This window comes from Candidatus Methylomicrobium oryzae (genome assembly GCF_016745425.1).
GTDB lineage: Bacteria > Pseudomonadota > Gammaproteobacteria > Methylococcales > Methylomonadaceae > Methylomicrobium > Methylomicrobium oryzae.
Window position 1 is genome coordinate 115,344 of sequence record NZ_JAERVK010000002.1, and the last position, 57,671, is coordinate 173,014.

General features: G+C 54.3%; 54 protein-coding genes and 1 pseudogene (1 of these 55 only partly in view). 30 read left to right on the top strand and 25 right to left on the bottom strand.

What is annotated here, in order from left to right; genetic code table 11:
- The first annotated feature begins 40 nt into the window (after window positions 1-40).
- The 3 genes from JJL52_RS02600 (at window position 41) to JJL52_RS02610 (ending at window position 2,447) form a co-directional block, all read left to right on the top strand.
- On the top strand, window positions 41-724 hold the full coding sequence (locus JJL52_RS02600) for an SDR family oxidoreductase (RefSeq protein WP_202050836.1): 684 nt from the start codon (window positions 41-43) through the stop codon (window positions 722-724).
- Window positions 725-867: 143 nt separating this feature from the next.
- Window positions 868-1,071 carry a hypothetical protein gene (locus JJL52_RS02605; protein ID WP_202050837.1) on the top strand — a complete coding sequence of 68 codons (204 nt, stop codon included), beginning with the start codon at window positions 868-870 and terminating at the stop codon, window positions 1,069-1,071.
- A 203-nt stretch (window positions 1,072-1,274) separates the two neighbouring features.
- Entirely contained in the window at window positions 1,275-2,447 is a 1,173-nt protein-coding gene (locus JJL52_RS02610; RefSeq protein ID WP_202050838.1) for a coiled-coil domain-containing protein, read from the top strand.
- Between the two features lie 132 nt (window positions 2,448-2,579).
- On the opposite strand, the gene JJL52_RS02615 is transcribed toward JJL52_RS02610, so the two are convergent.
- Genes JJL52_RS02615 through JJL52_RS02630 form a run of 4 tightly spaced genes read right to left on the bottom strand, consistent with a single transcriptional unit; the run spans window position 2,580 to window position 5,585 of the window.
- Window positions 2,580-2,771, bottom strand: coding sequence for a CPXCG motif-containing cysteine-rich protein (locus JJL52_RS02615; protein ID WP_202050839.1), 192 nt, complete (start codon window positions 2,769-2,771; stop codon window positions 2,580-2,582).
- A 2-nt stretch (window positions 2,772-2,773) separates the two neighbouring features.
- Window positions 2,774-3,604, bottom strand: a complete 831-nt coding sequence (locus JJL52_RS02620) for an SDR family oxidoreductase (protein WP_202050840.1) — start codon at window positions 3,602-3,604, stop codon at window positions 2,774-2,776.
- Between the two features lie 4 nt (window positions 3,605-3,608).
- Window positions 3,609-4,199 carry a DUF4124 domain-containing protein gene (locus JJL52_RS02625; RefSeq protein WP_202050841.1) on the bottom strand — a complete coding sequence of 197 codons (591 nt, stop codon included), beginning with the start codon at window positions 4,197-4,199 and terminating at the stop codon, window positions 3,609-3,611.
- A gap of 54 nt (window positions 4,200-4,253) precedes the next feature.
- On the bottom strand, window positions 4,254-5,585 hold the full coding sequence (locus JJL52_RS02630) for a POT family MFS transporter (protein WP_202050842.1): 1,332 nt from the start codon (window positions 5,583-5,585) through the stop codon (window positions 4,254-4,256).
- 374 nt (window positions 5,586-5,959) lie between these two features.
- Here JJL52_RS02630 and JJL52_RS02635 point away from each other — a divergent pair, with 374 nt between their 5' ends.
- From JJL52_RS02635 to JJL52_RS02660, 6 genes are read left to right on the top strand one after another with little or no spacing between them, the layout of a single operon-like run.
- Window positions 5,960-6,952, top strand: a complete 993-nt coding sequence (locus JJL52_RS02635) for an AAA family ATPase (RefSeq protein WP_202050843.1) — start codon at window positions 5,960-5,962, stop codon at window positions 6,950-6,952.
- Window positions 6,953-7,891 (top strand): DUF58 domain-containing protein, encoded by a 939-nt coding sequence (locus tag JJL52_RS02640; protein WP_202050844.1) that lies wholly within the window; start codon window positions 6,953-6,955, stop codon window positions 7,889-7,891.
- A complete protein-coding gene (locus JJL52_RS02645) occupies window positions 7,892-8,368 on the top strand; it encodes a DUF4381 domain-containing protein (RefSeq protein WP_202050845.1) in 477 nt (158 codons plus the stop codon).
- On the top strand, window positions 8,365-9,345 hold the full coding sequence (locus JJL52_RS02650) for a vWA domain-containing protein (protein WP_202050846.1): 981 nt from the start codon (window positions 8,365-8,367) through the stop codon (window positions 9,343-9,345). The genes JJL52_RS02645 and JJL52_RS02650 overlap by 4 nt, the downstream gene beginning before the upstream one ends.
- Window positions 9,342-11,162, top strand: coding sequence for a VWA domain-containing protein (locus JJL52_RS02655; protein ID WP_202050847.1), 1,821 nt, complete (start codon window positions 9,342-9,344; stop codon window positions 11,160-11,162). The genes JJL52_RS02650 and JJL52_RS02655 overlap by 4 nt, the downstream gene beginning before the upstream one ends.
- Before the next feature lie 51 nt (window positions 11,163-11,213).
- Window positions 11,214-12,905: a BatD family protein gene (locus tag JJL52_RS02660; RefSeq protein WP_202050848.1), complete on the top strand. Its 1,692-nt coding sequence runs from the start codon at window positions 11,214-11,216 to the stop codon at window positions 12,903-12,905.
- Here the strand turns inward: JJL52_RS02660 and nudE are convergent.
- A complete protein-coding gene (gene nudE / locus JJL52_RS02665; RefSeq protein ID WP_202050849.1) occupies window positions 12,900-13,454 on the bottom strand; it encodes an ADP compounds hydrolase NudE in 555 nt (184 codons plus the stop codon). The genes JJL52_RS02660 and nudE overlap by 6 nt on opposite strands.
- 46 nt (window positions 13,455-13,500) lie before the next feature.
- Here nudE and yrfG point away from each other — a divergent pair, with 46 nt between their 5' ends.
- The gene (yrfG, locus tag JJL52_RS02670; RefSeq protein WP_202051040.1) at window positions 13,501-14,157 is read left to right on the top strand and encodes a GMP/IMP nucleotidase; all 657 of its coding nucleotides are present in this window, start codon (window positions 13,501-13,503) and stop codon (window positions 14,155-14,157) included.
- On the opposite strand, the gene JJL52_RS02675 is transcribed toward yrfG, so the two are convergent.
- Window positions 14,120-15,424: a DEAD/DEAH box helicase gene (locus JJL52_RS02675; protein ID WP_202050850.1), complete on the bottom strand. Its 1,305-nt coding sequence runs from the start codon at window positions 15,422-15,424 to the stop codon at window positions 14,120-14,122. The two genes, yrfG and JJL52_RS02675, sit on opposite strands and share 38 nt — an antisense overlap.
- A gap of 114 nt (window positions 15,425-15,538) precedes the next feature.
- Here JJL52_RS02675 and trxA point away from each other — a divergent pair, with 114 nt between their 5' ends.
- The 4 genes from trxA (at window position 15,539) to JJL52_RS02695 (ending at window position 18,948) form a co-directional block, all read left to right on the top strand.
- Entirely contained in the window at window positions 15,539-15,865 is a 327-nt protein-coding gene (gene trxA, locus JJL52_RS02680) for a thioredoxin TrxA (RefSeq protein ID WP_202050851.1), read from the top strand.
- Window positions 15,866-16,048: 183 nt separating this feature from the next.
- Entirely contained in the window at window positions 16,049-17,305 is a 1,257-nt protein-coding gene (gene rho / locus JJL52_RS02685) for a transcription termination factor Rho (protein WP_005368596.1), read from the top strand.
- A 34-nt stretch (window positions 17,306-17,339) separates the two neighbouring features.
- A complete protein-coding gene (locus JJL52_RS02690; RefSeq protein ID WP_202050852.1) occupies window positions 17,340-18,167 on the top strand; it encodes an undecaprenyl-diphosphate phosphatase in 828 nt (275 codons plus the stop codon).
- 274 nt (window positions 18,168-18,441) lie between these two features.
- On the top strand, window positions 18,442-18,948 hold the full coding sequence (locus JJL52_RS02695; protein ID WP_202050853.1) for a DUF1993 domain-containing protein: 507 nt from the start codon (window positions 18,442-18,444) through the stop codon (window positions 18,946-18,948).
- Window positions 18,949-18,967: 19 nt separating this feature from the next.
- Here the strand turns inward: JJL52_RS02695 and JJL52_RS02700 are convergent, their stop codons facing one another.
- The gene (locus JJL52_RS02700) at window positions 18,968-19,174 is read right to left on the bottom strand and encodes a DUF7230 family protein (protein ID WP_202050854.1); all 207 of its coding nucleotides are present in this window, start codon (window positions 19,172-19,174) and stop codon (window positions 18,968-18,970) included.
- A gap of 83 nt (window positions 19,175-19,257) precedes the next feature.
- On the opposite strand from JJL52_RS02700, the gene mnmG reads away from it, so the two are divergent.
- The 9 genes and pseudogenes from mnmG (at window position 19,258) to JJL52_RS02740 (ending at window position 29,391) form a co-directional block, all read left to right on the top strand.
- Window positions 19,258-21,129 (top strand): tRNA uridine-5-carboxymethylaminomethyl(34) synthesis enzyme MnmG, encoded by a 1,872-nt coding sequence (gene mnmG, locus JJL52_RS02705; protein ID WP_202050855.1) that lies wholly within the window; start codon window positions 19,258-19,260, stop codon window positions 21,127-21,129.
- Complete coding sequence (gene rsmG, locus JJL52_RS02710) at window positions 21,129-21,761, top strand: 16S rRNA (guanine(527)-N(7))-methyltransferase RsmG (RefSeq protein WP_202050856.1); 633 nt, start codon at window positions 21,129-21,131, stop codon at window positions 21,759-21,761. Before mnmG ends, rsmG begins: the two co-directional genes overlap by 1 nt.
- A 3-nt stretch (window positions 21,762-21,764) precedes the next feature.
- Window positions 21,765-22,532: an AAA family ATPase gene (locus tag JJL52_RS02715; protein ID WP_202050857.1), complete on the top strand. Its 768-nt coding sequence runs from the start codon at window positions 21,765-21,767 to the stop codon at window positions 22,530-22,532.
- 3 nt (window positions 22,533-22,535) lie between these two features.
- Window positions 22,536-23,210: pseudogene (locus JJL52_RS02720) on the top strand (ParB/RepB/Spo0J family partition protein); the annotation flags it as partial.
- A 60-nt stretch (window positions 23,211-23,270) separates the two neighbouring features.
- Entirely contained in the window at window positions 23,271-23,408 is a 138-nt protein-coding gene (locus tag JJL52_RS21705) for a hypothetical protein (RefSeq protein ID WP_436231505.1), read from the top strand.
- Between the two features lie 537 nt (window positions 23,409-23,945).
- Window positions 23,946-24,440: a type 2 periplasmic-binding domain-containing protein gene (locus JJL52_RS02725; protein WP_202050859.1), complete on the top strand. Its 495-nt coding sequence runs from the start codon at window positions 23,946-23,948 to the stop codon at window positions 24,438-24,440.
- Window positions 24,440-25,702, top strand: a complete 1,263-nt coding sequence (locus tag JJL52_RS02730) for a hypothetical protein (RefSeq protein WP_202050860.1) — start codon at window positions 24,440-24,442, stop codon at window positions 25,700-25,702. Before JJL52_RS02725 ends, JJL52_RS02730 begins: the two co-directional genes overlap by 1 nt.
- A gap of 86 nt (window positions 25,703-25,788) precedes the next feature.
- Window positions 25,789-27,804 (top strand): cache domain-containing protein, encoded by a 2,016-nt coding sequence (locus JJL52_RS02735; protein ID WP_236994007.1) that lies wholly within the window; start codon window positions 25,789-25,791, stop codon window positions 27,802-27,804.
- 66 nt (window positions 27,805-27,870) lie between these two features.
- The gene (locus tag JJL52_RS02740; RefSeq protein ID WP_202050862.1) at window positions 27,871-29,391 is read left to right on the top strand and encodes a terpene synthase family protein; all 1,521 of its coding nucleotides are present in this window, start codon (window positions 27,871-27,873) and stop codon (window positions 29,389-29,391) included.
- A 560-nt stretch (window positions 29,392-29,951) separates the two neighbouring features.
- On the opposite strand, the gene rnhB is transcribed toward JJL52_RS02740, so the two are convergent.
- The 7 genes from rnhB to efp form a co-directional block, all read right to left on the bottom strand.
- Window positions 29,952-30,545 (bottom strand): ribonuclease HII, encoded by a 594-nt coding sequence (rnhB, locus tag JJL52_RS02745; protein WP_202050863.1) that lies wholly within the window; start codon window positions 30,543-30,545, stop codon window positions 29,952-29,954.
- A gap of 24 nt (window positions 30,546-30,569) precedes the next feature.
- Window positions 30,570-31,340, bottom strand: a complete 771-nt coding sequence (gene lpxA, locus JJL52_RS02750) for an acyl-ACP--UDP-N-acetylglucosamine O-acyltransferase (RefSeq protein WP_202050864.1) — start codon at window positions 31,338-31,340, stop codon at window positions 30,570-30,572.
- A gap of 2 nt (window positions 31,341-31,342) precedes the next feature.
- Window positions 31,343-31,786 carry a 3-hydroxyacyl-ACP dehydratase FabZ gene (gene fabZ / locus JJL52_RS02755; RefSeq protein ID WP_202050865.1) on the bottom strand — a complete coding sequence of 148 codons (444 nt, stop codon included), beginning with the start codon at window positions 31,784-31,786 and terminating at the stop codon, window positions 31,343-31,345.
- Between the two features lie 141 nt (window positions 31,787-31,927).
- On the bottom strand, window positions 31,928-32,413 hold the full coding sequence (locus JJL52_RS02760; protein WP_202050866.1) for an OmpH/Skp family outer membrane protein: 486 nt from the start codon (window positions 32,411-32,413) through the stop codon (window positions 31,928-31,930).
- A gap of 97 nt (window positions 32,414-32,510) precedes the next feature.
- The gene (gene bamA, locus JJL52_RS02765; protein ID WP_202050867.1) at window positions 32,511-34,847 is read right to left on the bottom strand and encodes an outer membrane protein assembly factor BamA; all 2,337 of its coding nucleotides are present in this window, start codon (window positions 34,845-34,847) and stop codon (window positions 32,511-32,513) included.
- A gap of 83 nt (window positions 34,848-34,930) precedes the next feature.
- The gene (epmA, locus tag JJL52_RS02770) at window positions 34,931-35,929 is read right to left on the bottom strand and encodes an EF-P lysine aminoacylase EpmA (RefSeq protein ID WP_202050868.1); all 999 of its coding nucleotides are present in this window, start codon (window positions 35,927-35,929) and stop codon (window positions 34,931-34,933) included.
- Between the two features lie 159 nt (window positions 35,930-36,088).
- A complete protein-coding gene (gene efp, locus JJL52_RS02775) occupies window positions 36,089-36,658 on the bottom strand; it encodes an elongation factor P (protein WP_202050869.1) in 570 nt (189 codons plus the stop codon).
- 82 nt (window positions 36,659-36,740) lie between these two features.
- Between efp and epmB the strand changes: the two genes are divergently transcribed.
- The gene (epmB, locus tag JJL52_RS02780) at window positions 36,741-37,751 is read left to right on the top strand and encodes an EF-P beta-lysylation protein EpmB (RefSeq protein ID WP_202050870.1); all 1,011 of its coding nucleotides are present in this window, start codon (window positions 36,741-36,743) and stop codon (window positions 37,749-37,751) included.
- 146 nt (window positions 37,752-37,897) lie between these two features.
- On the top strand, window positions 37,898-41,011 hold the full coding sequence (locus JJL52_RS02785; RefSeq protein ID WP_202050871.1) for a calcium-binding protein: 3,114 nt from the start codon (window positions 37,898-37,900) through the stop codon (window positions 41,009-41,011).
- Window positions 41,012-41,304: 293 nt separating this feature from the next.
- On the opposite strand, the gene JJL52_RS02790 is transcribed toward JJL52_RS02785, so the two are convergent.
- The 4 genes from JJL52_RS02790 to JJL52_RS02805 form a co-directional block, all read right to left on the bottom strand.
- Window positions 41,305-42,390: a HupE/UreJ family protein gene (locus tag JJL52_RS02790; protein WP_202050872.1), complete on the bottom strand. Its 1,086-nt coding sequence runs from the start codon at window positions 42,388-42,390 to the stop codon at window positions 41,305-41,307.
- A complete protein-coding gene (locus JJL52_RS02795; protein ID WP_202050873.1) occupies window positions 42,387-43,193 on the bottom strand; it encodes a DUF4198 domain-containing protein in 807 nt (268 codons plus the stop codon). The genes JJL52_RS02790 and JJL52_RS02795 overlap by 4 nt, the downstream gene beginning before the upstream one ends.
- Before the next feature lie 171 nt (window positions 43,194-43,364).
- Window positions 43,365-44,423, bottom strand: coding sequence for a hypothetical protein (locus JJL52_RS02800; RefSeq protein WP_202050874.1), 1,059 nt, complete (start codon window positions 44,421-44,423; stop codon window positions 43,365-43,367).
- A gap of 341 nt (window positions 44,424-44,764) precedes the next feature.
- Window positions 44,765-44,947 carry a hypothetical protein gene (locus tag JJL52_RS02805; RefSeq protein ID WP_202050875.1) on the bottom strand — a complete coding sequence of 61 codons (183 nt, stop codon included), beginning with the start codon at window positions 44,945-44,947 and terminating at the stop codon, window positions 44,765-44,767.
- Between the two features lie 419 nt (window positions 44,948-45,366).
- Between JJL52_RS02805 and JJL52_RS02810 the strand changes: the two genes are divergently transcribed.
- Window positions 45,367-46,617, top strand: a complete 1,251-nt coding sequence (locus JJL52_RS02810) for a cysteine desulfurase-like protein (protein WP_202050876.1) — start codon at window positions 45,367-45,369, stop codon at window positions 46,615-46,617.
- 169 nt (window positions 46,618-46,786) lie between these two features.
- Here the strand turns inward: JJL52_RS02810 and JJL52_RS02815 are convergent, their stop codons facing one another.
- The 6 genes from JJL52_RS02815 to JJL52_RS02840 form a co-directional block, all read right to left on the bottom strand.
- Window positions 46,787-47,458, bottom strand: coding sequence for a 2OG-Fe dioxygenase family protein (locus JJL52_RS02815; RefSeq protein WP_202050877.1), 672 nt, complete (start codon window positions 47,456-47,458; stop codon window positions 46,787-46,789).
- A 234-nt stretch (window positions 47,459-47,692) separates the two neighbouring features.
- Entirely contained in the window at window positions 47,693-47,953 is a 261-nt protein-coding gene (locus tag JJL52_RS02820; protein WP_202050878.1) for a hypothetical protein, read from the bottom strand.
- 54 nt (window positions 47,954-48,007) lie between these two features.
- Complete coding sequence (locus JJL52_RS02825; RefSeq protein ID WP_202050879.1) at window positions 48,008-48,166, bottom strand: hypothetical protein; 159 nt, start codon at window positions 48,164-48,166, stop codon at window positions 48,008-48,010.
- A 343-nt stretch (window positions 48,167-48,509) separates the two neighbouring features.
- Window positions 48,510-49,220, bottom strand: coding sequence for a hypothetical protein (locus JJL52_RS02830; protein ID WP_202050880.1), 711 nt, complete (start codon window positions 49,218-49,220; stop codon window positions 48,510-48,512).
- A gap of 342 nt (window positions 49,221-49,562) precedes the next feature.
- The gene (locus JJL52_RS02835) at window positions 49,563-49,721 is read right to left on the bottom strand and encodes a hypothetical protein (RefSeq protein ID WP_202050881.1); all 159 of its coding nucleotides are present in this window, start codon (window positions 49,719-49,721) and stop codon (window positions 49,563-49,565) included.
- Window positions 49,722-49,996: 275 nt separating this feature from the next.
- Window positions 49,997-50,287, bottom strand: coding sequence for a hypothetical protein (locus JJL52_RS02840; RefSeq protein ID WP_202050882.1), 291 nt, complete (start codon window positions 50,285-50,287; stop codon window positions 49,997-49,999).
- 352 nt (window positions 50,288-50,639) lie between these two features.
- Between JJL52_RS02840 and JJL52_RS02845 the strand changes: the two genes are divergently transcribed.
- The 4 genes from JJL52_RS02845 (at window position 50,640) to JJL52_RS02860 (ending at window position 54,908) form a co-directional block, all read left to right on the top strand.
- Window positions 50,640-51,755, top strand: a complete 1,116-nt coding sequence (locus JJL52_RS02845; RefSeq protein WP_202050883.1) for an inorganic phosphate transporter — start codon at window positions 50,640-50,642, stop codon at window positions 51,753-51,755.
- A gap of 25 nt (window positions 51,756-51,780) precedes the next feature.
- Window positions 51,781-52,827: a methyltransferase domain-containing protein gene (locus JJL52_RS02850; RefSeq protein ID WP_202050884.1), complete on the top strand. Its 1,047-nt coding sequence runs from the start codon at window positions 51,781-51,783 to the stop codon at window positions 52,825-52,827.
- A gap of 333 nt (window positions 52,828-53,160) precedes the next feature.
- Window positions 53,161-54,135: an arsenosugar biosynthesis radical SAM (seleno)protein ArsS gene (gene arsS / locus JJL52_RS02855; protein WP_202050885.1), complete on the top strand. Its 975-nt coding sequence runs from the start codon at window positions 53,161-53,163 to the stop codon at window positions 54,133-54,135.
- 131 nt (window positions 54,136-54,266) lie between these two features.
- Complete coding sequence (locus JJL52_RS02860) at window positions 54,267-54,908, top strand: TIGR04282 family arsenosugar biosynthesis glycosyltransferase (protein ID WP_202050886.1); 642 nt, start codon at window positions 54,267-54,269, stop codon at window positions 54,906-54,908.
- Window positions 54,909-55,047: 139 nt separating this feature from the next.
- Here the strand turns inward: JJL52_RS02860 and JJL52_RS02865 are convergent, their stop codons facing one another.
- A protein-coding gene (locus JJL52_RS02865; RefSeq protein ID WP_236994009.1) for a histidine kinase dimerization/phosphoacceptor domain -containing protein crosses the window boundary here: on the bottom strand, window positions 55,048-57,671 show its 3' portion. 235 nt of this gene lie beyond the right edge of the window; the window shows 2,624 of its 2,859 coding nt (coding positions 236-2,859); the start codon falls outside the window, past its right edge; its stop codon occupies window positions 55,048-55,050.

Consider the following 57,671-nt stretch of genomic DNA (forward strand, 5'->3'; position numbering starts at 1 on the left):
GGTATTCGGTTAATCACAACTACGCAGAAGGCAAACCATAATGACTACAGTATTGGTAACGGGCGCAAGCCGCGGTCTGGGATTGGAATTTTGTAAACAATACGCGGCGGAAGGCTGGGAGGTACTGGCGTGTTGCCGGCAACCGGAAAAGGCGGATAAACTGGCCGGCATCGCGAATGTGCGGCTTTTGCCGCTGGATGTAGCCGATTTTGCACAGATAGACCGGTTAGCGAAAGAAATCAAGGACACGCCGGTCGATGTGCTGATCAATAACGCAGGCATCTACGGCGACAGTTCCGGCCACGGCTTCGGGCAACTGGACTATGCGGCCTGGACAAGAACCTTGCTGGTCAATACGCAGGCGCCGGTCAAAATGGCCGAAGCCTTCCTGCCGCATCTGCAGCGCGGCAAGCTGAAAAGGCTCGTTGCGATCAGTAGCCAGATGGGCAGCATCGACGACAACGGCAGCGGCGGCAGCATTCTGTACCGGACCAGCAAGGCCGCTCTGAATGCCGGGATGAAGAGTCTTTCGATCGATTTGAAAGGTCTCGGGATCGGGGTATTCATCCTGCATCCGGGCTGGGTCAAGACCGACATGGGCGGGCCCAACGCGCTGATCGATGCGGAACTGAGCGTAAGCGGAATGCGCCGGGTCATTGCGGACTCGACGCTTAGGCATAGCGGCTGTTTTTTGAAATACGACGGCTCGATTCTGCCTTGGTAACGCCGGGAGTGATAATACGGCTTATTCCGGCATTCGGCAGAAATATAAGTCTCATTTGAAGCCAGGAACATTCGCGGTCATGATCGTGTCATAAAGCTAAACTATACTTGACTTGTATTATTATCAATCGATAAGGTCGCGTCATGATACGAAAATTAACCCCATCCAAGAGCAAAGCGTCTTCGGCCTCCGTATGGCGGGATTTCGATGAAATCAGCGAAAGCTTCGACCTGGCCTTGAGCCCGGAAGTGATCGGCTGGTTTCGCGAGCAAAACAGCAATGTTCAGGCCCGTAAGAGAGCGGTGAACCGTTGCGAACTGGACGAATATGAATTGTCATTGAGGTAGCCTGTAGTCTGCTTCTCTTTTGGCGTGCTGCCAATTGCCGCAGCCCGGTTGCAGTTTCCTCCTAGCTGATCGGTTCCGGGCTGCGGTTTCTTCAAACCGAACACCTGCTGCCTAATGGCAAATGTCCAAGTCCAGTGCGCGGTTTTGCACCTCTCGAGATTTGATACAATCGGCGATTATCTTTTCTCCTTCTTTCCCTCGCCATGCCTCACCGCAATCATCAAGTTATCCGGATTACTCAAACTTCTGCCGTTAAGGAACTGTCCAGGACCCAAAAGCAGTTCAATAACCTGCTCAAGAAAATCGAGGCGCAGAAACAGGCGCTGCTCGAATGGCAGGAAACCCTGCCGCTGTACAATCAAAAAATAGCGAGCGAATACAAGGCACTCTGCGACAGTTTCAATCAGCACCGCGTCGATATGGTCTATCTGCTGGATCGCGCCTACGGCGAAAAACTTTTCACTAAAAGCGATAAAGCCAAAATCAGGCATATCCTGACCGAATTGGCCGAGCAGCTGATTCTCGAACACGGCAAAGACGAATTGAAGGAACTGTACAACAAACACATAGGCGACGATATCGATGCGGCGCAGGAAGAAGCCGATGCGATGGCGGCGGAATTGATGAAATCGATGATGGGCGGCATGTTCGGGATCGAGATCGGGGACGAGGTCGACGTCAGTTCTCTGGAAAAAATGCAGGCCTTCCTGCATGAGAAAATGCGGGAAGCCGAGGCCGAACAGGCCGAAAAGCAGCGGCAGGCCGAGGAAAAACGGGCCAAGCGCAAAAAGACGCAAAAACAGCTCGACAAAGAAGCCCGGAAACGGCAGGAAGAGCAAAACATCAGCCAGTCGATCCGCGAAGTGTACCGCAAGCTGGCCGCCGCTTTGCACCCCGACCGCGAGCCGGACGCAGAGGAACGCGAGCGCAAGACCAAGCTGATGCAGCGCGTCAATGCCGCCTACGAAAAAAAGAATTTATTGCAGCTCTTGGAGCTTCAGCTCGAAGCCGAGCAGATCGACCAGGAACACCTGAACAATATCGCCGAAGACCGGCTGAAATATTTCATCAAGGTTTTGAAAGAACAGCTATTCGAACTGGAACAGGAAGTCTTGGGCTACGAGCAGGAATTCAACGGGCGAATGGGGCGGCCGTTTTATGCCCGGCTCAGCCCAAAGACGATGATGATGGCATTGGAGCAGGATATCGGCTCACTCCGCCGCGACATTGGCAAACTGAAAGAGGAAATCGGAATTTTTCGGAACCCTTCCGCGCTGAAGGCCTTTTTAAAATCCTACAAAATTCCGAAAAAACGGCCGACGGATGACTTTGACGATTTTCTCGGCGGTTTCCTGCATCCGGATAGTTTCCGCTAAAAACGCCGGGTCATTCATCGTCCCGCTTGATGTCCGGTTGTAGGGTACGCTGTGCGTACCTTTTCACCACCTCAATGTGGTACGCACAGCGTACCCTACAGCGGTTTGTGCCCCAAGCTGGCAAAAAGGGGATCATTCATCGTCCCGCTTGATGTCCAGGACCAGCTCGCCAGCTGCATCCTCGGAAAGGATGAACAGGATCGGCCGGCAGCAGACCGAACAGTCTTCATAATAACGCTGGGGACCGGACGAAGTATCGACCAGCACGTCGAGCGGTTCGCCGCAATAGGGACAATCGATCACGATTTCGTCGGGTTCCTGCATCGTCACACCTTAATCAAGAGATGGTCGAGCCAGGCGGCAGGCAAAAGCCGCTTCAGCGTTCCGAACAGATAGGTCGGAAAAGTCACATAATAGCGGATTTTTGGCCGTTTCGCTTCGAGCGCATGCACGACTTTCTCGGCGACCGCCTCGGCCGGCAGCGTGAAAGGCACCGCCGCGCCTTCTTTCTGCAGGCGCGCTTCCATCGCCCGGTATTTATCGCGATGAGCGCTGCGTTCGGCATCGATATTTCGTTTATACAGCGCGAACGAATTTTCCCGAAAACGGCTCAGGATCGGGCCCGGTTCGATCAGCGAAATCGCTATGCCGGTGCCGCGAAGCTCCAGGCGCAAGGTATCGGCCAGCCCTTCGAGCGCAAACTTGCTCGCATTATAAGCGCCGCGGTAGGTCAGCGCGACCAGTCCCAAAACCGAGCTGTTGTAGATGATCCGGCCATAGCCCTGGCGGCGCATCACCGGGATGATTAAATTGGTCAGTTCGTGCGTCCCGAACAGGTTGGTTTCGAACTGAAAACGCAGCACTTCCCGGCTCAAGTCCTCTACCGCGCCGGGCTGGCCGAAAGCACCGTTATTGAACAGCGCATCCAGTCTGCCGCCGGTCAATTCGAGCGTTTGCTCGACCGCCAGCTTGATGCTGCTGCTGTCGGCCAGATCGAGCCGCAGCGCGGTAAAGCCCTCGGCCTGCAGGCGGGCAACATCGTCGGCCTTGCGCGCGGCCGCAATGACCGTATGGCCGCGCGCTTTCAGAACTTGCGCGGTCGTATAGCCGATACCGGTCGAACAGCCGGTAATAAGGATCGTTTTCGCTGGCTTCATCGGGTTAAAGAGACTTGATTTCCTGCTCGGTTAAATAAAATTTTTTGCCGGTGCTGCAATCGACCAGAAACACCAGCGCATCTTGCGTACTTTTGCCGTTCAATTCGACCGACTCGACCCGGCCGCATTGACCGGACGCGAGGGCTTTTTCGGCCGCAGCACGCCGTAAACGCTCGATCTCGGGCAGGCGCGCGGCAAAATTTTTGACCAGGGACGGCAATTGTTCCGGATCGTAGGGCGGAATTGCAAAGGCCGAGTATTTTAACGGGTTATTTTTGATCAGGAACTGATTTTTTGCGCTTTCGTCCTTCGCTTCCTGTTTCAGCTTGGCCTGCTTCTCGGCCTGTTTTTTTTCTTCCTCCTCCTGTGCGTTCAGTTTCGCCTGTTCCTGTTCGTCTTTCATTTGCTGCTCCTTTTTTTCCCGATCCAGATCCCTCTTTATACCGGTTTTGAGGTCGATCTCTACATTGCTCTGTCCCATAGCGCAGGGATTGGCTTTGTAAACGATTTTACCGGTCTCGTCGGTGCATTTGTAAACGCCCGCGCTGGCCGCGAGCGAAAACAGGGCACCGAATAAAATAACGATGAGTTTCATGGTGTTTCGCCTGTCCGACAATAAAATAGACATTGAGTATAGGCCAAATCGGCATCAAGCCCTATGCGCAGAATCTTTCTTTTCGGCCGCTCGCGACAGCGGGACGAATAGCAGCGCGGTTGCCAGCATCAGCCCGGTAAAGAACCAGAAATAGCCGGCTCCCGACAATTTCATCCCGCCATCTGCATGCTCGATCAGAAAATTGATCGCGCTGGTGAATAAATTGCCTAGCGACACCGATAAAAAATAGGCCGCCATCACGACCGATTTGGCCGATTTCGGCGCTTCGGTATAGGAATATTCGAGGCAGGTGATCGACACCATCACTTCGGCGGCGGTCATCAGCAAGTAGGCCGGCAATTGCCACAGGATATGCACCTGGATGCCGTGATCCAGCCGCATCTGGATCACGGCAGGAATCGCGAACGCGAATACGGTCAGAAATAAACCGAACAAAATCTTTTTTAAAGCCGTCAACCTGATCCGCCGGCTCAGAAAGGGGTAAACACCGTACGAGAAACACGGGGTCAGCAGCATGATAAACAACGGATTCAGCGCCTGGATTTGGGAAGACAAAAGTTCGACATTGCCGACTAACCGGTCCATTTTTTCGGCCTGGAGTACCCATGACGAGCCGATCTGCTCGAACAGCGCCCAGAATACCGCTACCAGCGCATAGATTGCGGCCAATCGGCCAAGCGCCCGCCAGACCGCCGGATCTTTCAAATCGTTGATCAGTTGCGGGCCCGCTGCGGGAATTTTTACGAAACGGCGCCTTTCCAACCAGAAAATCCAAGTCGCCAATCCCATCAGCACGCCCGGCGCGGCAAACGCGGTCGAGGCGCCGGCATGGGCAAGCAGCCAGGGTATGATCAGCATCGCCAAAAAGGCGCCCAAATTAATCGCAAAATAAAACCAGCCGAAAACCTTGCCGAGCAAATGAAGATTGCCGGGGCCGAACTGGTCGCCGACATGCGCGGACACGCAGGGCTTAATCCCGCCCGCGCCGACCGCGATCAGCCCTAGGCCGAGCGTCAGGCCCAGGCGGGTATCGTCGACCGCCAGACTCAAGTGGCCAAGACAGTACACCAGCGACAAACCAATGATCGTCCGGTATTTACCCCAGAAATAATCGGCCAGCAGGGCGCCGAACGCCGGCATCAAATACACCGCCGCGACGAACAGATGGAAATAACCCTGCGCTTCCCGTTCCGTCATCGGGTCGGGCTGGCCCGAAGCGCTCATCAAATAGCGGGTCATGAAGATCACCAAAATCGCGCGCATGCCGTAATAGCTAAAGCGCTCGGCCGCTTCGTTTCCGATGATGTAGGGAATACCTGACGGTATTTCGGTAGTTATATCTTGCCGATTTTTATCAAAGGGCATCGTGTGGAAAAAATTTGCCTGTGTCTTAATCATAACAGGATGAAAAAATTTAAATCTATTTATTGTTATTACTCCGGAAAACACTGTGATTAAGAGTAAATAAATTTTTCTTATCAATAATTTATTTAATCGCACAAGCTGTCTTTAAATCGGCTCCCAATCTGTTGACGGCTTGTGGATAAGTTTAGGCGCACAGTTTTGCACAATTTTATCCACAGTAAATGCAGACTTTCCGCACAGAGTTACTCTCTAGGATTGGCGGCCCGAAAGCGGATAAAATATTGAACCATTGCCGAAAAGCGTGTTCTTACGGCAGAATTTTGCTCAACGTTGTTGTCATCCAGGATTAACAGGCTGTTAAACGAGACGGAAACATGGCGGAAACCCTCACTAATCAGAACATCACGCAACAGGCGTTGATTAAACTCAAAAACATCATCAACCGGGAAATCATCGGCCAGGAAGTGCTGGTTGAGCGAATGCTGATCGGTTTGCTGGCCGACGGCCATATTCTGGTCGAAGGCGCGCCGGGCCTTGCCAAGACGCGCGCGATCAACGTGCTGAGCAAGGGTATTCAAGGCGATTTTCACCGAGTGCAATTCACGCCGGATTTACTACCGGCCGATCTGACCGGAACCGAGATTTATCGTCCCCAGCAAGGCACGTTTGAATTTCAAAAAGGGCCGCTGTTTCATAATCTGATTCTGGCCGACGAGATCAACCGTTCGCCGGCCAAAGTGCAGGCAGCCTTGCTCGAGGCGATGGCCGAGCGGCAGATCACGGTCGGTCAAGCCACTTATCCATTGCCGGATTTGTTCATGGTGATGGCGACGCAGAATCCGATCGAACAGGAGGGTACCTATCCGCTCCCCGAAGCGCAGCTTGACCGGTTTCTGCTGCATGTAAAGGTCGGTTATCCGAATCCGAAGCATGAAAAAGACATTCTGCATCTGGCCAGAAAGGAAGCGCGTTCCGAATTTACCGCCAAGGCCGAGCGCTTCGAGGCCGTTTCGCAACAAACCTTGTTCGCCGCGCGCAACGAGGTGCTCGATGTGTACATGGCGGAAGCGCTTGAAGACTATCTGCTGCAGATCATCCTGGCGACCCGGAATCCCGAAGCGTACGGCCGCGATCTGGCCGGCTGGCTGCAATATGGCGCGAGCCCGAGAGCCAGCATCGCCCTCGACCGCTGCGCCCGCGCCAAAGCCTGGCTACAGGAGCGCGATTTCGTCGGTCCCGAAGACATTCAGGACATCGCGTTCGACGTGTTGCGCCATCGGCTGATCCTGTCTTACGAAGCCGAGGCGGAAGGCATCACCGCCGATCATGTGATCCGGGAATTGATTGCCCGGATTGCCGTACCGTAAATGCTGTCCGTCAAGCGAAAGTCCGCGCAGCGTTCCGAAGTTGCGCCCGATGAACGGGTTAAGGTCAGCCTGAAGACGCTGGTCGATTTGGCCCGTTTCGCGGCGGGCTTTCCCCCTTCCGGAAGCCGAATCCGCGCGTTTCAAGGCGGCAGCTATATCTCCCGCTTCAAAGGTCGCGGAATGGAATTCGACGAAACGCGGCTGTATCAGCCCGGCGACGACCTGCGCACGATCGACTGGAAAGTCACCGCGCGTACCGGCAAGCCCCATACGAAGATATTCCGCGAAGAACGGGAGCGGCCGGTGTTCGTTTCGGTCGATAACCGCTCTGCAATGCATTTCGCGACCCGTAGCGTGTTCAAATCGGTGCAGGCCGCGAAACTCGCCGCGCTGCTGGCGTGGACCGCCGAATACCATGGCGATCGGATCGGCGGCCAGATCTTTTCGGACCGCGATTGCCGGGAGCTGAAGCCGCAGAACGGCAAGCGGGCGGTGCTGCATTTTTTGCATGCGTTGACGGATCGTTCCGTTCAGGGGCCACCGGGCGAATACCCTTTCGAGCAGGTGCTGGCCCGATTGGTCAAGCATGCCCGTCCCGGCAGCCGGGTGTATCTGATCAGCGATTTTCGCGGGCTCAGCGAGGCGGCGGAGACGCATCTGTCGCGGATCGCCGAACATTGCGATGTGGTCCTGTTCTTTGTGTTCGATGCGCTCGAACAAAGTCTTCCCGCCACAGGCCGTTACCGTTTCACCGACGGGGAGCGCGATGTGGTGATGGACAGCGCGGATGCACAGCGTTTGGCCGAGTACCGGCGACGTTTTGCGGAGCGCCTGCAGCGTTTGCAGATGCTTGCCCGCCGGGAAAAGTTCCAGTTGGTCCTGTGCGGCACCGCAGACGACCCGGTGCAGCTTCTGAAACATCTGATGCGGGGCCAATAAATGCCGGTTGCCGATCTGCCGCTGCGCGACATTCATATTCCGGAAGCGATCGGCTGGTGGCCGCCGGCGATCGGCTGGTGGCTGGTTCTGGTCATGACGCCGCTGCTGCTGGGCATGTTGTATTGGCTGTACAGGCGGCTGACCCGAAAAACGGCGGTCAAAACCGCCCGCCAACTGCTCAAGGCGCTGCAAAACGATCCGTCGCTCGACGACCGGGCAAAAATTGCACAGTTGTCCGCCCTGCTGCGCCGGGTTGCGGTCAGCATCGATGCGCGCCGCGAAGTCGCCGGTCTGGCCGGGCAGGACTGGCTGCGCTATTTGGACCGTTCGCTCAAGGGCGCGCCGTTCAGCGAAGGTCCCGGCCGCGTATTCCTCGATCTGCCTTATCGAAAAGCCGCGCCGTTTGAACCGGCGGTTCGGGATGTGTTCCAACTCTGTGAAGACTGGCTCAAAGCGCAACGCAAACGTAAAAAATGATTCATCTAGTCTGGCCCTGGCTTATCCTCATGCTGCCGCTGCCCTGGCTGATCCGCCGGCTATTGCCGCCGCTGCTGCCGGCCGAACAGGCGGCGATGAAAGTACCGTTTCTGGAGGATTTTGCCGACGGCGGAACGCGGGCCGTTTCGCGGCCCCGGCAATGGCCGCTGCGTTTGGCGGCTCTGGCCTGGCTGTTGCTGGTGGCCGCCGGCATGCGCCCTCAGTGGCTCGGCGACCCGATCGAACAGACGGTCAGCGGGCGCGACCTGATGCTGGCGATCGATTTGTCCGGCAGTATGGAAGAACAGGATTTCGTGATCAACAAGCAGCAGGTGGACCGGCTGACCGCGGCCAAATGGGTAGCGGGCGATTTTATCGAACGGCGGGTGGGCGACCGGATGGGCCTGATCCTGTTCGGCACGCAGGCTTACCTGCAGACGCCGCTGACCTTTGACCGCAAGACGGTCAAGACTTTGCTGCAGGAGTCTTTCATCAACATGGCGGGCGAAAATACCGCGATCGGTGATGCGATCGGCCTCGCGATCAAGCGCCTGAAAAATCAACCCGCAAACAGCCGGGTCCTGATCTTGATGACCGACGGGGCGAATACCGCGGGCGAAGTGTCGCCGTTGAAAGCGGCGGAGCTGGCGGCCGAGCATCACTTGAAAATCTATACGATCGGGATCGGCGCGGATGAAATGATCGTGCGCAGCCTGTTCGGCGCCCGCAAGGTCAACCCGTCGCGAGACCTCGACGAGAAAACCCTGCTCGACATTGCGCAGAAGACCGGCGGCCGCTATTTCAGGGCCCGCAATACCCGGGAATTGGACAATATCTACCTGTTGCTGGACAAATTGGAGCCGATCAACAAAGACAGCCAGTTTTTCCGGCCTCGTCGCGAACTGTTCTATTGGCCTTTGGGTCTCGCGCTGGTGCTGGCCGGGGCGATCGGTCTGTCGCGCTTGAGAGGATCATGAATTTGAGCGAATTTCATTTTATCCGGCCTTACTGGCTATTAGCATTGGTTCCGGCGGCGTTGATTGTGTTCTTGCTGCTGCGGAACAAGCTCAGCCGGAGCAACTGGGAGGCGGTCTGCGATGCAGCGCTGTTGCCCTATCTTCTGCAGGAGAAAGCGGCGAATGCGAGCCGGAAGTCTCTGGCGTCGGGAGCCCTGCTGACTCTCCTGGCGATTGTCGCGCTGGCGGGACCGACGGTTCAGCGTCTGCCGTCGCCGGTGTTCAGAAACGATTCGGCTCTGGTGATCGCGCTGGATCTGTCGCGTTCGATGGATGCGGAAGACGTCAAGCCGAGCCGCCTGATCCGAGCCCGCTACAAGATCGCCGACTTGCTGCAGCGGCGCAAGGACGGCCAGACCGCGCTGCTGGTGTTCGCGGGCGATGCGTTCACGGTCACGCCGCTGACCGACGATACCGAAACGATTGCGAGTCAGCTGGAGGCCCTGACCACCGATATCATGCCGGCGCAGGGCAGTCAGGCGGAGTCAGCGCTGAATCTGGCCGTACGGCTGCTGCAGCAGGCCGGCCTGGCCAAAGGCGAGATTCTGTTGATCACCGATGGAGTCGAGCCCGATTCCGCGCTGAAGGCGGCGAAAGAACTGGGCAGTTATCGTTTATCGGTGCTCGGCGTGGGCACACCCGAAGGCGCGCCGATCGCCCTGCCGAAAGGCGGTTTTTTAAAGAACGAACAGGGCGCGATCGTGGTGCCGAAACTGCATCCGGACGCCCTTGCCGCCTTGGCCGGCGTAGGCGGCGGCGTTTACCAAACCCTGACGGCGGATGATAGCGATATCGAAAGCGTGCTGGCGAAACTCAATACGGCCGTTCCCGATGCCCAGGGACATGGCGGTAACCGGCTGCTGATTGACCTGTGGGACGATCTCGGCCCGTGGATCGTGCTCGCCCTGCTGCCGTTGGCCGCGTTTTCGTTTCGGAGAGGTTTGTTGTGTCTGACGTTCGCCATCTTGCTGCCGTTGCCGGAGAACAGTTATGCGCTGGACTGGCAGGATTTGTGGCAGACCCGGGACCAGCAGGCCGCGACAGCGTTTGCAGCGCAGCAATACGATCGCGCGGTCGAATTGTTCGAAAACCCGGACTGGAAGGCGGCCGCGCAATACCGTTCGGCCAAACCGCTGGACGGCGAGTTGCCGATGCCGAACAGCGCAACCGGTTTTTACAATCAGGGCAATGTGCTCGCGAAATCGGGACGCTTCGAGGAAGCGCTCGCCGCCTATGATAAATCGTTGGCGATCGATCCGGACAATAAAGACGCTGAATACAATAAAAAGCTGGTCAAAGAGGCGCTAAAGCAGCAGAAACAACAATCCCAACAGAATCAGCAGCAGAGCGACTCCAAGCAACAGGATTCGGAAAAAGGCCAACAGCAGGATCCGCAGGAATCGGAGCAAAGCCAATCCGATGCCGAGCAGCAGTCCGAACAAAAAGACCGGACTTCCGAGCAAAAAAACGGCGAGAGCCAACCCGGCAAATCCGAAACCGGCCGGGAAAATGATGCGGAGAAAGCCGGCGAGGAAGAAAAGCAGGCCGAAACCCAATCGTCTCAGGAAGCTTCTGCGGCGGCCAAAGACGGAGAGAAACGGGATTCACCCGGGCAGAATGAACCATCGACGCAAGCCCAAACCATGCAGCCTGTCGACGAGACGGCGCAGGCTAATCAGCAATGGCTGAACCGGATTCCCGACGATCCGGGCGGTTTACTGAAACGTAAATTCAAGTACCAGTACGGCCTGCGTCAGCAGCGCTCCGGTAGGCAGTAGCGATAAAAAATGATGCCGATCACTTTAATCAAACACAGAGGAGTTCCGTCCATGGATAAAAAAATCAAGCGGTGCTGGATAGCTCTGTGGCTGCTGTTATGCCAGGCGCTGGCCATCAATGCGGCTGTCGCGGCCAATCTCCAGGTGATCCTCGACCGCAATCCGGTCAATCTTGACGAATCGTTTCAGATCATTTTCAGCGCCGACGCCGCGCCGGACGGCGAGCCCGATTTCGGCCCGCTCGAAGAGGATTTCGAGGTGCTGTCGCAGAGCAGCAGCAACAGCGTCTCTTTGATTAACGGTAAGATGACTCGGAGCATACGCTGGACTTTGACGGTAATGGCCAAGCATCCGGGCCGTCTGGAGATACCGCCGATCAGTTTCGGCAAGGACGCAAGCGAGCCGGCTGCCCTGGTAGTAAACGAACATTCCGCGAACGGCAACTTGAGCAATGCAGAAGACATCTTCATCGAGGTCGAGGCGACGCCGGAAAATCCCTATGTGCAGGCGCAGATTCTGTACACCGTACGGATCTACACCCGGGTCGACATCGCTCGGGCGACGATCGACGAGCCGGAGCAGGCCGATGCGTTAATCGAGAAGCTGGGCGATGACAAGAATTTTCAGACCCAGGTGAAAGGCGTCGATTATATGGTCACCGAACGCCGTTATGCGATTTTTCCGCAAAAAAGCGGAATGATTACGATTCCGCCGCTCGTGCTGACTGCGGAAGTGATGACCCATGCACGATCGGCTTTCAACGGGTTTTTCGGTTCCGGCATCACTCGGACCCAGCGCGCTTCTTCGAAACCGATCAGCCTGATGGTCAAACCGGCGCCGACCTCCTTTACCGGCCCGCATTGGCTGGCCGCCGAGCAACTGGAGCTGAAAGAAGAGTGGTCCGGCGATATACAAAAGATGAAAGTCGGCGAGCCTTTGACCCGCACACTGACGCTGCGGGCAAAAGGCAGTACGGTCGGACAATTGCCGGAGCTGCACCATGCCGCTTCGGAAGAGGCGGTCAAATCCTATCCGGATCAGCCGGTGCTTGATGAGCAAAAAAATGCGGATGGCGTGGTCGCCAAACGCCAGGAAAAGATCGCCCTGATTCCGTCGAAGGCCGGATCTTTCAAGCTGCCTGCAATTGAAATCCCTTGGTTCAATACGCAAACTCAGCAAATGGAAATTGCGAAGATTCCGGAAACCATGATCGAAGTGGCCGCTGCGGCTTCCCCGCTTCCTGGAAAGGAAGCCCGGCCCTTGCCGACTGGGCCGGAAGCCGTACGGGCGCCTTTGACGATCGAAAGCCGGCCGGCCGCGCAGAACATCTGGATCTGGATTTCCGCGGGGCTGGCGGCCGGGTGGCTTGCAACGCTGGCCTTTTTTCTGGTGCGCCGTCCCCGGACCGAGGCGGATAAGGCTGACCAGCCGGTGGCCGAAGCCTTAAGCGAATACCGCAAAGACCTGAAAAAAGCCTGTGCGAATAACGATGCTTCAGCGGCCAAAAAGGCGCTGCTGGCGTGGGGGCGGCAGAAACTTGATGCGAACAGTTTGGGTGAAATCGCCGCTTTTTGCGATGCGCGGCTCAGGGACGAAATTCTGGTGTTGAATAAAGCGCTGTACAGCCGGGAAGCGACTCCGTGGCAGGGTAAGAAACTGTATCAGGCCTTTACCGAGAACAAGGCCCGGGAACAGTGGACAAAGGCTGAGCGCGAGGCCCTGGAGCCGCTGTTCCGTCTATAAGCCGCGCGCCTTCAAATATTCGAGCGCCATGAACAGCGCCGCGATCGAACGCGCCTCGGTGCATTCGCCGGTCGCGAGCAGGGCATTGATTTCGGAGAGCTTCCAGGGTACCACTTCCAGTTCTTCGGGCTCGTCCCCCGGCAGTTTTTCTTCGTAGAGATCTTCGGCCAGGATGATTTCGGTCATGTGTTCCAGATAGGACGGGGCGAGCGAAAACGAACTCAGGTGATGCAATCTGTTCGCACCGAAACCGACTTCTTCTTTCAGTTCCCGGTTCGCGGCTTCGAGAAACGATTCGCCCGGATCGGTTTTGCCTTTCGGCAGCCCCAACTCGTAGCGGTGCACGCCGGCCGAATATTCCCGAACCAGCAGCACGGTGTCGTCATCCAGCATCGGCACGATTAGCACTGCGCCGCCCGGCCTGCCTCGCGTCAGACGCTCGAAACTGCGCTGCACGCCGTTGCTGAATTGGATCTCGATCGCTTCTATATGGAACAGACGGCTTTTGGCGACGGTGGTCTTGCTTAGGATGGTTGGTTTGTCGGCCACGGTGTTATGATCTTGAATCGGAGATTTTTATTGTATGTCCCCTATTATGATCGATTGGAACAAAATTGACACCGTTTTGCTGGACATGGACGGCACCTTGCTGGATTTGAATTTCGATAATCATTTCTGGAAGGAATTCGTGCCGCTGAACTACGCTGAAAAAAACGGTTTGACGCTCGAAGAGGCCAAGGAGCGGCTGATACCGCTGTTCAAAAGCATGGAAGGCAAACTGGAATGGTATTGCCTGGACTACTGGAGCCGGGCGCTGGAGCTGAACATCGTGGGGCTCAAAGCCGAAATCGCCGGCTTAATCAGCGTGTTGCCGCATGTGGCCGAATTTCTTGAAGCGGTCAGGCGCACGCCGCGGAAGGTGCTGATGGTGACGAATGCACATCCCGGCAGCCTCGGGCTCAAGATGGAAAAGACCTGTCTGCATGCCTTCTTTGACGAAATCGTCAGTTCACACGCCTCCGGCAGACCGAAGGAGCATCCCGCGTTCTGGGACTGGCTTTGCCTGCATCATCCTTTCGATAAACGCCGGACGCTGCTGATCGACGACAGTCAGTCCGTATTGAACTCGGCCCGGGCATTCGGGATCGAACATCTGCTTTCGGTCAGCCGGCCCGATTCCCGGCAGCCGAAAAAAGTGATTATCGATTACCGGGCTATTGAGGATTTTCGGGAGCTGATGCCGGGGCTTTAGGCGGCCGGGGCTTGCCGTTTCTCGGACGGCGGTGCGGTTTGTCGCCCTGCGGCGGACGCGGTTTCCTTTCCGGCAGGATCACGTCCTGTGCCAGGAGGTCCTGCGTGACCGCCTGCACCGGCACCTTTTCGCCGATGTACGCTTCGATATCCGGCATCGAATAGGCATATTCTTCGCAGATGAAGCTGATCGCCTCGCCCGAGGCCCCGAAACGGGCGGTGCGGCCGATTCGGTGCACATAGTCTTCGACGTCCTGCGGCAAGTCATAGTTGATCACGTGCGAGACATCCGGAATATGCAGGCCGCGCGCCGCGACGTCGGTCGCGATCAGCAGGCTGACATTGTTTTCCTGGAAATCGTTCAACAGCCGCTGGCGCTTTTCCTGCGGCACGTCCCCGCTCAAGGCCGCCGTTTTGAAGCCGTTCGCGCTCAGGGTGTCGTCCAGCAGCTCCGCGCAGCGCTTGGTGTTCACGAAGATGATGCTGCGCTGCGGCTGGTATTGTTTCAGGATGCCGATCAAAAGCGGTATTTTTTGCTCGTTCGAAGGGCAATACGCGGTCTGTTTGATCGATCGGGAGGTGACCGTCTCGGTTTCGATCTTGATTAGCACCGGATTATTCATGTGCTCATAGGCCAGTTCGGTCACCTTGTACGACAGGGTCGCCGAGAACAGCATGTTCAGGCGCTGGTCGCGCGGCGGCATGCGCCGGAGCAGGTAGCGGATGTCCTTGATGAAACCGAGATCGAACATCCGGTCCGCTTCGTCGAGTACGCTGACCTGGATGTGGTCGAGGCTGAACGCCTGCTGCTTGTAGAAATCGATGATTCGTCCCGGGGTGCCGATGATCACGTCGACGTTCGATTTGATCTTGTCGAGCTGCTTCTGGTAGTCGGTGCCGCCGTAGATCAGCGCAAACTTCAGGTGCAGATGCTTGCTTAACAGCAGCGCATCCTTGTGAATCTGGATTGCGAGCTCCCGGGTCGGCGCCAGAATCAGCGCACGAGGATTTTTAATCGGCTGATTGGCGGCTTCCTTGGCTTCCGTATCATTCAACAACCGCTGGAAAGTCGCGAGCAGGAACGTCGCGGTTTTGCCGGTTCCCGTTTGCGCCTGACCCGCAATATCGCGGTCCCTGAGAAGTAGCGGCAGCGCCCGATCCTGGATCGGGGTACAGCATTTGAAGCCGGCGCTGTTCAGGCTGTGCAGGATCGAATCGGATAATTCGAGGTTGGAAAATCGGGTTTCGGTCAAATGTGTCGTACTCATAGGAGTAATAGGATAACGTAAAAATCGGATCGGCTGAACCCGGAGCCAGAAATTGATTGACTCCTGCAGCCTTCCCTCCTATAGTTGAATTTTTTTTATTGTTGGAGAAATAGCGTGAGCGACTCAGTCCTTCATGTAAGCGATAGCGAATTTAACGAAAAGGTTATCAAAGCTAAAGGGCCTGTACTGGTGGATTACTGGGCTGAATGGTGCGGACCTTGCAAGATGATTGCCCCGGTTCTCGATGAAATCGCGACCGACTTTGCGGGTAAATTGACTGTAGTGAAAATCAATATCGACGAAAATCCGAAAACTCCTCAGCACTACGGCGTGCGCGGCATTCCCACTCTGATGCTGTTCAAGGACGGCGAAGTCGAGGCCACCAAAGTCGGCGCGCTGACCAAATCGCAGCTAACCGCTTTCCTCAACAGCAATATTTAAGCGATTCTTTCGATTCGCTACGTCCTGTCACTGGACGAGTTCCTTTTATTGCGTTATACTTACGGAGTGCGCTGATTCCAGCGCGCTTCACTCTTTCGTCCGATAATCTGCATCCCTGAATTCTAATCCTATTGTGAGCACTTGCGGCGTAGCGCCGTGGTCGCTTTGTCGAGCCATCCTTTTATGAATCTTACCGAGTTAAAACTAAAGCAAATCAGTGAAGTTATCGAAATCGCCGAATCGCTCGGCCTCGAGAATGTCGCCAGATCGCGCAAGCAGGACCTGATTTTCGCTATCCTGAAGAAGCAGGCGAAGGCCGGCGACGATATCTACGGCGACGGCGTTCTCGAAATTTTGCAGGACGGTTTTGGTTTTTTACGTACGCCCGGTTGTTCCTATCTGGCCGGCCCCGACGATATTTACGTTTCGCCGAGTCAGATCCGGCGCTTTTCGTTAAAAACCGGCGACACGATCAGCGGCAAGATCCGGCCCCCGAAAGATAATGAACGTTATTTTGCGATGCTCAAGGTTGAAGAGATCAACTTCGAGCCGCCCGAAAACACCAAAAACAAGATTCATTTCTCCAACCTGACGCCGCTGTTCGCGCATGAGCGTTTCGTACTCGAACAAGGAAACGGCGCCACCGAAGACATCACCGGCCGCATCATCGACTTGGTCGCGCCGATCGGCAAGGGCCAGCGCGGCCTGATCGTATCGCCGCCGAAAGCTGGTAAAACGATGATCCTGCAAGCCCTGGCGCAGGCGATCGCCGAAAAAAATCCAGAATGCTACCTGATCGTACTGCTGATCGACGAGCGCCCGGAGGAAGTGACCGAAATGGAACGCTGCGTGCGCGGCGAAGTGATTTCGAGCACCTTCGACGAGCCGCCGACCCGCCACGTGCAAGTTGCCGAAATGGTGATCGAAAAGGCGCGCCGTTTGGTCGAGCACAAGCACGATGTAGTTATCCTGTTAGACTCGATCACCCGTTTGGCCCGCGCCTACAACACGGTCGTGCCGTCTTCCGGCAAGATCCTGACCGGCGGCGTCGACGCGAATGCGCTCGAAAAGCCGAAACGCTTCTTCGGCGCGGCCCGTAACATTGAGGAGGGCGGCAGCCTGACCATCATTGCGACCGCGCTGATCGACACCGGCTCGCGGATGGACGAGGTGATCTACGAAGAATTCAAAGGTACCGGCAACATGGAGTTGCACCTCGACCGCAAGATCGCGGAAAAGCGGATTTACCCGGCGATCAACATTAACCGTTCCGGCACCCGCCGCGAAGAATACCTGGTCGATCCGGACACGCTGCAGAAAACCTGGATCCTGCGCAAAATCCTGCAACCGATGGATGAAACTGCAGCCTCTGAATTCCTGATCGGTAAACTGAAAGATTTCAAGACCAACGCCGAATTTTTCGAATCGATGAAGCGTTGATTCTTCATCCGTCAGGCCTTCAGGGAGCATACTTATGACCGATCTTCACGAGCTATTGAATGCTCTGATTCTGGGTATTGTTGAGGGCTTGACAGAATTTTTGCCGGTATCGTCGACCGGGCACCTGATTCTGGCTGGCCAGTTGCTGGGATTCAACGATGAAAAAGGCAAGGTTTTCGAAATCGCGATCCAGTTCGCGGCGATTCTGGCGGTGGTCTGGGAATACCGGGTGCGCCTCTGGCACACGTTGGCCAGCATCAAGTCCGAGCCGGTATCGCAGCGCCTCGCCGTCAACATGATCGTGGCATTTTTGCCGGCCGCAATCCTCGGCTTCTTGTTCCTGAAACAGATCAAGGCTTATCTCTTTAATCCGCTCGTGGTGGCTTCGGCTTTCATCATTGGCGGCTTGCTGATTCTCTGGGCGGAACGCCGCGACCACAAGATTAACGCCGAGACGATCGACGACATGACCTGGCGCGACGCATTGAAGGTCGGTTTCGCGCAGGCTGTTGCAATGATCCCCGGCACCTCCCGTTCCGGCGCCACGATCATCGGCGGTCTATTTTTCGGTCTGTCTCGCCGCGCGGCGACCGAGTTCTCGTTTTTCCTCGCCATTCCGACCATGTTCGCGGCGACTTTCTACGACGTTTACAAGCACCGCGCTCTGTTCAGCGCGAGCGATCTTGACCTGTTCGCGGTCGGCGGCGCGGTGTCGTTCATCAGCGCTTTTCTGGCAGTGCGCGGTTTGCTGCGTTTCATCAGCCGTCACGATTTTTCGGTGTTTGCCTATTACCGGATCATTTTCGGGGTGTTGGTACTGCTCTCGGCATGGATGGGCTGGGTGGATTGGAGCGGCGGATAGAGTCGACCTGAGGAAGCTTTTTCAAATAGCCGGGCCCCGGTTATTTGGATTTTTCGATAGCGTTTCAACTGTTTGCCTCATCCTGAAAATTTTAGGAATTCAGGGCACTTTTGTTCCTATTCTGTTTCTAATTTTCTAACGCCTCAGGCCTCAATGAATCAGTTTGGGCAATTGTGCGCTGTTTGCTAAGCGTAACGGTCTGATTTTTTGAGAGGCATCTTCTGGATGTTAAGAGAGGTTCGCTAGCTTTTTGTCTAATTCATCGGAGTTCATTATGTCTCTTTCGATGTACCAAGCCTCGGTTCCCGTATTTGTCCGGATGTTCGAAAATTTGTCGAAAATTCTCGAAAAAGCCGAGCAGTATGCTGAAGAGAAGAAAATCGATCCGTCCGTTCTGGTCAACGCCCGGCTTGCGCTCGACATGTATCCGCTTTCGCGGCAGGTACAAATCGCCACCGATATGGCGAAAGGCTGCGCGGCGCGTCTGGCGGGTTTAGAGGTTCCTGTGTACGAGGATGATGAAACGACTTTTCAGGAGCTGCAGGCGCGGATTGCGAAAACGCTCGCCTTTATCCGGAGCGTCGGCGCCGACCGGATCGACGGCAGCGAAGAGCGGAATATCACGCTGAAATTGCGCGGTAGGGAAGTCAGCTTTACCGGCCAGCCTTATCTGTTGCATTTCGTGCTGCCCAATTTTTATTTCCACGTCACGACAGCCTATGCAATCCTCCGGCATCACGGCTTGGCGATCGGAAAAATGGATTTTATCGGAAACTACTGAGTTTGAAGCGTAAATCGCGTTAGACTGTTTCTGCCCAACAAGAGGCTTTGCCGAAAATTCGTTCGAGAACTTTTGGGAAAGCCTCCTGCTTGGGGTGTTTGGCTTTACGGCGGTATTGGCTTTTATCCTCGAAAACCTTCGCCTTGTTAAACCGGTGCGCATGCTTCGCGACCGGATTCAATCGTTGAATATTTTCTATTTCATTCAAATTTCTACGTTTTTTCATCGTTTACCTCTTATAATAGTGCATCGTCTTCCGGATTCGGAAGACCGGTTTACTATAACAGCCCGTTTGATAAGAAAACAGTTGTGAAATTCAAAAAAGATTTTGATGTGATTGTGATCGGCGGCGGCCATGCCGGCACCGAAGCCGCTTTGGCGGCTGCCCGCTGCGGAGTGAAAACCCTGCTGTTGACGCAGAATATCGAAACGCTCGGCCAGATGAGCTGCAATCCGGCGATCGGTGGGATCGGCAAGGGGCATCTGGTCAAAGAGATCGATGCGCTCGGCGGCTGCATGGCGCGGGCAATCGATCTCGGCGGCATCCAGTTCCGGATTCTGAACGCCAGCAAAGGGCCGGCGGTCCGGGCCACGCGCGCGCAGGCCGATCGGCGGCTCTATAAGCAGGCGGTGCGCCATATGCTCGAAAACCAGCCGAATCTGGCGCTGTTCCAGCAGACGGTGGCCGATCTGATCGTAGAAGGTGACCGGGTCGTTGGGGTGAAAACCGAGATGGGTCTGAGCTTCAACGCGCGCGCGGTCGTGTTGACCGCGGGTACTTTTCTGGCCGGCAAGATTCATATCGGTCTCGAAAATTACAGCGGCGGCCGCGCCGGCGATGCGGCGTCGATCGCGTTGGCGCAGCGGCTGCGCGAATTGCCGTTTCGGGTGGACCGCCTGAAGACCGGTACCCCGCCGCGGATCGACGGCCGCACGATCGATTTTTCCAAACTTGACGTGCAGCACGGAGACGATCCGGTGCCGGTGTTTTCGTTCCTCGGCCGGCGCGAGCAGCATCCGCGGCAGATACCCTGCTATATCACGCGTACAAATGCCAGAACGCACGACATCATCCGCAACGGGCTCGACCGCTCGCCGCTCTATTCCGGCATCATCGAAGGCATCGGACCGCGTTACTGCCCATCGATCGAGGACAAGATCGTGCGTTTCGCGGACCGCGATACGCACCAGATTTTTGTCGAGCCGGAAGGCCTCGATACGCACGAGATTTATCCGAACGGGATTTCGACCAGCCTGCCGTTCGATGTGCAGTACGAGTTCGTGCGTTCGATGCACGGTTTCGAAAATGCCGAAATTGTCCGTCCCGGCTATGCGATCGAATACGACTTCTTCGACCCGCGCGATCTGAAGACTTCGCTCGAGACCAAGCACATGAACGGCCTGTTCTTCGCAGGTCAGATCAATGGCACGACCGGCTACGAAGAAGCGGCCGCGCAAGGCTTGATCGCCGGCCTGAATGCGGCGCTCTTGGTGCAGGAAAAGGAAAGCTGGTGCCCGCGCCGCGACGAAGCTTATATTGGGGTGATGATCGACGATCTGATCACGCGCGGGACGCAGGAACCGTATCGGATGTTCACCAGCCGCGCCGAATACCGGCTGCAGTTGCGCGAAGACAATGCCGATCTCAGGCTGACGCAGCAAGGGCGTGTGTTGGGGTTGGTCGACGACGCGCGCTGGCGCGCATTCGAAGACAAACAGAACGCGATCGGCGCATTGCAGGATGGGCTGAAAAAGCAATGGATTCGGCCGGATACCGAGGCGGCATCAATGGCCGAAACCTATTGGGGCAAGCCGATTCAGAAAGAAGTGAATCTTTTGGAAATGCTGCGCCGGCCGGAAGTCGATGTGGCCCGTTTGCTATCGTTTTACCAGCAAGGCGCGGAAGTGACGGAACAGGTTGGCGAACAGGTCGAAATCCAGGCCAAATACGCAGGCTATATCGTCCGCCAGCAAACCGAAATCGACCGGGCGCTGCGCTACGATCATTTGCGCTTGCCCGAGACGCTCGATTATGCCGGCGTGCCGGGGCTTTCGAACGAAGTCAGCGAAAAACTGCGCAAGCAACGTCCGGAAACCCTGGGACAAGCCTCACGGATTCCCGGCATTACGCCGGCGGCGATCTCGCTGCTTTTGATCTATCTGAAAAAGAAAAGCGCCTGATGGAGTCTTGCCGACGCATTCTCGAAACCGGCCTGGATACGCTGCAGATTTCATGGAGCGAAGCGCAAATCGACCGGTTGCTTGCCTTCCTGAAGCTGATCGAGAAATGGAATAAGGCTTATAACCTGACCGCGATACGGAACCTCGAAGATATGGCGCGGCTGCATCTTCTGGACAGTCTCGCCGTTCTGCCCTACATAAAAGGCAAGCAGGTGATCGACATCGGCACCGGCGCCGGCTTGCCGGGCATTCCGCTGGCGATTTTTCTGCCCGAAACGTCATTTATCTTACTCGACAGCAATGCGAAAAAAACCCGCTTCGTACAGCAGGCGGTATTGGAGCTGAAACTCGGCAATGTCGAGGTCTGCCATAGCCGGGCCGAAGCCTTTCAGCCGGAGCAAAAATTCGATACGGTAATTACCCGCGCTTTTGCCTCGCTGCCGGCAATTCTAGAAACGACGGAGCATTTATTGAACGAGTGTGGCGTATTGTTGGCAATGAAGGGGCAAAATCCACAGGATGAATTGGCGGCAGTTAAGGTAAAATCGTCCGTTGTCCCGCTCGCAACACCCGGCGTCGAGGCGGAGCGTTGCTTGGTGATCATTCAAAAAGAAGCAATCCCTGTAGGATAAAGTGTGACAAAAGTTATTGCGGTAACCAATCAAAAAGGCGGGGTTGGCAAGACGACGACCAGCGTCAATCTGACGGCCTCGTTGGCGGCGGCCAAGCGCCGCGTGCTGCTTGTGGATCTCGATCCGCAAGGCAATGCGGCGATGGGCTGCGGGGTCGACAAACAGAAAGTCCCCTATTCCAGCTATCATCTTTTAGTCGAAGAAGTACCGGCCGAGCAAACCGTGATCAAGCTGCCGGAGCTCGGTTTCTCTGTGATTGCGGGCAACGGTGATCTGACCGCGGCCGAAGTCGCGCTGATGGAGGCCGAGCGCCGCGAGCGGCGGCTGGCCGAAGTGCTGATGCCGATCAAGGCGCAATACGATTATATCCTGATCGATTGTCCGCCGTCCTTGAACATGCTGACCTTGAATGCACTGGTCGCGGCGAATAGCGTACTGATTCCGATGCAGTGCGAATATTATGCATTGGAAGGCTTATCGGCCTTGATGAGCACGGTCAAAAGCATCCAGGATACGGTCAATCCCGAACTGCATTTGGAAGGTATTTTGCGGACTATGTTTGATGACCGCAGCCGGCTGACCAAGGATGTCTCCGAACAATTGGTCGAATACTTCGGAGAAAAAGTGTTCCGCACCTGCGTGCCGAGGAATATCCGTCTCGCTGAAGCGCCGAGCCACGGGTTGCCGGTTTTAGCCTACGACAAAACTTCACGGGGCGCGTTGGCCTATCTCGCGCTGGCCGGTGAAATGTTGAGAAAAGAGAAGAAGTAGCGCATGTCGATCAAGAAACGTGGATTAAGCCGCGGCCTCGATGCATTGCTCGGCGATGTTTCAATCGCCCGGACGGAAACCGTGCCGTCCTCGGCGCCTTCAAATGTTCTGCAAAAATTGCCGGTTGAGTTTCTGCAGCGCGGCAAGTACCAGCCGCGCAGGGACATCAATCCGGAAAAACTGCAGGAACTGGCCGATTCCATCAAGGCCCAGGGCGTGATCCAGCCGGTCGTGGTGCGGCAGCTCGAAAGCGAAAGATATGAAATCGTCGCCGGCGAGCGGCGCTGGCGAGCGGCGCAGCTGGCCGGATTGCACGAAGTGCCGGTCGTGGTGAAGGAGATCGACGACCGTACTGCGATGGCGGTGGCATTGATCGAAAACATTCAGCGTGAAGATTTGAATCCGCTCGAAGAAGCGGAAGCACTGGCGCGCCTGCTCGACGAATTCGGCATGACCCATCAGCAGATCGCCGACGCGGTTGGTAAATCGCGGGCGACCGTAACCAATTTATTACGGCTTCTGGATTTGCATCCGGAAGTTAAAAAGCTGCTGCTGAACAAGCATATCGAAATGGGCCATGCGCGCGCCCTGCTCGGCCTCGAAGGTCAGAAACAGATCGCCGCCGCGTATAAAATCGACAAGGAGGGTTTAACGGTCCGGGCCGCCGAACGGTTGGTCAGAGAGCTTCAGTCGCCTCCGGCCGCAACGGAAAAAGTCAAAATCATCGATCGCGACACATTGCGTTTGCAGGAAGACCTGACTTCCCGTTTGGGTGCAAAGGTTTCGATCGACCATAAAAAAAACGGCGCGGGTAAGCTGATCATTGCTTATTCCAGCCTGGAAGAGCTCGATGGGATCATCGGGCAGATCAAATAAGCTTTCCTTTCCAGTCCCGCTTTCGTTTGCCTGCGTCAAACGAAAGCATTCCCTCCTCACGCGTTGGCTGAATTTTCAGTTGACGGTTAAAAATTTTCCCCTTTATAAATGCCGTATAAAAAGCTCAAACTTGAGCTTTTTCCATTCCCGGCTCCAGCTTTCGAAAAGACGGGATAAGTTTAGTCAAGAATGTCCCCTTTCTTTTGAATAACAGGGGGGAATGAGACGCATAAGGTTTAACAAATGCGAAGCTGTGCTATATTTTGATCATGAAATACAGCTATTTATTTTTCATTGATGAAGTGAGGCACGCCTTGCGGCGCAGGTATGCGTGCTGCGTGGAAAGATTTGTTATTTCAATGACTTATGCTGGTGTTAAGGAGGGCTGGATTGGTGATACTCGATTTTCCGTTTTTTCTGTATCGGGGCGGCAATGCGGTAGATTGCCGTGCCGAACGTCAGCGCTATGTCTCCTAATCGTTTCATCTCCCAATTCAGCCGAATTGTCCGAACCTCTTCATTTTTTCTGGGATTCCCATGCAGCGGTCTAGCTCCGGGTGGTTCATCGAAAATGCCGCGAAGGTCCGTCTGATCGCCGAATCCAGTCAAGCGTTTTTTCTTGTCTTACTCAGCTTGCGCAGAGCGGTTGTTTTATCAGCGGTCATGCTGCTGCCGGCAATGGCCCTGCAGGCGGATGATTCAAAAGTTCGCTTGCTCGGCTCCAGCAATAACGCCAAGCAGCTGACTACCGAGACGATACGCGAAATATTCTTCATGCGGCTGAGTACTTGGCCTGACGGCACTCCTATTCATGTGTTCGTGCTTCCGGATAATCACCCCTTGCATATTCGTTTTGCGAAAGAAATTTTGGGCGTCTATCCGTTCCAACTCCGCTCGGCCTGGGACCGACTGGTTTTTTCAGGCACCGGCGTATCACCCACTACCGTAGAATCAGAAGAAGAAATGCGCGCACGAATCGAATCTACGCCGGGCTCTATCGGCTATACAGATACAATATCAGGAGATCATTGATGAGATCAGTCAACTTTGATGTTATTTTCGGCAAAGCTGCTCCGATGATCCTTTGCTCTTTATTGACTCTATTGATGCCTACAGGAGTTGCGGCGCTGGAATGGCTGGACGGAAAGGTGCAGGTGCACGGTTTTGCCGGTCAAGGTGCGACTTATACCGATCATAATCAGGTTTTCGGTTCAAGCCACGATGTCAGCTTGGATTTTAGGGAAATGGGTCTTACAACTTCTGTAAAACCGTTACCCAATTTGTTAATTTCTGCCCAAGGTTTATATCGGGATGCGGGCGGCTCTGATACCCAAGGCGTCCGTCTCGATTTTGCGCAGGCGGATTATAGCCATGCGTTTTTGGATTCAGCTTTGGTAATTGGTGTTCGCGGCGGGCGGGTTAAGCTTCCGTTCGGCTTATATAATGATACCCGTGATGTTTTGTGGACTCGACCCACTGTGTTATTGCCTCAGTCGATTTATTTTGATACGTTAGCCTTACGTCAGGGGATGCTTTCGGGTGACGGAGGAGCACTCTATGGTCGTTACACCCATGGTGAACACAGGTATGGCTTGGAGTTTCTGACTTTTGAGACTCAGGACAACACCGGAGGAGTGGCAGCATTTTGGACAGGCATCCCTTCGGTTAAAACTGCGGCGCAGGGGAATTTTGGAGGACGCCCTGCGTTTATAGGAAGAACTTTTTATGAATGGATGGGGGGACGTGTAAAGTTATTGTTTTCTATAGTCGATATTGAGCGCGATTTTCATTCATCGAATGCGATTTATCAAAACGGTAATACTAAAATTACCTTTCCGCTGTTTTCGGCGCAGTATAATGCAGAAAAATGGTCATTGACAGCCGAATATGGTTGGATCGATAGCCAACGTAGTGGTTATTCTCCATCGTTACAAAATTTTCCTACCTGGAAGCAAAATACATCTGAGAACTTTTATATGCAGGGTGAATACCGTTTTACTCCAGATTTCTCGGCGGTGCTTCGCTATGATGTATTACATCTCAATCGTGAGGATCGAGATGGTAGAGAGATGTCGCAAATGACGGGAGGAATGGTTGCTCCTCATCGTTTTTACGCGAGGGATTTAACTGCGGGTGTGCGCTGGGAATTCGCACGTAATTTTCTGTTGGCGGTTGATTATCATTACGTGAATGGTACCGCGTGGTTGAATGAGAAGGATAATCCCACACTGAATAATCCCGGAACCTCGTCGCATTTTAGTCTGTTTACTACAATGCTGTCATTTCGGTTTTAAATTTTTAAATGGTAGAGGATTTATATAAAGCCAAGCATAAGCCGCGATTCTCTAGCTTACATCGCAAGTGGCTGGCGTCGCTAAGCTTGTTGTTGCTTTCCTTGGGTGCGGCTTTTGGGGCGTTGAATTACTGGTATCTGGAGGCACAGGTTAAAGCGCAGTACGCGCAAAGCCAAGCTGCCTGGACCGCCGAATTGAAGGGCTTGATCAAGCATTCGGTGGATCGGCTGCAGCGCTTCAGTATCGTGATTGCCTCGTTGGGGAATTTGTCGGACCGTTTGAAGTCGTATGGCGGCACGATTCAGTCAACTGAACTCGAACGAAAGTTTTCCAGCGTGCGTTACGAGTTGGATGTCGAAAGAATCGTCATTTTTGATAAACAGGGTGCGATCCGGTGGAATTGGGCACCGGATCGCAGCAGTGCCGTTTCGATGCAATCGATGATGGACGCTATTGCGCATGCGAAACAGAGTGAACAGCCTGGGGCTGTTTTGGACTGTCAGCTGCAATGCGGACTGAACGTGGTGATGCCATTGCTGGCGGATGGCGAACACGTCGGATTCATTGGCATGAGCCAACGCATTACCGACCTGGTAATGGAATTTTCAACTGCAACCGGAGTGGATATCGGCATTTTAGTACCAGCCAGCACCGAGAGGACGCAACAGGTTTTCCCGGGATGGGGACTGTATACTGCCGCCTTGACCCATGCTTCGTTGCTGAAGCCCTTTATTGAGGATCTGTCGGAACGTTATACCTTGCTGGAGGATATTCCCGCCGATGTCTGGCTGCGATGGAAGGATAATTTTTATGTCTTCCATGTTGTTCCTCTTAACCACATCATTTCCGGTGTAAAAGGTTATCTGGTTTTCATTTTCGATGTGACGGAAGACATGGTTGCGTTGAAAACGATTAATCGCAACAGTTTGCTGTTGATAATCGGATCGCTGCTGTTGGCCGAAGTATTTTTGTTTTTGCTGCTGCGCAAGCCGCTGCAGCGGCTGAGCCATTTGGCGCAAACTTTGCCTCTGGTTGCGCGGGGCACCTATGCACAGGCTTATCAGGCATTCGATTCATTGGGACGCTTTCCCAAAAAACAGGATGAAATCGATTTGCTGTATGAGACTTCAATCGGCCTGACGCGCCAGATCGAGGAGAGCCAATTGGCCTTGGCTGCCGACAGAGACTTCATCCAGGGCATTCTGGACAGCGTGCAAGTGATGATTTTAACGCAGACTCGCGACGGCCGGTTGCACATGGTAAACCGGTATATGTCCGAAATGCTGGGGCGTCCGTCGGAACACCTGAAGAAAAATCTGTTCGTCGACCTGCTGGAAGGGAACGAAGGCAAAGAGCAGTATCAGAGCAATCAGATCCATTTATTCTCGTCTTCCCTGCATCGTCTCGAACATGAAGGGTCGATTATCGATGCCAATGGTGAACTGCGCCACATTATCTGGATTCATACTTTTCTAGGCTCTATGTATCAAGACGATGCGGTCGTGCTGTCTGTCGGGATGGACGCGACTGATCGTATCGTAGCCGAAAACCGTAGCCGCTGGCTCGCCCACCACGATCCTTTGACGGGGTTGGCAAATCGGCTGCGATTTCATGAAGAACTTGAAAGAAGCTTTGCCGATGCGGTACGCAGCGGTAATTCCAGCGCACTGCTGTTGCTTGATCTGGATTATTTCAAAACAATCAACGACAACAGCGGTCATGCCGCCGGGGATGCGCTGCTGGTCATTCTTGCCAATGAACTCCGTGCGCGTGCGCGCAAATCCGACCTGATCGCCCGGCTGGGGGGTGACGAATTCGCTGTGTTGATGCCGACAACCGGACAGGTGGGCGCCGAAACTTTCGCTACTTCCCTAAATGAGCGGCTGAAGGAGCGCAAATTCCAGTTCGGGAATAAAGAATACCGGATTTCGGCAAGTATCGGCATTGCCTTGCTGCCCCAACATGGCCAGGATGTGGAAGAGCTGATGGTTAATGTGGATACGGCAATGTATGAAGCGAAAAAGAACGGTAAAGGACGATGGTGTTTATATTTTTCTGACCAGGAATCCATTTTAAACAAGAACGTCGTGAAGGCTCGATAATAAGATAAATTTCCCTTACAGTTTTTACCTTAAACAAGGTAAATGAGAGTTTATAGTGACGACAATATGAACAAAAGTTATTTGTTACCTTCTAAATGGTTTAATAATGTCAAATCGAAGCTTAATTACATAAGTTTTTTTAAAATGAAAGCCTCGATTATAGAAAAACAAAATGCAGCTGAAGAGCTATCTATGGCAGCAATAATGCGTGATGCTGAAGAAAAAGGCTTCGTGGTTCATAAAGTGGATAATAGCTTGACTATCTCAATTAAAAAATCTTTTGATGCTCTTTCTGATGCCAAAACACAAAACCTAGAATTACTGTCATTAAATTCAACACCTTCGGAAGGATGGATCGCACCTAATAAATTGCTTAATCTGAGACAGCTTATTAAAAATGCCTCCGAGGTTTATAGAGACAGAAACTATCCATTTAATTTAGGATTCATAGATGGGGTTGAAATTAAGGGAGTTTGCAAATTTTTTAAAACACCAGAACGAAACATATTTATTAATCCTAACTTTTTTGGACTAGAAAATTATAGCGTTCAGTGGCTTCACGATATGAATATCGTACCAAGTCCGACAAATACACATCAGCTATCCCAAGACCTTTTCCAACAAGTACAAAGCCGAGTAGCAAAAATGCAAAAAACCAATATTGTATTACTTGCTGCCGCAACTCTACCAACAGTAGAGGAAGAGGCATTAAAAATCGCTAGTGATGTTAATGCATGGCTATTTATTAACGATGACTTATTAGATTCCAGAAATTCAGATATTAATAAAAATAAACAATTGGTTTCTGAAATTTTTGATGAATATTTAAAAGCCATAAAGGGAGAAGATTATGCATTGCCTGCTAATCTCCCTGATAATAAAGAGTTGATTATTTTAGGTTTATTAAACGGACTGAAAAATATTGGCGAAAGGCTAAGAGCAATAGTAGATCCTTCTTTAACTAAATATATATATGAAGGTTTCTTGAAGTACAAAAAAGGTTGCGTAACTGAAGCTGGAACACGAACAAAGCAAGCAGATTTGGCTAAAGGCAAATCTGCTATTGATCTTCAAATATCCTTATCTTTGCTTAATGCCACACGACATTATGCAGGTTCAGTTGATTTTGTGCTTGAGATTGCCTTTGCTTTACAAAATATATCTCTAACTCAGAAAGAACGGGAGATTTTGGAGGACAATCATCTTTTTCGTCTTGGAAAAGATCATATTTGCTATTTTAATGATGTACTTTCCGGAATCAAAGAAAAGAGTGAAGGTTTAAATGAAAACCTTGTTCTTCATTATATGGAAATAAACCCAGAACTAACGTTTAAAGCAGCAGTTGATGCGGTAATGAAAGAAGTCAATACTTGTGCAGCAGAGTTTCAAATTAAAAAACAAGAAGCGATAATATGCTTACAAGCCTCCGGTGAAGGAAGAGAAAAGCCAGTCGATATAGCACCATTATCTGCCGCAATCGAAAGCATAGAAAATTGGATAGAAGGTCATGTTATTTGGGAAGTTTTATCTGTTGAAGGAAGGCATCCAAAATTTCTTGATACCCGTTTGAAGGAGACATCCATTTAACATCTAGAGCATTTCTCTATTTGTTAGAATCATAGCCCGCATTTTGCAAAAGTTTTGGCATTTCTCGGGTTAAATCTTATTAAACCATGTGCCTAGGATTTACCAAAGCTGATCGATGGTCCGCTCCGTGGCTTTGCGCAGAAGGACTTTCTTCAGCTTGGCAAACATCTATTCAATTGGATTCAGAGCTGGGCTGTAAAGGAGCAGATATTTCAAGGGGGACGTTTTACGCTGCCATAATCGCCTCGAGATCAGACCACCTTAGAGGGCGGAAAATTGTCATAAATGACGATATCGTCGGGCTGCAACGTCGGTTCGAGCTGAGAGCGCAGGTATTCCTTAAAACCGTTGCTATGCAGCTCGTCCACATGCTACGGTGCAATCCACCTATCGGCCCGCAAGCCGGCAATGAAGGTCAGCGTTTTCAATGCCCGGTGCGGCACCGATGCAGCGAGCAGCGTCTACCGTTCGGTTATGGCAGCGGAGCAGTTAGGTGATGTCTCTGTTTCATCAAGAAACACCACCTTGAGCACATCAATACGGTTGTCATTGATATCTTTTCATTTGTCGCGGCACAGATCTTTCACTGGCTTGAAAGACCGGCGATGGATGTTCAAAGGTCCGAACTTTGCGAGTTCGGATAAATGTTGCGGGGTGCCGTAACCTTTATGCAGATCGAACGCAAAGCCGGGGAATTCTTTCGCATAACCGTCCATAATCCGGTCGCGGTGGACTTTGGCAAGGATAGAAGCCGCGCTGATAGCCAGAATTTTCCGGTCGCCCTGTACGATTGCCTGGGCCGAGACCGCTAAAACCGGCAAGCGGTTGCCGTCAACCAGTACGTGGTCCGGTCGGGTCGAAAGCTGCTCGACTGCTCGCTTCATTGCTAGCAGTGTAGCTTGTAAAATATTCAGCCGGTCGATCTCCGCTACGGTAGCTTCGGCAATGGACCAGGCAAGGGCGTTTTCCTGAATGGCTTGATCGAGCATCAGCCGCTTTTTTTCGCTCAGCGTTTTCGAATCGGCCAAGCCGCTTATCGGTTTTTTGGGGTCGAGGATTACGGCGGCAGCTACGACCGGCCCCGCCAAAGGACCCCGCCCGGCTTCGTCGACGCCGGCGATCAGGCCGGGTTCCGCAAGAATGAGGCCAGACATTGCGTAAACAGATCCAATGCGCGGCTAGCGTAGAATGCCGCGGCTGACATGGCGCAAGAAATCCGCCAATTCGCCCAAATGAATATTCTCTCCGTGAAGATTCAGCAGCTCATCAATCGCATCTTCGAGGCGAAGATTCATCTTATAAACGATTTTATACGCTTTCCTGATTAGCCGAATGTCTTCAGGAGAAAAACCGTTACGCTCCATCCCGACCGTGTTGATCCCATGAGGTCGGGTTGGCTTGCCGCCGACCATCACGAAAGGCGGCACATCCTGGGTGATTGCGCTGCCCATCGCAGCAAAGCTGTACTGGCCGATTTTGGTAAATTGGTGGACCAGTGTGAAACCGCCCAGAATCGCGTGGCTGCTCAGGCTGACATGGCCGGCCAGAGAAGCGCCGTTGGCCATCACGACATGATCGCCTATCATGCAGTCGTGTGCGACATGGGTATAAGCCATGAATAAATTGTCGTTGCCGATTTTAGTAATGCTGTTATCCTGCTGAGTGCCCCGATGCATTGTGGTGAACTCGCGGATCGTGTTGCGATCGCCGATTTCGAGCCGGGTCAGTTCGGCGGCATATTTTTTGTCTTGAGGGTCTTCGCCTATCGAAGAAAATTGAAAGATGCGATTGTCTTTACCAATGGAAGTCGGTCCTTTAATCACCACATGCGGGCCGATGACGGTGCCTGAATCAATCTTTACGTCGGCGCCGATGATCGTATAGGGCCCGATGGAAACGTCGCTGGCTAATTCAGCGCGTTTATCGATAATAGAAGTTGGATCAATCAAGTTTAATTTACCACGGCTGCACAGCGAATTTCGGCGCTGGCGATAAATTCGCCATCGACTTCGGCAGAGCAATCGAATGCCCAGATATTGCGCTTGCTTTTCAAGAATTTGGCTTCCAGCATCAACTGGTCGCCGGGAACGACGGGCCGTTTGAATTTGGCCTTGTCGACGCTGACCAGGTAATAAATCATCCCGGCGAGTTCTTCGCGGGCGGTTTCGGAGGCTAAAAGACCGGTCGTCTGCGCCATCGCTTCGATGATCAATACGCCCGGCATAATCGGTTTTTGGGGAAAATGGCCCTGAAAAAAAGGCTCGTTATAAGTAACGTTTTTGACCCCCAGTAACCTGACTCCAGGTTCACACTCGATGACCTTGTCGACCAGTAGAAAAGGATAGCGATGTGGTAAAAAGTTCTGTATTTGTAAAATATCTAACTTGATGGACATGGTGCGGATCGCTTTGATGATGAGGATGCGATTCCCGTCATTCAAATTACGAATGGCGTCGAGGGATGGAATCCGTCCGGAGGCATGATCGCTGCCATTCGTATCGATTTAAACAAAGGAAATAGAAGAAGCGTTGCCGGACTATTGCGCTGATGCCAGTTTTTTCTGAACTTGAGCGGTAATGTCCAGTTTGTCGTTGGCGTAGAGCACACCGTCGTACAATACGAGGTCGAAGCTTTGCTCTTTCGCGATCGCCTGAACAGCCTCGATGATGCGACGCTGCAATTTGCCGAGTTCCTGGTTTTTGCGGGTATTCAAGTCGTAGCCGGTCTCTTCGCTGGCGCGTTTATAATCGAGTGATTTGTCGCGTAATTTCTTTTCCAGGCCGGAGCGCTCGCTTTCGCTCATCACCGCGCCGTCGCGGTTCAATTTGTCTTCCAGAGATTTGAGCTCGGTTTCCATCGATTTGATTTTCTTCACGCGCGATGAAAATTCCTGTTCGAGTCGCTTCAATTCCGGAGCTTCCTTAAGCACTGTATTCATATAGACAATGCCCACTTTGAGCTCGGCCAAGCACACGTTTGAAGCGAGCAGCAAGCCCAGGAATAATGCAATTTTGGTTTTCATTGTGGATCAATTCTCCAGAGGATCGAAAATGTAGGAAATAGAGGTAACTTTATAGATTATAGGGGATAAGTAGGTTTAAGCCAAAACAACTTGCACTTTAGAAATTCTGCCCGAAGTTGAATTGAAATATCTGTTTCTGATCGCCCGGATCGGTTGGAGTTCCTGACTCGGCGTTCAGCGGCAACGCGGCACTGACTGACAAAGCGCCAAACGGCGACAGCCATTCGCCGGAGATGCCGGTGGAGTATCTCAAGTCGCCGAAATTGAAACCGTCCTCAACCGTGCCCGCATCGAAAAAGGTCCCCAGCCGGACCGATTTGACATCGGATAGAAATGGCACCGGAAAAAACAATTCGGCATTGCCGATAATTTTGGTGGAACCGCCAAAAGGATTGTTAGCGATTCTCTTGCTGGGGTCGCAACCGGTCCCACCGCCAGGGCAGATGTGGTCCCTGGGGCCGAGCGTATTATTTTTATAACCCCGTACCGAGCCGGTGCCGCCTGCGAAATAATTTTCGAAGAAAGGCAGCTCATCGGTATCGCCGTAGCCGTCTCCGTAGGCGACTTCGCCGTGCAGCCGGAAAGTCAAATCCTGAGCTACCGGAATGTAAAGCTGATGCTTGTAGCTGACCTTAAAATATTCCAGATCGCTTCCGGGAACGGTGGCAAGAGCGGAAAAGCGCTGTTGTCCCCCTTTGGTTGGGAATATCGCTTTGTTCAATGTATCGTGCGACCAACTGACTGCCGGAGCGAACGTAAAAAAACTGTCGCCTTGTTGTCTGATGAAATCTGAAATTTCGATCGAGGAAAAATCGGTTTCTTTTAGAGAAGTATGTTTGACGTCCGCGTCGAAGCGCAGACTGTCGAACTCGTTTAAAGGAATCCCGAAGTTGATGCCGGCATTTGCGACATCGGTGGAATATCGGGCGATGTTGATTGTACTGGCATCGCGGCTGGTATAGCCGAGGTTGTAACCCTGGCTGACCCCGTCCACGTTGAAATACGGATTGAAGAAGCCGAATTGATAACTGGTCAGGTAGTCGCTGTTGTTGAAGGCCAGATTGACCCGTTTGCCGGAACCGAAGATGTTGTCCTGCGAAATGTTCGCGTTCAGCACGATGCCTTGTACCTGCGAAAAACCGATACCGGCCGACAAGTTGCCCGACGCTTTTTCGGTTACTTTGTAGTTCACGTCGATTTGATCGGCGGTGCCGACGACCTGCGGCGTTTCGACGTTCACGTCTTCGAAATAACCCAGCCGTTCGAGGCGGGTTTTCGAACGTTCGATCTTGGACCCCGATGCCCAGCTTGCCTCCATCTGCCGCATTTCCCGGCGTAACACTTCGTCTCGCGTCTTGGTATTGCCGGCAAAATTGATATGGCGCACATACGCGCGTTTGCCCGGGTCGACGAAAAAGGTCATCACGACCGTTTTGTCTTTCTCGTTGATTTCCGGAACCATGTTCACGTTCGCGAAGGTATAGCCTTCGTCGCCCAGGCGGTCCGAGATCGCCTTTGAGGTTTCGGTGGCCTGTTTACGGGAAAAAATTTCGCCGGGGCCGATGCTGACCAGTTTGATCAGTTGTTCGGGCGGCACGATCAGGTTGCCGGCCAGTTTGACCTTGTCCAGCGTGTAGACGTCGCCTTCCTTGACGTTGATCGTGACGTAAATGTCTTTTTTGTCGGGGGTAATCGCGACTTGGGTCGATTCGATCGAGAAGTTGATATAACCCCGATCCAGATAGTATGAGCGCAGGGTTTCGAGGTCGGCGGACAGTTTTTGCTTCGAATACTGGTCGTTCTTGGTATAAAACGACAACAGGTTGGTCGTGCTCAATTCCAGCTGTTTGAGCAGGGTTTCGTCATCGAATGCCTTGTTGCCGACGATGTTGATCTGCTTGATCTTGGTGACCCGGCCTTCGGAAATCTTGATATGGATGCCCACCCGGTTGCGGGTCAGATTGGTCACCTCGGTCTTGATCTTTAGCGCGTACTTGCCGTGGCTCAGGTACTGCCGGTTCAACTCCTGCTCGACCTTGTCGAGCACCTGCTTGTTGAACACCTTGCCTTCGGACATCCCAATCGAGTCCAGCGCTTTGGTCAGATCTTCCTTGCTCAGATCTTTGTTGCCTTCGATCAGGATTTTCGCGATCGACGGCCGTTCGACTACGTTTACGATCAGGGTGGAGCCTTCCCGTTCAAGCGAGACGTCTTTAAAAAAACCGGTCTTAAACAGCGCCTTGATGGCGGGGCCCGCATTATCCAGCGAAAACTTCTCGCCGACATTGACGGGGAGATAGTTGTATACGGTGCCTTGCGAGATCCGCTGCAAGCCCTTGACCTTGATATCGGTCACGATGAATTCCTCGTCGGCTGCAACTGACTGAGACAACAGCAGGCACAGCAACAAAAGGCGGGCAATCGGTTTCGACATCATTCGGCAGGTGAAAGAGAACGGCAATCTCTGATTTATGGGGAGCTCGGCCGGATTATAACATAAGAATTTGTTTGTACAGCTTATGCCCGGGTTATCGGGAAACTCAGTACTTCCTCAATGGAAGATTTGCCGAACAGCACCATCAGCAGCCGGTCGATGCCGATCGCGATGCCCGAGCAATCCGGCAATCCCGCCCTTAATGCCGCGAGCAGACGCGCGTCTTTTACTGCGGAGGGCAAATTTTGCTGTTGCCGGACCGCAATTTCACGGTCGAATCGCCGGCTTTGTTCATCCGGATCAGCTAATTCGAAAAAGCCGTTGCCTAATTCTATGCCGTCGATGAACAGCTCGACCCGTTCGGTAATCAGCGGATCGTGTTCATTCAGCCGCGCCAGCGAGGATTGGCAGGCCGGGTAGCCGTATACCATGCACAAACGACCGATTCCCAGATGGGGCTGAATACGGTGGCTGAACAGGAAATCGAGCCAGGTCGCATGATTATCGCCGCAAATCGCGATCGCTTCCGAAAGCCCGCAGGCCTCAGCATAAGCGCGATAATCGGCCGGTGAAAATTCGGCCGCATTCAGGCCGGTATAGTCGGCAAACAGCGAACAGTAACTGAATCGCTGTGCCGGCTCCAGCGCTCTGATATCCGCAAATAAGCTCCCGATCAGCGCCTCGCATTCGTCCATCAGGTCCGCCAGGTCAAAACCGACTCGGTACCATTCCAGCATCGTAAACTCGGGGTTATGAAAACGCCCGGCTTCGCCGTTCCGGAATGCCTTGCAGATTTGGTAAATGGAACCGGAACCTGCGGCTAGGAGGCGCTTCATCGCAAATTCGGGTGAAGTCTGTAAATACAGCATTTGCCGTAAGGGAAGAAAATCGAACTCGGTGCAGAAAAAAGCCAGTTGCGGGTCGGTTCCGATGGCCTGGCTCAGCAGCGGCGTTTCGACTTCGAGCACGTCCCGTGCCCGGAAAAACTCGCGGATCTGCCGCAAGAGCTCCGCCCTTTTCCGCAAAAACTGGATGGAACAGCTGGGCCGCCAGTCGGCGGCGGAAAGATTGGGATGGGTCATGAGTGAAGCCGTAGAGTACGCTGCGCGTACCTTGTCGAGAGGGTCGCGGAATGCGTTAGATACTAAGGTGCGCGAAGCTTACCCTGCAAAGATGCTACCGGGCGGCGATAAAGGCCAACCCGGCTGAAAGTCTTAAGGGGAAAAATGCGAGATTGTCGCTCAATCTTTCACGCGGGAAATATACTCGCCGGTCCGGGTATCGACCTTGATCACTTCGCCGGTCTGCACGAACAGGGGGACGCGCACGACTGCACCGGTTTCCAGCTTCGCCGGTTTGCCACCGCCGCCCGAGGTATCGCCGCGTACGCCCGGATCGGTTTCGACAATCGCCAGCTCGACGAAATTTGCCGGCGTGACGGCCAACGGAGAATCGTTCCATAAGGTCACGGTGCAGTTGTCCTGGTCTTTCAGCCATTGCGCCGCATCGCCGACCGTTTTTTCGTCGGCCTGATACTGCTCGAACGTGTCCGGCTTCATGAAGTGGCGGAAGGAACCATCGTTGTAGAGGTACTGCATTTCGGCGTCGACCACGTCCGCGCCTTCGAGCGTTTCGCCGGACTTGAACGTTCTTTCAATCACGCGTCCAGTCTTTAGGTTGCGGATCTTGACCCGGTTGAACGCTTGTCCTTTACCGGGTTTTACGAATTCATTCTCGATGATCGCGCAAGGATCGTTATCCAGCATGACTTTGAGTCCGCCTCTAAATTCATTGGTGCTGTACGTGGCCATTTTTTCCTCAAACCTAAAACAATTAAAATCCGACCATTATAATAGAGGCCTTTGCCAATAGAAACCTCGAAAGCCCCCTTTCATGCCGGAATTCAACGAACAAACCGACCATTTTGCGAAAAACTGGCAGCGGCAGCTTGCCGAAGCTTTCATCGACATCGACGAACTTTGCGCTTATCTGAACCTCTCGGTCGAGCAATTGCCCGTATCGAAAGCGGCCGCTAAGAGCTTTGCGCTGAAAGTTCCGCGCAGCTTCGCCGAAGCCATTGAAAAAGGCAATCCGTACGATCCGTTGCTCAGGCAAGTGCTGCCGATTCAGGATGAAACGCTTCTTTTTCCGGGCTACAGCGACAATCCGGTCGGCGATCTCGAAGCGGCGAACGCCGCGGGCGTGCTGCATAAATACCGCGGCCGGGTCTTGCTGATCAATACCGGCAGCTGCGCGATCAACTGCCGCTACTGCTTCCGCCGTAGCTTTCCCTACGCAGACCTGCAGCTCGGTAAGGAAAAGGAAATCGCCGCGTTGCGTTATATCCGCGAGAACCCGGACATTACGGAAGTGATCCTGAGCGGCGGTGATCCCTTGCTGTTGAGCGATGAGCGCCTACAGCGCCTGTTCCGGCAAATTGCCGGGATTGCGCATGTGAAACGGATCCGGATCCACAGCCGCCTGCCGATCGTGCTGCCGGCCCGGATCACCTTGGGCTTGCTCGACATTCTAAGCCAAAGTGCCAAACCGGTTATGCTGGTCGTGCATTGCAACCATCCGAATGAACTCACCGAACGGGTCGCCGAAGCTTGCGGCCTGCTGAAACAAAAAGGCATCTTCTTGTTGAACCAATCGGTGCTTTTGCGCGGAGTGAACGATAAGACAGCCGAGCTGGCGGCACTTAGCGAGCGCCTATTCGATTGCGGCATCATGCCCTACTATTTGCACCTCTTGGACAAGGTCAGCGGTGCGGGCCATTTCGAAGTCGGCGAAGCCGAGGCTCTGGAACTGGTCCGGCGCATGTCTGCCGAATTGCCCGGTTATCTGGTCCCGAAGCTGGTCAAGGAAATCGCCGGAGCCGATTCGAAGCAAAGGATTTTATAAATTCCCGATTTCCCTCGCAGAATCGGCAAGCCAGGCCGGCTTTGCGTAGCCAAAAAACAGCGATTGAACTATACTGGGCTGTAGTCGCTTCCTGAACCTTTGGTCAAAGCTTTTCCCATATTTATCAAATACTAGGTACTATCATCATGTCTATAATTAATGGAAGTTCTAAGAACGATGTATTGAAAAGTTTGGCCGGAAATGACGATTTGACAGGAGGAGAAGCCGGCATACCGACGGGTATCTTTAATGGTGTCGATACAGCGCTCTTTAGCGGAAAATACTTCGACAGTACGACGAGCGTTACCAACTACAGTTTGACGGCGGCCTACGACGCCTCATTCGGTTATTACCTGGGAGTTACCGATAACAATAGCGCCGACGGCACCGACGGTTCCGATCGAGTGAGGGCGGACATTGAAATTGTGCGTTTCACCGATAGCGCCGCCAGTGCCGACCCGAAGCCGACATTCTTGTCTCTGACTCAGGAAATGGTAGCCAATGGACTGACGGCCGGCAATCAAATCAATACCACGGTGTTAGCACTTGCGAACGGCGGCTTCCTGAATTTTTGGCTTAGCGAAGACGGCTTTTATTTCAGAAAATTCAATAACGACACGACCAGCGACAGTTTCGAAACAAAGCTGCTCGATAACGAAAACGATAGCTTGAGTTCCGACATCACCGTCGCCAATTTCAATGACGGAAGCTTTGTCGTTGCCTGGAGTTCCGCGGATGCCGACGGCACAGGCGTTTATGCCCAGCGCTTCGATGCCGACGGAACGGCGGTTTCCCCTAAATTCCGCGTGAACGACACCATTACTGCGGATCAAGGCAGGCCGGCTATTGCCATATTGTCCGATGGCGGTTTTGTGATCGCCTGGGTATCGGAAAATCAAGGCGACTCCATTCACGACGGCCAAAGTTTCGGCGACGACCCCAACCAATCGGGCGTTTTTGCGCAATGGTACGATGCGAGTACCGTACCGGTTCCAATCGGCTGGGAAGTCAAAGTCAGCGATAGCGGTGCGGCGCATCCGTTCGTCAGTGCGCTCGACAACAACAGAGTCGTCATCGGTTATGAAGGCATATCGACCGGAACCGAGAAAATGACGATGCACGCCAAAATTTTCGACGATTACGGAAACGTCGAAAATTATCTTTACGATCCGCAACCTCATCCCGATATCCCGGACGGAAGCGGGGCGGGTGATGGTTACGATGCTTATAACGATCAGCTCGTTTCCGTTTATGCCGACGGTTACGCCGAAAGTCCGTTCAATATTAACTACGCCATCGAGCCAAAAAAACTAGTTTTCGATGAGGCGGGCAACAATATCGAAAATGAACTTCGGCAGGAAACGAAAAACGGCGTTGCTGCGACTTTGACGCTGAATCATAAAACGGTGGTGGTTTGGCAAGCGCCTGTCGATCCGTACTTAATAACCCCTCCAACCGGCGCACCGCGCGTCGACTACGACCGCAGCATCATGCTGCGCTTGTACGATAACACCACGGGCGAAGCGCTGACTCAGGAAATCAAGGCCAATACTTTCACCCGCTACGACCAAAGGGAGCCTGCGGTGGCGGCGCTCAAGGACGGAGGCTTCGTCGTGGTCTGGCAGTCCATGTTGCAGGACGACAGTTACCGAGGCATTTACGGACAGAAGTTCGACAACGACGGCAATAAAGTCGGCGATGAATTCCAGGTTAATACCAAGGTGGCGGATTCGCAAAAGGAACCGACCGTTACCGGGCTCGACGATGGGGGATTTATTGTCTCGTGGGTGGCGGAATACCAGGATGGCAATCAGGAAGGCAAATACCAGAACGGTTTGTCGGGCACCGAAATCATCATGCAGCGCTTCGATAAAGACGGCAACAAGATGGGGCTGTCGGTCGCCGGAGGCGTGGACAACGACACTTGGAATATCGGCGGGGTGCTGCCTATTCAAATGGACGGCGCAGACGGTAATGATCGGCTGACTTCCGGAGACGGAAGCGATACCTTGCGCGGAGGGGACGGCAACGATGTTCTGGATGCCGGTAAAGGCAATGACTTCATGGTCGGCGGCTCCGGGGACGATCGCTTCATCGCCGGCGAAGGGGATGATTTCGTTTACGGGGGCGCGGGCTCGGATACTTTGATGTTGCTGGGCAGTAAGCTGGACTACGAAGTCAAGAAAGTCGGCAGCGGTTTTACCGTTCGTTCTTTGAATGCGAGTTATGCCGATACCGGCACCGACACGCTGCAGGGGGTCGAGTATTTGGAATTCGCCGTTAAAACCGGTGAAACGGACGACGGCATCATCAGCCTGAACAGCTTCGGTTCGGGAGGCGCCGGAAGCAATATCGATGTGACCGGGATCGAACTCTCTGACCTCGATCTCGCGCAGGCGAATACCTTGTCGGGCACGGACAAAAACGACACGCTGACCGGCGGCAACACTAAGGGCGCTCCCGATACACTGCAGGCCGGCAGTGGCGATGACCTGTATATCGCCCTGGGCAATGCGCTGATCATTTATGATAGTGCGGGTAACGATACCTTGCAGGTATCGACAGCCAATGTCGACCTCTCCCAGCCTTACAGCAGCAAGAACAAAATCAAGGGCCTGCAGTATATCGAAAATGTCGAATTGGCCGGAAAAAAAGGCTTGAAGCTGGTTGGCAGCGACAGCGATAACATCCTGATCGGCAATGAGGGCAACAACAAGATTGTTGGCGGCGCCGGCAGCGATATTATTTCGGGAGGGAAAGGCAAGGATACCCTGGTTGGCGGGGATGACGGCGATGTATTCGTTTTCAAAGACATTTTATCGAAAAGCAATGTGGATCTGATTACCGATTTCCAGAGCGGTTCGGACAAGATACGCTTGAGTTCCGTTATCTTTAAAAACATTGATCCCGACAAGGACGGCATCATCAATTTTGAAAGCGCTCCCGGCTTGAAAAGTGCGCAAACCGATACGGCGTCTTTTATCGTTTACGATACGAGAAGCGGTAAATTGTATTACGATGAGGCTGGGAAAAGCGCCGTTCTTTTCGCTAAACTGGCCGCTACGGGTGATGGCGGGCAGGCCAGCGGACCTGCTCCCGCCGATGTTACAAGCGGTGGTTTCGGGTTCGGGTCTTCTTCGGGAAGCGGCCAGAATTCATCCGGTTTTGGTTCCGGATCAGAAAGCCCGCCGGAAGTCGTACCCATCGGAACCAAGACTTTCCCGGATCTGTTGGTCACCGATTTCGAGTTGCTCATTTAACCTTCAGCGAGAGTATTTAGCATGAAGTCCGTTTGCGTTCGGCATTAAAGAATTTACGGCTGAACGGGGCCAGCCGTGTAAATAAACTTTCTATTGCCAGCAGAGGGCGGCATAGCAAAATGTATTCCTCCGGATGTCGAATGTTTTCATACGGCGCAATACGGCTATCGCCTATTGCGCCCCCGTCTGATTTTTGAAAATCATTTTCTTCTTAATCAAGGCGTCGAGTCGATGCGATTCTTTGAATTGCCAGGGTGCACTATTTGGTTTGTCGATTGCTTGATTTTCAGGCTTCAAACCTCCATCACTCTTTGAACAAACCAAAACCCGCCGGCGGCGATGGTTGCCAAGGTGCCGAGATAGACCGTGCGCCGGGCATAGAGCGCATTGCGGGCGGCAAAGATCATCAGGCTGGGCGTAACGATGAGGACAATGCAGGCTTGGCCGATCTCTACGCCGACGTTGAACGAGGCCAGCGACAACCCTAGGGCGCTTTCGGGCAGGCCGAAGTCGGCCAGCACGCCTGCGAAGCCGAAGCCGTGGATCAGTCCGAAGACGAGGGCCAGCGCGACGCGGTGGTCGCGGCGGCGCAGCTGCATATACAAGGTTTCCAAACCGACCAGGACGATGCTCAGCGCAATCGCCGGCTCCACGATCGCCGGCGAAATGTTCACCAGTTTCAGCGTGGCCAGCGCCAGGGTCACGCTGTGGGCGACGGTGAACGCGGTGATGATTTTCAACAATCGCAGGAGGCCGCCGCCCGGCAGCAGCAGACCGATGATGAACAGGATATGATCCGGGCCGATGAAGATATGGTGGATCCCCTGCGCGACGAACTCGCGCGCGACTTCAATCTTGCCCTGAATGCTGCCGCTGTAATAATTCGCGCTGCGATGGGTCTTGTCGAGCAGGTCTTGAAGACGAATCTCGCCGTTTTCGTAAATGTTCAGGTAGGTCTCGTGTGGCGGATCGTAAGGAAACAGCGGGCTTGAAACCTCGACTTTGCCGGCGGACCGGGAGAGCGGCACGGTCCATTCGAAAGATAGAGAGCGGCGGTTGGCGACGATCTGGAAGGCTTGCCATTGAAAATGCACCGGTTCGCTATTGATTTTTACGAGCACGTGGGAGTCGAGCACTTTGTGCAGGATAGCCAGGTTCCGCTCGGCGAAGGCCGGGTCGAGCAGGCGCTCGGGTTGTTCGAGCCCGCCTTCGCGGGCCAGATCGACCATATGGGCCAAGACTTTGCCGTGGACACGGTCCGGTTCCAGGCGGATGTCGAGATGGCTGTACGGCTCGGAATGGGCGAAGGCTTGTGAAGCGCCCATTCCCAATAGCGCCAACACGATCCTGACATAAAAAAGGACAAGCCCGGCTTTCATTTTGGGGGTACCCGCGCAAAGGTCAGCGAAGCCCAGCGGCTTTCCCAGTCCGCCGCCTGCTTGTCCGCACTCGGCTGCATGTGGACCGCGCTGAGCAGCCATTCGCCAGTGCCGTCGAGTTGCAACACCGCGCCGCCGTCCTCGCCGGTCCGCGCCTCAGCGACCGGTTTGACGGGGTCCCGCGCCATCTGGTCTCTCGGCACCGCGCCGTTGGCCAGCGGCTGGTTCCAGGCTTTCACCAGGATGCCTTCGATCGGCCGTTCATTGTAAAGTACCTGTACCGCCAGTTTTCCGGATATCAGCGGATCGCTGCGGGGAATGATTTCCAGCGGCATCCCGAACGGTTTCTTAAGACGAGAACCGTCGTTGCCCGCGATCCAGGTTTTCGCGCAGCGCAAGTAGCGCTCGCGGCCTGGTCCTGCGGCGGTTCCCAGCGCCTCCCGCGCTTTCAGCGGACCGTCCAACCCTTCCCGGCGCAAATATTCGTCGAATTTCTCGGGCGGCAATTCCACCGGCACGAAATTGGTCTCGAAGGCCACCACGATGCCACCTTCATCTTCCACGCTCAAATGCACGAGGTCCAGATCGCCGTTAATGGCCTGGGATTTGACATCCTTGCGGTCTTTGGCCCGCACTTCCAGACGGACGGTGCGGGTCGTCGCAAAGGGCCGAAGTTCGCCTTTGAAGTCCGAGCCGACATAGGCTTGCACCGCGAGGGTTTGGTCGACCGGAGCGCTGTAGGCCGAGGGGGCGAGCCAGTATTCGTGGGCGGCGGCTTTTGGCGGCACGATGATACTGGCCATCAGCAAAGACAAATTTGCAAACGAGCGTATGTCAAGAGTTTCTAACCCGGATTGCGTCTTAATGTACGGCCTGCTGATTGACGACGGGGCTTTTTCCCGATCAAAGAAAAAAGCCCCGTACGATGCCGCTTTGGTTAGGATAGGCGACGCAATAAGCAATGAACGTCCGTTTTATTTCGCAACCGGCTTCAGCTGCAGCCGAGATCCCGGCACCACGATTTCATTGAATTTGTCGCGTTCCAGTTGACACTGCTGTTGAATTTCATCCATCGAAATCTGCTTGGTCCAAGGCTCGCCGAGGTAAGGAAACGAATTCGACAGCGGCTTGTCGGGATAGGTCCGGCGCGGCTGGCAAGCATCGGTAAAGCTGGCTATTTCCCATAGTTGGCACTCGCCGAGGCCCTCGATACAGGTATTTCTGACCACATCGTCGCCCGGCACGTTGCCGTTCGGATACCCTATCGGCCGGTCCAAGTTCAAAATCATCACGTCCGGAATGTCGCTGTCATAACGGCGAATCTGAAAGATTTGCTGAATTCGAGTGGACAGTTCGCGATTGATGAAGTCTTTGACCTCCTTGTTCAAAACGGCCTTCAACAGCGATTGCTGCATCATGTTTTTGTTGCGTTCTTCGACGATCGCCGGAACGTGTTTGCTGGGCGGCAAGGTATTCAGGATATCCAGCCTGGGCTGCTGGGTCCGGCCCGCGCGGCCTACGTGATCGAACTGAGTGCCGTTGCTGCGGTGCGCCGTCGCCCACATCACAAAGTTCCTGGGCTTGCCCGTGAACGAGGAAAGCGGAATGCCGGCTATCATCGCAACGGTATTTTTGTTGTTGAACCGATTGAAGAGGAAGGGATCGTCAAACAGCCCCGCCTGGAATTGGATGCTGCCGGGATTGCTTAAACCGGTGGTCACAGGCTCCGACTGGAAAACGATCCGGTTCGCGCTTACTCCGCCTTTGGGGTTCTTTTGGATTCGGAACGTGATAGAGGCATCCGGCGCAATATTCGGCCACGCTTCGGGTGCTATGCTGCCGCCGAACCGTTGCAGCATCAGCGGATTGTCGAAAGTCGCCGGCGTGTGGGTGTCGAAATGGACTTTGTAGATCGTATCCTTCATCGCTGCCGCCACATCGTTGGGGACATCAATAAGCTCCCGTCCAACGTTGACCATCACGACCAGACGATCGCCGTCGACGAAGCCGTACAGACCATTGAGGCCAATCAAACCGTCGTCTAGGCCTTTAAGTTTTATCGGCGGAACAGGGTCCGCGTGATCGGAAGCTTGCACCGATGGAAAAGTGCAGGAGAAAGCCAAAAGGGCCGCCAAACAGGCCGTTTTAGCGGAGAAAAATCGATAACAGCTGCGCAGTTTCATATAATCGTCCTCTCACGGCTTGATGGGTTTTATACAGGCGACTCTAACGAAAAATGAACGGTTTTGTACGTCTTTTCGCGCCGATAAGCTAACATTGAGGTTCCGGCTTGTCAATCGTGCGTTAACTCTTAAAAAGCCGCCTATTCATTAGGATTCTTGGGAGTTTTAAAAAACCTACAGGACTTTCCGGTTCAACTTTCATCCAACTCCACCCAGTCTATTTGTTTCTCGACGATCGTGCTTAACTCTAACTGCCCCAACGCATCGATCATCGTCAGTTCCGAGCTTATTTGCTCCAACTGTTCCAGGTGCGCCACCAGCTCGAATAGATCGGTTTGTTTGATATTTTTCTTGGACTTCCTCGTTTTTCGCATAAATTTACCGGATACCGCGACCGCAGCTTTTCTGCCGGATCGCTTTTTAAGATAGGGAGAAAAAAGCGGCCAATTTTAATTGATCTCTCTGAATTTCAAGCAGCTAATTGAAAATATTACCGAGGCTCGACGAAAACCTGGCTTTTGCATCGTTTTTGAGCTTTCCCGGCATTGTAGATATCTAATAGAATAGAAGCCGAGGGCCAACCTAATTGCTGTGTCCGAAAAATATTTCGATCACTAAAGTTACTTAGGGTATACCGAGATAGAAGCTTTGGTGACGCCTGACACCGCGGGCGAGTTTGAATTTGTTCGCGGGAAACAGCTCGATTACTCTTTTTTGTTTTACAGCAATAAACGAAAACCCCCATCAGCTTGTCCAAGAGCTGTCAACCCAGAATCGCAACAAGGAGTATCGTATGCGTTCTCTCGACCCCGCTTGGGTACGCTCCCGATTTCCGGCGCTCTCTCAGGAGATCGACGGGCGCATTCCCGTTTTCTTTGACGGCCCCGGCGGTTCGCAGGTGCCCGGCTCCGTGATCGAGGCGATGGCCCGTTACCTGATTTCCTCCAACGCCAATGCGCACGGGGCTTTTGCGACCAGCCGGCGCACGGACAAATGCATTGCCTCGGCACGGACCGCAGCGGGCGACCTTCTCGGCTGCGAGCCTTACGAGGTGGTTTTCGGGGCCAACATGACCACGCTGACCTTCGCGCTCAGCCGCGCGATCGGCCGCGAGCTGAATCCGGGCGACGAAATTCTGGTAACCCGGCTCGACCATTACGCGAATGTCTCCCCTTGGAAGGTTCTGGAAGATGAGGTCGGCGCGGTCGTCCGGGTCGTGGATTTCCATCCCGAAGACTGCACGCTCGACATGGAAAACCTGAAGCGCAAGATCAATGCGAAAACGCGGGTCGTGGCGATCGGGTATGCGTCCAATGCGGTAGGGACGATCAACGACGTAGCCGCCGTGGTACGCCTGGCGCATGCGGTCGGCGCCTGGGTTTTCGTGGATGCGGTACATTACGCTGCCCACGGGCCGATCGACGTGTATGCGCTCGATTGCGATTTTCTCGCCTGTTCCGCTTACAAATTCTACGGTCCGCATGTCGGAGTCCTGTACGGCAAACAGGAACATTTGACCCGCCTGCGCCCGTGCAAGGTGCTGCCTGCCCCCGATGAGGTCCCCTCGCGCTGGGAAACCGGAACGCTGAACCACGAGGGTCTGGCGGGACTTACGGCGACCGTCGATTATCTGGCCGAACTGGGCCAGCACATCTCGCCGTCCGGATCGCGCCGGGGTGCGCTCGTCGCCGCGCTGGAAGCGAGCCGGCGGTATGAGCGGGTGTTATGCGAACAATTGATTACGGGATTATTAAAGATACCGGGACTGAGCGTGTACGGTATTACCGATCCCGCTCGCTTCGCCTGGCGTACCCCTACGGTCGCGGTTCGGCTGGCCGGAAAAAAAACCGACGCCGTCGCGCAGGAACTGGGCGAGCGCGGCATTTTTACCTGGCACGGTAATTTTTATGCCCAGGGCATCACCGAAAAACTGGACGTCGAGGCGGACGGCGGTTTTCTGCGCATCGGGCTTTTGGCCTATAACACCGGGGAAGAGATTGAACGGCTGCTCAGGACATTGCGGGAAATTGCCGTGGCGGTATAGAAAACGAAGCGGCGGTTGGGTGTCGACATTTGGCGTTGCCTCAATATCGCAAACCTGAAAAATACGTGCAGGAGGTCACCGGCCACGATGGGTGCGCTTCCCGGTGTTCAGCGCACCCTACGGATCGGCCGGAGAAAGGGCCGAGCGGCATCGGGGCAGAGTGCCTCCCTTAATCGACCATCAAACTCGGGCAGGTCAGCACGAACACGTCGCGGGTGCCGTTGCCCTCGCCGGCCGGATGCACCGGCGTCGTGTAATGGAAGAACTTGCGGTCGTTGACCAGCACCAGTTCGCCGGGGTACAACGTTTTGTTGAATACCGATGACTCCCCGCTCTTGCTCGTGTACAAGTGGGTTTCCGCGCCTTCGACATTGTTCCGGTCGACCGAATAAATACAGACGAAATCGGTTCCGTCCCGGTGAATGCCTTCCGGGGCAGGATCGCCGAAACTCTCCGGCGAACAGGTCGTCCGGATCTGATGGACGCCGATTTCGGCGCCGGGGCGAAGCGCGCAGAAATCCCGGAATACCAGTAAAAGAGCGTTGAACATGTCCAAATTGACAAGTTCGTCGTTGAGCTCTTCGAATTCCCTTTTGATGTCGCCGACCAAAGGATTATAGTCCTTGCTCTGGAACAGGTAGCCGTGGGGCAGTCTCATTATCCCGTCGTCGGTAATTCTGAACCGGGACAGTCGCCGGTATCGGTAATGGCCCTTGATGTTGGGATCGACCGGAAGGTCATTGAAGAACGGTTTGAATGCGGTCGGATCGATCGCGTTTTCCGTTCGCATGCAAAACAGAAACCCGAATTCGAATCCGGTCGATACGAAGACTTCTTGCATAGTGGCGGTCTCCCTTGCAGACGACATCCCGCTTTCCTGGCGACAAGGCGCGAACCCGACGATAGAAGGGGGCCTTTACTGAATCCGTTGTTGACGAGTCGTCCTGATTGATGGAAATAACCCTGGAACATGATAAGGCTCCCGGTGCAAACCGCGAGTCATGGTTTAACGCATAGACCGTTCCGGTTCAGGTAAAGTTTCCTTTGTTTCGGCCCTTTTCCGACATGGCCCTGTTTACAGCGGTGGATCGCCCTGATACTTCCCGCTTCGGAATAGGATCAATTCCCAACGGCGGGCCAATTTGTCATGCCGCAGGATGTAAGTATCCTTCTCGGCGTCGCACACTTTGAAATAACTGTATTCGGGCGCCAGCCAGCAATCGAGGATGTCTTCTATCTCGACCGCCTTATCGGCCATAAAGAAGCGTCGAGGCATTTGCTCGCCCTGGGAGCCCGCTTCGCATTCCACGCGAAGGGTTAACGGATCCGTACTCATAGCATAGATACCTGTGTTGAGGCGGAATACCGGCTATGGTAATGCAATCGATCATTAAATTTTCGTATTCTCCGCCGATTTTTTTCTGCGCCAGAAATAGAAGCCGACGCCTACTGCGGCGGAGGCCAATAACAGCATCAACAGGGGCTGTTCGTAAAAGAGATTGAAAAAAGCGCCCATGCCTTGCGATGTGCCCCGATAATACGGCCCCATATATTTCTCCTGATGATAATTCGATTGATTGGTTGGCGAACGGTTTTCTGCGATGATCGTCAGCGTATCGGCCGCTTATCGGGATAAAAACGCCGGATCATTTTCAGCGGATAAGCCTGACCCGGTCAATATTCCATTTTCTTTCGGGATGTCAAGGACGATGGTCCGGTCTTCGGAAAGGGATAGGCGGCGCAGCAGCTCGGATACAGCGCCAGCCATTCGGCGGCCGAGGCAAAGATACGAAGCCGGCCTGCGGAGTCCGCGTTTAGCGGCTGCGCAAGTTCAACACCTGGAAAACCGAAGCCGAAAAACAGCAGGGCGGCCGTCTAAACCGGCTGCGATCTCACCATTTCAAATCATGGATATCAAATTGAAAGGTTTGCTTGCGCTGATCCAGAAACGCGGCGTTAATCGTGACCGCATTGGACGCTTCCGCAAAATGGATAAAAGTATCCGCGTTTCTTAAATAAACTCCCGGCGTGCTTTCGTTTCGTGCCGAAGTGGCTTCAAAAAATTGCACCATGCCGGTGTCGAACCGCGCGGTGATGCCGCAAGCCCGGTTATCGCACAGGAATTGGCCCTTTTCCAGTCCGAAATACACATCGTGCGAATTGTTGAAATTTTGCCGCAAGGTCAACACGGCGCGCTGTTTGCCCTCGTAGGGCGGGCCGAATTCGATTTCGTTCAGCGAATAGGTGGTGGCGGTAACGATCGAACCGCGCCCGATGGGGCTGTGCGTTTTTGCATAAATCCAGCGCGTTTCCGGTTTCGCCTGTTGCGTTGCCGGTCCAATGGCCGCATCGAGGGGGGCTTCGGGAGGGTTGCCATTGGACAGGCTGGAATAGACTTTGTAGCCGGCGATGGAAATCAAGGCGAGGAAAATGAGGATGACGAAGCCCACGTTCGTTTCGGTGGGTAAGCCGTATTCGCGGGCGATCTGATTGCGCCGCCGAGTATTGTGAATGCTGATCGCCAGCCAGACCAGCAGCCATAAACCCGCCGTGATAATGCTCAAGAACGCATGCAGGGAGCGATTGGTTTGGTACCTTGCCATGTCACCAAAAGCAAATCGTCTTTGCGCGTCGCTAGGCTGTCGGTTGGGCTGCTTATACGCTGACATAGAGTGCCGCCTGCTGATAGTCCATGAGTGTCGGTCGTGTTTGGTCAGGGGACGCAAGATATCCCCCGCCAGCGAACCGAGCTGCATTTTACTGAATTTTTTGCGAAGCCAGAAGAACTTCCGCACCGTTCCCTTTTTTCGGCTCATTCTCGGATTTCCGAATTTTCATAAGACTTTCAAAACCGGCTGAAATTCCTTTGCTCACAATAGCAAGCAAGCCAGCCGAGTGCATCCTAAAAGCCGCGTTATTCGAAGAGTATTTAATCCTATCGAGCTTTAGGCAATAATCAGCCAGCCCTTTTGAGGATTTACGGGATAAGAAATCGTTTTTTCTTCATACTGTCCGTGTACGGCCGACCATCCGAACAGCAGGCCGCTGATTACCAAAAAAAGGAGGATAAATATCATCAAAAACTCTTTAATAATTTGTAGCATTTCATATCTCCCTATGACTCGGACGCCGGTCCTTTTGCTATAAATTTTAGCTTCGGTCGTTAAGCCGCTCACTCTTTTTCTAGCTCAAGATTTTGATTTTAAATAATTTCTTAATTTGACGGGCAAATTTCCTCCTGGTTCAACAGGGCATTCGCAGTCAGGCACACGCTCATATGCGGAACCGTCGGTTTTTCGACAGCCTGCCTTATTCCGGCGTCGCTTATCGATGTGGAACGGGTATGACGATAAAGATTCTGGAGGCGGGCGGCACGCAATTAGCGGGTTCTGTCTTCAAACAGCGGTTTGTTCGGCGGCTGGCCGGGTCTGATATCAAGCGCCTTCAATGCGCTATAGGTCGCCACCAGAAAAGGAACGCAATAAGTCAGAAGCGCCTTGCCCGCATCGAGGTGCTCCAAGGCGCGAAAATCCCCCCACAGCAGCCCGAGCAAAGGCTGCGGCTGGTTGATCAGGTTCAGCAAAGTCCCGACCACTAAGGCCACCCTGAAAGAACGCCGGTAGATGCCCAGGCGGAGAGCCATGCGATGAATACGAAGCAAGTTCGACATAGAGTTTCTTTGCGGGTGATCAAGGAATGAGGATTTCGGCGTTACCGGCAGGGCAATCCGGCTCCTCTATCGGGAAGATTGAGCCATCCCCTGTCAAGTAGAGTTAAGAAAAGATTCAACGATTTTGTTCCGACGGGTTGGCCCCTTGCCGCTCTGGAGGAAAATTTACCGGTTCAGTCGGGCTCATCTGGACGTTTTCGGCAAACTAGGGTCTAATTCGACAAGGCCGATAAAACGGTGCCCGCGTTTTACGTTTATCTTTGGGGGCCGGGTGAGCCGGCAGCAGAATTTTTGTAAGGTTCCGTGCGTTATTGCCGACTTACAGCATACTCTATGCTCAAGGAGAACCGTTATGCTTACCAGCTTGTTGTTTCTCAGTGTCTGCTTTCTGGCCTATGCCAACGGCGCCAACGACAATTTCAAAGGGGTCGCGAGTTTGTTCGGCAGCGGCATCCTCAATTACCGCCAGGCCGTTGCCTGGGCAACCCTATCGACGCTGGCCGGATCGGTCGCCGCGCTGTTTTTGGCGCAAACCTTGTTGGTCAAATTTTCCGGTAAAGGACTGGCGCCCGATGCATTGATCCATACCCTGCCGTTCATGATCGCGGTTGCAGGCGGCGCAGGAGCGACCGTGATCCTGGCCACACGCCACGGTTTTCCGGTCTCGACCACGCACGCGCTTTTGGGCGCGATGGCCGGCAGTACCTTATTGGCCACATCCGGCGCCATCAGCTTAACCCCTTTGCTGAACAATTTCGTGACGCCGCTGTTGGTCAGCCCGGTTCTGGCCCTGCTGCTGGCCGGTACGTTGTATTGGACGGTAGCTCGTTGGTCGCTGAAAAGGCCGGTCGACGACCCGATGTGCCTGTGCCTGGAAACTGCCGACAGTCAGGCGCTGATGGCGGATAATGCGGGCATCGTACTCGATTCCGCTCGCGTTCCGGCGCTGAGCCTCGACCGGCAGGAAGCCTGCGCCGAGCGCCAGGCCGGCATGATCTTCGGCTTCGATATGCTGAAGCTTCGCGACGGGCTGCATTTCTGCAGCGCGGGCGCCGTCTGCTTCGCCCGCGGACTGAACGATACCCCGAAAATAGCCGCCCTGCTGTTGCTGGCCCCGAACATGACCGAACAGGGCATAATTCTCGCGGTGGGGCTGGCGATGATGGCGGGCGGCGTACTCAATGCCCGCAAAGTGGCGGACACCATGAGCTACAAAATTACCGCCATCAGCCACGACCAGGGCCTTTCGGCCAATCTGGTCACCGCACTGTTGGTCATCTTCGCCAGTAAACTGGGTATGCCCGTTTCGACCACCCACGTTTCGGTGGGATCGTTATTCGGTATCGGCTTGGTCACCGGCAAGGCCAATACGCAGGTGATCGCATCGATTGCGTTGTCCTGGCTGTTGACCTTGCCGTGCGCGGCCGTTTCGGGCATGGTAATTTACTTCATTGCCGCAGGCAACTAACTCCGCTCAAAACAAGAGGTATCCAGTGACTACCAGTATCGAAATCAATGAATCGGTCCGCCATTATTACGGACAGGTGCTGCAGTCGAGCAGCGACCTGAAAACCAGCGCCTGCTGCAGCATCGAGGCAATGCCAAATTATCTGAAAGCCTTATTGGCCGGTTTACATCCGGAAGTGCTGGAGCGATTCTACGGCTGCGGTTCGCCGCTGCCGCCGGCTTTGGAGGGCAAAACCGTGCTCGACCTGGGCTGCGGCACCGGCCGCGATTGCTATCTGCTGTCCAAACTGGTCGGCTCTACGGGGCGAGTGATCGGCGTGGATATGACACCGGAACAGCTGGAGGTGGCCGTGCGGCACCGGGGATGGCACGCCGAACGCTACGGCTATGCCAATGTCGAATTTCTGCACGGACATATTGAAAATCTGACGGCGGTCGGGATCGCCGATGACAGCATCGATGTGGTGGTATCCAATTGCGTGATCAACCTGTCGCCCGAAAAGCCCCGCGTATTGGCCGAAATCTTCCGGGTGCTGAAACCGGGCGGCGAACTGTATTTTTCCGACGTGTTTGCCGACCGGCGCATCCCGGCCGAATTGCGCCGCGATCGTGTACTGCTCGGCGAGTGCCTCGGCGGGGCATTGTACTGGGAAGACTTCCGGCGAATTTTGCAGGACCTGGGCTGTCCGGACGTCCGCAGCGTCAAGCGGAATGCGATCAGCTTGGACGATCCGGAGGTATTCGCCAAGATCGGCATGGTCAATTTTCAGTCGGTCACGGTACGCGCCTTCAAAATGCCGCTCGAAGACCGGTGCGAAGATTTCGGGCAGGTGGCGGTGTACCTTGGCAGCCTCCCGGAACATCCGCACAGTTTCGATCTGGACGATCATCATCATTTCGAGACCGGCCGCCCGCTGCGGGTCTGCGGCAATACCGCCGACATGCTGGCCGGCAGCCGTTACGGCGGCCATTTCCAGGTGCTGGGGGATAAATCCCGCCACTTCGGGTTGTTCGATTGTTCGCCGGGTCCCCAATCCGCCGGCGCTCCAAAAGCGGACGGCGCCTGCTGCTGAAAGGCGGCCGGTCATCTTTTGGATCTGGTAGGAAATAACTTCCCGAATGTGGATTGTTTTAAAAAGCAGAGGCTTCACTCCCCTCTTTGAAAAAGACGACTGCAGGGAGACAGGAGGTACGAGCCCAAGGAAGGGTGAGGTAGATCACGTCGGGAACACGCGATCGAGGGCAATGCAGGAGCTATATTGCCGAGGGGCGGGGGAGATTTTTTAAACAAATCCCCCTCGATCCCCCTTTTTCAAAGGGGGAAGTTGTTTTTGACGAAATCCTAAGTGCAATCGATACCGATACGGCAATATGGATTTCTCCCAGGGCAAACCCGAGGATTAAACATGCATGACACCAAACCGCTGCTGGCCGACAGCGACTTTCCGGCCATTTTTCGGCGGCCGCTGGAAATCCTTCAGGTGAATCTCGGTTATCTGTGCAATCTGAGCTGCGTGCATTGTCACGTCAACGCCGGGCCGAAGCGCACCGAGTCGATGAGCCTTAGGATTATCGGCCAGGTTCTCGCACTGGCCGAGGCCGCCTCCATACGCACCCTGGACCTGACCGGCGGCGCGCCGGAAATGCATCCTCATTTCCGTTATCTGGTGCGGGCGGCACGCGGGCGCGGCCTTAGCGTCATCGACCGCTGCAACTTGACCATTTTGGAGGCGCCGGGCTACGAGGATCTGGCCGAATTCCTGGCCGCGGAGCAGGTAGAGATCACCGCCTCCCTTCCCTGCTATCTGGAAGAAAACGTCGATAAGCAGCGCGGCAAGGGCGTATTCCGGCAAAGCCTGACGGCTCTCGGGCGCCTCAACCGCCTGGGTTACGGCCGGCCGGATAGTCCGCTGAAACTCAATCTGGTCTACAATCCCTTGGATGCGGCGCTGCCTCCTGACCAGCATCTTCTCGAACAGGCCTATAAACAGCACCTTCGGGACACTTACGGGATCGTCTTCAACCGCCTATTCGCGGTCGCCAACATGCCGATCCAGCGTTTCGGCAGCATGCTGGTCAGTCAAGGCCGTTTCGAGGCTTACCTGAATCTGCTCAAAAACAGCTTTCGTTCCGATAACCTCGATAACCTGATGTGCCTCAATACGCTCAGCATCGATTGGCAAGGCTACCTTTACGACTGCGACTTCAATCAGATGCTGGCGATGCCGTTGGGCGCCGTTGCCGAATCCAGGCTCCATATCGACGAATTCGATCTGAAACAGTTGGAGAACGCGCCGATCGCGACCGCCGCCCATTGCTACGGCTGCACGGCGGGTCAGGGCAGCAGTTGCGGCGGAGCGCTGAAATCCACTTCTTCGTGATGCCGGCCGGTTTTTTCAATCTCGAAATCCCGTTGCCTCGAACCGATGCCGCTCCAATCCGTCGCTGATTTCTCCGAACCAAGCCAGGAACTACGCGGGAATACTGCGTACGCTTGGCCTTTTGAATAGGCATGATCTATCTTTTCCCCGACAGCGTATTGCTGATTTTCTGCAAGGCGCCGATTGCCGGCCAGGTGAAGACCCGGCTCCAGCCGGCGCTGACCGCCGAACAGGCTGCGGACGCGCATCGCCGGCTGGCGCGCATGACGCTGGAGCGCGCCTTTGGGCTGCCGTTGTGCCCGGTCGTGCTGTGCTGCGCTCCGAATGCCGAGCACGCTTTTTTTCGCCAATGCGCGGCGGATTATCCGCTCGCCCTCGCCGATCAGCGCGGTAATGACTTAGGCGAGCGCATGCGGAATGCTTTCGCCGAAGCGCTGCGCCATTACCGGCAGGCGATTCTGATCGGCTGCGACTGCCCGAGCCTGACGGCGGACGATTTGCGTGCGGCCCTGGCGGCTCTCGGGAACGGCAGCAATGCGGTGATTTCCCCGGCAATAGACGGCGGCTATGTGCTGATCGGCATGAAGACCGATCAGCCGGTGCTGTTCAGCGGCATGCCCTGGGGAACCGACAAGGTCATGGCCGAAACCCGCCGACGCGCCGAGAAGGCCGGGATCAGTTTGTGCGAGCTGGAGTCGCAGTGGGATGTCGATACCCTTGAGGATTGGGAGCGGTATTTGAAAATATCCTGTCTCGATAGCTCGGACGGATGATCGGCGCTGTTCCGGCGACGATTGCGCTGCGGGGCACTCGATTGATCACCTCCGTCAGAGAGCCGGTTTCTGTTGAGCCAGTGCCGGGTTTATCGGGAAAGCGGCCCTGGATTATGAATATGACTGAAAAATATGCATTTCAGCCGGAGAAAACTTTCTCCTCTGGAATGAGGATGCGAAAGACGGCCCCCTGACGGCGCTCGACGGTGAGCCGGCCATGCAGTTGCAGGACCAGGCTTTGTACGAGTTGCAGGCCCAGCGAAGGCGAGTGGTCGAGATCCAGGGCCTCCGGGAAGCCGCATCCGGTATCGCCCACTTCCAGCGTCAGGCCGTCGGCTGCCTCCTGCGCCAGGGTCACCCAAATCTCCCGTTTTTCGCTGCTGCTCAGCGGGGGAAAGGCATGCTTAAAGCTGTTCGAAACCAGCTCATTGACGATCAGCCCCAGCGGCAGCGCAGCGTCGATGTCCTGCGTGAAGGGAAGAATGTCCAGACGGACCGTGACCGGGGGAACGGTGTGCGCAAACGAGCGGTGAAGGTGGCTGACCAATTGCGCCACATAGTCGGCGAAATCGATCGTCTTCAGGTCCCGGCTTTTGTAGAGCTGCTCGTGGATCAAGGCCATGGACCGGATCCGGCGCCGGCTGTCCAGAAACAATTCCTGTATCCCGGGGTCGGTTTGGGCGGCCGATTGCAGCTGGAGCAGGCTGGCGATGATTTGCAGATTGTTCTTGACGCGGTGATGGATTTCTTTCAGCAGCACTTCCTTTTCATTCAGGGATGCCTGTAATTGCGCTTCGTTGCGCCGAAGCTCGGCGGTGCGTTGCAGAACCCGCTGCTCAAGCTCCATGTTCAGCCTTAGCAGTTCCTCTTCCGCCTGCTTGCGTTCGGTGATGTCCAGGACGAATGCGACGCCATTGAAGTGCTCGTCATCCAGCAAGGCGCCGGCGACGATTACAGGCAGGTGCGTGCCGTCCTTCCGGATATATTCTTTCTCGAAAGGAGCTGTATTGACGCCGCTATTCGTGAGTTCGCGCAGCGTGCGATTGTCCAGATGCCGGTATTCCGGAGGCGTTAGCCCCCGCCAGTCGAGTCGGCCGGCGATCAGATCTTCGCGATCGTAACCGACCATCTCCAGGAATTTATCGTTCGCATCGACGATGCACCCGTCGACGTTCCAGTAGATGACGCCCAACAAGCCCGAGTCGTAGAAGCGGCGCAGTCGGTATTCGCTTTGGCGGAGAGCTTCATCAACTTTCCACCGTTCGGTCGTTTCCCACGCCGTGTTCAGTAGGCCCCACTCCCCGTTTTCGGGCAGGCGGATGCGGTACAAAGACCAACTGAAATAAGCCTCTTCAACAGGTCCGTTCTCGGATCGGCGAATTTGATAAGGCTGGTCTATGGCCGAGAACGGTTTCCCGGAATCGGCCACATTTCGGAATATGTTTTCAAGGTTCGGCACCTCCGGCCAAACCTCCTGAATCCGCTTGCCGACCATTTCTTTTTCCGGTGCGATCCTCTGGTACTCCGGATTAACCAGCAAGACTCTCAAGTCCGAAGCGCGCAGAATGCTGATCGCGGCAGGCAAATGATTGACTACCGTTTCCAGCAGATCGCGTGTTTGTTCGGCCTCATGCCGTGCTTTTTCCAGTTCGGTTGTCCGCTCGGCCACGCGCTGCTCCAATAACGCATTGGCTTCGTGCAGCGCCTGCTTGGCCCGCTTCATTTCCGTGATGTCGATGCCCACTTCCATGATCATCGGCGAGCCGTCCGTATCCGCGAACGGAAAGTCGTGGATTTCGTAATCACGGCCGTCCGGACCGCTCCACCGCCAGTCCAGCGGCGCCCCTGTCTGGAATACCTTGAAGGTGTCGCAAACTTCGCAGGGCTCGTTGCGGTTAAACAGATACTTATAGCAGCGCCGCCCTTGGGCTTTCCCGTAGCGTTGTTCGAAAAAACGGTTGGCAAAGATGACCCGATAATCCTTCGATAGCAGTACCACGTAAACCGGCAATGCCTGCAACACGTCATATAGCCGCCGGCGTTCGGCCTGCACGGATTTGTAGGCCTGATTCAGTTCTGCGGTCCTTAGCGCCACCTGGCGGCGCAACTGCCAGGTCCATAGCCCCATCAATGCCAACAGGCCGAGAGCAGCCGATATGCCCCAAGCTAAATAGGTCACCGGAAAAGTCGGAATCTCATAGATGCCCAGCCATTTCCGGTAGAGCCGGTCGTATTCGCCATTGGCCTTGACGATGGCGAGGCCCTGATTGAGACGATCGCGTAATTCGGTATTGCCTTTACGGACGGCGAAACAGAATTCCCGCCGGTATTCCTTGAGCAAAGGGCCCGGCACGATAATGCTTTCCAGGCCGATCCGATGCCTCAACTGATTGCCCTGCAGCTGTGGGGCCAGTAGCGCGTCATGCTGTCCTGAAGCCAACAGGCGAAAGCCGTCAGCCAGATTATCGACGAGCACCAGTTGCTGATCAAAACCACGGCTGCGGAGCGCATCATGTGCGGCATCCGCCCGCACTACGATAATGTTCAAGCCCCGGGCCTGCTCGATAAATTTAATCGGGTTACGCCCTTTACGTACGAAGAAGCTGTCATAGCCGATCGTATGCGGTTCAGTAAACTCCACCTCACCTTCGCGTTCCGGCATATGCGCGACTAACGGCAGGGCATAGACCTTGCCCGTTTTCAGTCCCTGCCAGACCGTATCCCAGCGTCCCGGATGAAAGCTGATGGGAATATCCATCGTAG

Coding starts and splice junctions, on each gene's coding strand:
- JJL52_RS02600 (WP_202050836.1), top strand. CDS start 41: ATGACTACAGTATTGGTAACGGGCGCAAGCCGCGGTCTGGGATTGGAA.
- JJL52_RS02605 (WP_202050837.1), top strand. CDS start 868: ATGATACGAAAATTAACCCCATCCAAGAGCAAAGCGTCTTCGGCCTCC.
- JJL52_RS02610 (WP_202050838.1), top strand. CDS start 1,275: ATGCCTCACCGCAATCATCAAGTTATCCGGATTACTCAAACTTCTGCC.
- JJL52_RS02615 (WP_202050839.1), bottom strand. CDS start 2,771: ATGCAGGAACCCGACGAAATCGTGATCGATTGTCCCTATTGCGGCGAA.
- JJL52_RS02620 (WP_202050840.1), bottom strand. CDS start 3,604: ATGAAGCCAGCGAAAACGATCCTTATTACCGGCTGTTCGACCGGTATC.
- JJL52_RS02625 (WP_202050841.1), bottom strand. CDS start 4,199: ATGAAACTCATCGTTATTTTATTCGGTGCCCTGTTTTCGCTCGCGGCC.
- JJL52_RS02630 (WP_202050842.1), bottom strand. CDS start 5,585: ATGCCCTTTGATAAAAATCGGCAAGATATAACTACCGAAATACCGTCA.
- JJL52_RS02635 (WP_202050843.1), top strand. CDS start 5,960: ATGGCGGAAACCCTCACTAATCAGAACATCACGCAACAGGCGTTGATT.
- JJL52_RS02640 (WP_202050844.1), top strand. CDS start 6,953: ATGCTGTCCGTCAAGCGAAAGTCCGCGCAGCGTTCCGAAGTTGCGCCC.
- JJL52_RS02645 (WP_202050845.1), top strand. CDS start 7,892: ATGCCGGTTGCCGATCTGCCGCTGCGCGACATTCATATTCCGGAAGCG.
- JJL52_RS02650 (WP_202050846.1), top strand. CDS start 8,365: ATGATTCATCTAGTCTGGCCCTGGCTTATCCTCATGCTGCCGCTGCCC.
- JJL52_RS02655 (WP_202050847.1), top strand. CDS start 9,342: ATGAATTTGAGCGAATTTCATTTTATCCGGCCTTACTGGCTATTAGCA.
- JJL52_RS02660 (WP_202050848.1), top strand. CDS start 11,214: ATGGATAAAAAAATCAAGCGGTGCTGGATAGCTCTGTGGCTGCTGTTA.
- yrfG (WP_202051040.1), top strand. CDS start 13,501: ATGATCGATTGGAACAAAATTGACACCGTTTTGCTGGACATGGACGGC.
- JJL52_RS02675 (WP_202050850.1), bottom strand. CDS start 15,424: ATGAGTACGACACATTTGACCGAAACCCGATTTTCCAACCTCGAATTA.
- rho (WP_005368596.1), top strand. CDS start 16,049: ATGAATCTTACCGAGTTAAAACTAAAGCAAATCAGTGAAGTTATCGAA.
- JJL52_RS02690 (WP_202050852.1), top strand. CDS start 17,340: ATGACCGATCTTCACGAGCTATTGAATGCTCTGATTCTGGGTATTGTT.
- JJL52_RS02695 (WP_202050853.1), top strand. CDS start 18,442: ATGTCTCTTTCGATGTACCAAGCCTCGGTTCCCGTATTTGTCCGGATG.
- JJL52_RS02700 (WP_202050854.1), bottom strand. CDS start 19,174: ATGAAAAAACGTAGAAATTTGAATGAAATAGAAAATATTCAACGATTG.
- rsmG (WP_202050856.1), top strand. CDS start 21,129: ATGGAGTCTTGCCGACGCATTCTCGAAACCGGCCTGGATACGCTGCAG.
- JJL52_RS02725 (WP_202050859.1), top strand. CDS start 23,946: ATGCAGCGGTCTAGCTCCGGGTGGTTCATCGAAAATGCCGCGAAGGTC.
- JJL52_RS02730 (WP_202050860.1), top strand. CDS start 24,440: ATGAGATCAGTCAACTTTGATGTTATTTTCGGCAAAGCTGCTCCGATG.
- JJL52_RS02740 (WP_202050862.1), top strand. CDS start 27,871: ATGAACAAAAGTTATTTGTTACCTTCTAAATGGTTTAATAATGTCAAA.
- rnhB (WP_202050863.1), bottom strand. CDS start 30,545: ATGTCTGGCCTCATTCTTGCGGAACCCGGCCTGATCGCCGGCGTCGAC.
- fabZ (WP_202050865.1), bottom strand. CDS start 31,786: ATGTCCATCAAGTTAGATATTTTACAAATACAGAACTTTTTACCACAT.
- JJL52_RS02760 (WP_202050866.1), bottom strand. CDS start 32,413: ATGAAAACCAAAATTGCATTATTCCTGGGCTTGCTGCTCGCTTCAAAC.
- bamA (WP_202050867.1), bottom strand. CDS start 34,847: ATGTCGAAACCGATTGCCCGCCTTTTGTTGCTGTGCCTGCTGTTGTCT.
- epmA (WP_202050868.1), bottom strand. CDS start 35,929: ATGACCCATCCCAATCTTTCCGCCGCCGACTGGCGGCCCAGCTGTTCC.
- efp (WP_202050869.1), bottom strand. CDS start 36,658: ATGGCCACGTACAGCACCAATGAATTTAGAGGCGGACTCAAAGTCATG.
- epmB (WP_202050870.1), top strand. CDS start 36,741: ATGCCGGAATTCAACGAACAAACCGACCATTTTGCGAAAAACTGGCAG.
- JJL52_RS02785 (WP_202050871.1), top strand. CDS start 37,898: ATGTCTATAATTAATGGAAGTTCTAAGAACGATGTATTGAAAAGTTTG.
- JJL52_RS02790 (WP_202050872.1), bottom strand. CDS start 42,390: ATGAAAGCCGGGCTTGTCCTTTTTTATGTCAGGATCGTGTTGGCGCTA.
- JJL52_RS02795 (WP_202050873.1), bottom strand. CDS start 43,193: ATGGCCAGTATCATCGTGCCGCCAAAAGCCGCCGCCCACGAATACTGG.
- JJL52_RS02805 (WP_202050875.1), bottom strand. CDS start 44,947: ATGCGAAAAACGAGGAAGTCCAAGAAAAATATCAAACAAACCGATCTA.
- JJL52_RS02810 (WP_202050876.1), top strand. CDS start 45,367: ATGCGTTCTCTCGACCCCGCTTGGGTACGCTCCCGATTTCCGGCGCTC.
- JJL52_RS02815 (WP_202050877.1), bottom strand. CDS start 47,458: ATGCAAGAAGTCTTCGTATCGACCGGATTCGAATTCGGGTTTCTGTTT.
- JJL52_RS02820 (WP_202050878.1), bottom strand. CDS start 47,953: ATGAGTACGGATCCGTTAACCCTTCGCGTGGAATGCGAAGCGGGCTCC.
- JJL52_RS02825 (WP_202050879.1), bottom strand. CDS start 48,166: ATGGGGCCGTATTATCGGGGCACATCGCAAGGCATGGGCGCTTTTTTC.
- JJL52_RS02830 (WP_202050880.1), bottom strand. CDS start 49,220: ATGGCAAGGTACCAAACCAATCGCTCCCTGCATGCGTTCTTGAGCATT.
- JJL52_RS02835 (WP_202050881.1), bottom strand. CDS start 49,721: ATGCTACAAATTATTAAAGAGTTTTTGATGATATTTATCCTCCTTTTT.
- JJL52_RS02840 (WP_202050882.1), bottom strand. CDS start 50,287: ATGTCGAACTTGCTTCGTATTCATCGCATGGCTCTCCGCCTGGGCATC.
- JJL52_RS02845 (WP_202050883.1), top strand. CDS start 50,640: ATGCTTACCAGCTTGTTGTTTCTCAGTGTCTGCTTTCTGGCCTATGCC.
- arsS (WP_202050885.1), top strand. CDS start 53,161: ATGCATGACACCAAACCGCTGCTGGCCGACAGCGACTTTCCGGCCATT.
- JJL52_RS02860 (WP_202050886.1), top strand. CDS start 54,267: ATGATCTATCTTTTCCCCGACAGCGTATTGCTGATTTTCTGCAAGGCG.